This is a genomic window from Streptomyces sp. NPDC048057 (assembly GCF_040653095.1).
Lineage (GTDB): Bacteria > Actinomycetota > Actinomycetes > Streptomycetales > Streptomycetaceae > Streptomyces.
In genome coordinates, this window is record NZ_JBEZNF010000003.1 from 226027 (window position 1) to 282677 (window position 56651).

54 protein-coding genes (2 of these 54 only partly in view) are annotated in these 56651 nt (G+C 72.3%); 42 read left to right on the plus strand and 12 right to left on the minus strand.

The window, feature by feature from the left end; all coding sequences use genetic code 11:
- Positions 1 to 148, minus strand: partial view of a ferredoxin gene (locus tag AB0E05_RS04780; protein WP_361958766.1) — the start only. The gene continues 164 nt to the left of window position 1, outside the view; only the first 148 of its 312 coding nucleotides appear in the window; its start codon is at positions 146 to 148; its stop codon lies beyond the left edge, outside the window.
- A 264-nt stretch (positions 149 to 412) separates the two neighbouring features.
- Between AB0E05_RS04780 and arc the strand changes: the two genes are divergently transcribed.
- From arc to prcA, 6 genes are all read left to right on the plus strand, one after another.
- Positions 413 to 2179, plus strand: a complete 1767-nt coding sequence (gene arc / locus AB0E05_RS04785; RefSeq protein WP_361958769.1) for a proteasome ATPase — start codon at positions 413 to 415, stop codon at positions 2177 to 2179.
- 244 nt (positions 2180 to 2423) lie between these two features.
- Positions 2424 to 3944 carry a depupylase/deamidase Dop gene (dop, locus tag AB0E05_RS04790; protein ID WP_361958772.1) on the plus strand — a complete coding sequence of 507 codons (1521 nt, stop codon included), beginning with the start codon at positions 2424 to 2426 and terminating at the stop codon, positions 3942 to 3944.
- A 136-nt stretch (positions 3945 to 4080) separates the two neighbouring features.
- Entirely contained in the window at positions 4081 to 4293 is a 213-nt protein-coding gene (locus AB0E05_RS04795) for a ubiquitin-like protein Pup (protein ID WP_361958775.1), read from the plus strand.
- A gap of 420 nt (positions 4294 to 4713) precedes the next feature.
- The gene (locus AB0E05_RS04800; RefSeq protein WP_361958778.1) at positions 4714 to 4947 is read left to right on the plus strand and encodes an endonuclease VII domain-containing protein; all 234 of its coding nucleotides are present in this window, start codon (positions 4714 to 4716) and stop codon (positions 4945 to 4947) included.
- Positions 4899 to 5738 carry a proteasome subunit beta gene (prcB, locus tag AB0E05_RS04805; RefSeq protein WP_361958781.1) on the plus strand — a complete coding sequence of 280 codons (840 nt, stop codon included), beginning with the start codon at positions 4899 to 4901 and terminating at the stop codon, positions 5736 to 5738. Before AB0E05_RS04800 ends, prcB begins: the two co-directional genes overlap by 49 nt.
- A 46-nt stretch (positions 5739 to 5784) precedes the next feature.
- The gene (gene prcA / locus AB0E05_RS04810; protein WP_361958784.1) at positions 5785 to 6564 is read left to right on the plus strand and encodes a proteasome subunit alpha; all 780 of its coding nucleotides are present in this window, start codon (positions 5785 to 5787) and stop codon (positions 6562 to 6564) included.
- Positions 6565 to 6665: 101 nt separating this feature from the next.
- Here prcA and AB0E05_RS04815 read toward each other — a convergent pair whose 3' ends face one another.
- Both AB0E05_RS04815 and AB0E05_RS04820 read right to left on the minus strand, forming a co-directional pair.
- Positions 6666 to 7748: a hypothetical protein gene (locus AB0E05_RS04815; protein ID WP_361958787.1), complete on the minus strand. Its 1083-nt coding sequence runs from the start codon at positions 7746 to 7748 to the stop codon at positions 6666 to 6668.
- 77 nt (positions 7749 to 7825) lie between these two features.
- Complete coding sequence (locus AB0E05_RS04820) at positions 7826 to 8887, minus strand: LacI family DNA-binding transcriptional regulator (protein WP_361958789.1); 1062 nt, start codon at positions 8885 to 8887, stop codon at positions 7826 to 7828.
- Positions 8888 to 9036: 149 nt separating this feature from the next.
- Here AB0E05_RS04820 and AB0E05_RS04825 point away from each other — a divergent pair, with 149 nt between their 5' ends.
- From AB0E05_RS04825 to AB0E05_RS04880, 12 genes are all read left to right on the plus strand, one after another.
- Positions 9037 to 10365 carry an MFS transporter gene (locus AB0E05_RS04825; protein WP_361958792.1) on the plus strand — a complete coding sequence of 443 codons (1329 nt, stop codon included), beginning with the start codon at positions 9037 to 9039 and terminating at the stop codon, positions 10363 to 10365.
- Between the two features lie 9 nt (positions 10366 to 10374).
- The gene (gene pafA / locus AB0E05_RS04830; protein ID WP_361958795.1) at positions 10375 to 11736 is read left to right on the plus strand and encodes a Pup--protein ligase; all 1362 of its coding nucleotides are present in this window, start codon (positions 10375 to 10377) and stop codon (positions 11734 to 11736) included.
- A 180-nt stretch (positions 11737 to 11916) separates the two neighbouring features.
- Entirely contained in the window at positions 11917 to 12864 is a 948-nt protein-coding gene (locus AB0E05_RS04835; RefSeq protein ID WP_361958798.1) for an FKBP-type peptidyl-prolyl cis-trans isomerase, read from the plus strand.
- A gap of 44 nt (positions 12865 to 12908) precedes the next feature.
- Positions 12909 to 13280, plus strand: coding sequence for an FKBP-type peptidyl-prolyl cis-trans isomerase (locus tag AB0E05_RS04840; RefSeq protein WP_361958801.1), 372 nt, complete (start codon positions 12909 to 12911; stop codon positions 13278 to 13280).
- 165 nt (positions 13281 to 13445) lie between these two features.
- Positions 13446 to 14426 (plus strand): WYL domain-containing protein, encoded by a 981-nt coding sequence (locus AB0E05_RS04845; protein ID WP_361958804.1) that lies wholly within the window; start codon positions 13446 to 13448, stop codon positions 14424 to 14426.
- An 18-nt stretch (positions 14427 to 14444) separates the two neighbouring features.
- Entirely contained in the window at positions 14445 to 15401 is a 957-nt protein-coding gene (locus AB0E05_RS04850; RefSeq protein ID WP_361958807.1) for a WYL domain-containing protein, read from the plus strand.
- 271 nt (positions 15402 to 15672) lie between these two features.
- Positions 15673 to 15942: a hypothetical protein gene (locus AB0E05_RS04855; protein WP_361958810.1), complete on the plus strand. Its 270-nt coding sequence runs from the start codon at positions 15673 to 15675 to the stop codon at positions 15940 to 15942.
- Between the two features lie 31 nt (positions 15943 to 15973).
- Positions 15974 to 16171: a hypothetical protein gene (locus AB0E05_RS04860; RefSeq protein WP_361959096.1), complete on the plus strand. Its 198-nt coding sequence runs from the start codon at positions 15974 to 15976 to the stop codon at positions 16169 to 16171.
- Between the two features lie 206 nt (positions 16172 to 16377).
- On the plus strand, positions 16378 to 16671 hold the full coding sequence (gene tatA, locus AB0E05_RS04865) for a Sec-independent protein translocase subunit TatA (protein WP_361958813.1): 294 nt from the start codon (positions 16378 to 16380) through the stop codon (positions 16669 to 16671).
- 62 nt (positions 16672 to 16733) lie between these two features.
- On the plus strand, positions 16734 to 17705 hold the full coding sequence (tatC, locus tag AB0E05_RS04870; RefSeq protein ID WP_361958816.1) for a twin-arginine translocase subunit TatC: 972 nt from the start codon (positions 16734 to 16736) through the stop codon (positions 17703 to 17705).
- 164 nt (positions 17706 to 17869) lie between these two features.
- Positions 17870 to 18772: a diacylglycerol kinase gene (locus tag AB0E05_RS04875; protein ID WP_361958819.1), complete on the plus strand. Its 903-nt coding sequence runs from the start codon at positions 17870 to 17872 to the stop codon at positions 18770 to 18772.
- Between the two features lie 121 nt (positions 18773 to 18893).
- Entirely contained in the window at positions 18894 to 21722 is a 2829-nt protein-coding gene (locus tag AB0E05_RS04880; protein ID WP_361958822.1) for a DEAD/DEAH box helicase, read from the plus strand.
- Between the two features lie 25 nt (positions 21723 to 21747).
- On the opposite strand, the gene AB0E05_RS04885 is transcribed toward AB0E05_RS04880, so the two are convergent.
- On the minus strand, positions 21748 to 23121 hold the full coding sequence (locus AB0E05_RS04885) for a deoxyribodipyrimidine photo-lyase (protein WP_361958825.1): 1374 nt from the start codon (positions 23119 to 23121) through the stop codon (positions 21748 to 21750).
- A 176-nt stretch (positions 23122 to 23297) separates the two neighbouring features.
- On the opposite strand from AB0E05_RS04885, the gene AB0E05_RS04890 reads away from it, so the two are divergent.
- Positions 23298 to 23969, plus strand: a complete 672-nt coding sequence (locus AB0E05_RS04890; protein WP_361958828.1) for a MerR family transcriptional regulator — start codon at positions 23298 to 23300, stop codon at positions 23967 to 23969.
- Between the two features lie 97 nt (positions 23970 to 24066).
- On the opposite strand, the gene AB0E05_RS04895 is transcribed toward AB0E05_RS04890, so the two are convergent.
- Both AB0E05_RS04895 and AB0E05_RS04900 read right to left on the minus strand, forming a co-directional pair.
- Positions 24067 to 24933: a siderophore-interacting protein gene (locus AB0E05_RS04895; protein ID WP_361958831.1), complete on the minus strand. Its 867-nt coding sequence runs from the start codon at positions 24931 to 24933 to the stop codon at positions 24067 to 24069.
- Between the two features lie 121 nt (positions 24934 to 25054).
- Positions 25055 to 25960 (minus strand): 5'-3' exonuclease, encoded by a 906-nt coding sequence (locus tag AB0E05_RS04900; protein ID WP_361959099.1) that lies wholly within the window; start codon positions 25958 to 25960, stop codon positions 25055 to 25057.
- 281 nt (positions 25961 to 26241) lie between these two features.
- On the opposite strand from AB0E05_RS04900, the gene AB0E05_RS04905 reads away from it, so the two are divergent.
- From AB0E05_RS04905 to AB0E05_RS04920, 4 genes are all read left to right on the plus strand, one after another.
- Entirely contained in the window at positions 26242 to 27399 is a 1158-nt protein-coding gene (locus AB0E05_RS04905; RefSeq protein ID WP_361958834.1) for a glycine betaine/L-proline ABC transporter ATP-binding protein, read from the plus strand.
- Positions 27392 to 29203, plus strand: coding sequence for an ABC transporter permease/substrate binding protein (locus AB0E05_RS04910; protein WP_361958837.1), 1812 nt, complete (start codon positions 27392 to 27394; stop codon positions 29201 to 29203). The genes AB0E05_RS04905 and AB0E05_RS04910 overlap by 8 nt, the downstream gene beginning before the upstream one ends.
- Positions 29204 to 29342: 139 nt before the next feature.
- Positions 29343 to 29927 carry an XRE family transcriptional regulator gene (locus AB0E05_RS04915; protein WP_361958840.1) on the plus strand — a complete coding sequence of 195 codons (585 nt, stop codon included), beginning with the start codon at positions 29343 to 29345 and terminating at the stop codon, positions 29925 to 29927.
- A 4-nt stretch (positions 29928 to 29931) separates the two neighbouring features.
- The gene (locus AB0E05_RS04920; protein ID WP_361958843.1) at positions 29932 to 30648 is read left to right on the plus strand and encodes a helical backbone metal receptor; all 717 of its coding nucleotides are present in this window, start codon (positions 29932 to 29934) and stop codon (positions 30646 to 30648) included.
- On the opposite strand, the gene AB0E05_RS04925 is transcribed toward AB0E05_RS04920, so the two are convergent.
- Positions 30575 to 31768 carry a C4-dicarboxylate ABC transporter gene (locus tag AB0E05_RS04925; RefSeq protein ID WP_361958846.1) on the minus strand — a complete coding sequence of 398 codons (1194 nt, stop codon included), beginning with the start codon at positions 31766 to 31768 and terminating at the stop codon, positions 30575 to 30577. The genes AB0E05_RS04920 and AB0E05_RS04925 overlap by 74 nt on opposite strands.
- Positions 31769 to 31838: 70 nt before the next feature.
- Here AB0E05_RS04925 and AB0E05_RS04930 point away from each other — a divergent pair, with 70 nt between their 5' ends.
- From AB0E05_RS04930 to AB0E05_RS04960, 7 genes are all read left to right on the plus strand, one after another.
- A complete protein-coding gene (locus AB0E05_RS04930) occupies positions 31839 to 32774 on the plus strand; it encodes a LysR family transcriptional regulator (protein ID WP_361958849.1) in 936 nt (311 codons plus the stop codon).
- 230 nt (positions 32775 to 33004) lie between these two features.
- Positions 33005 to 33745, plus strand: a complete 741-nt coding sequence (locus tag AB0E05_RS04935; RefSeq protein WP_361958852.1) for a DUF1684 domain-containing protein — start codon at positions 33005 to 33007, stop codon at positions 33743 to 33745.
- A 61-nt stretch (positions 33746 to 33806) separates the two neighbouring features.
- A complete protein-coding gene (locus tag AB0E05_RS04940) occupies positions 33807 to 35378 on the plus strand; it encodes an ABC transporter substrate-binding protein (RefSeq protein ID WP_361958855.1) in 1572 nt (523 codons plus the stop codon).
- On the plus strand, positions 35378 to 36343 hold the full coding sequence (locus AB0E05_RS04945) for an ABC transporter permease (RefSeq protein ID WP_361958858.1): 966 nt from the start codon (positions 35378 to 35380) through the stop codon (positions 36341 to 36343). The genes AB0E05_RS04940 and AB0E05_RS04945 overlap by 1 nt, the downstream gene beginning before the upstream one ends.
- Complete coding sequence (locus tag AB0E05_RS04950; protein ID WP_361958861.1) at positions 36340 to 37203, plus strand: ABC transporter permease; 864 nt, start codon at positions 36340 to 36342, stop codon at positions 37201 to 37203. Before AB0E05_RS04945 ends, AB0E05_RS04950 begins: the two co-directional genes overlap by 4 nt.
- Positions 37200 to 38000 carry an ABC transporter ATP-binding protein gene (locus tag AB0E05_RS04955; RefSeq protein WP_361958864.1) on the plus strand — a complete coding sequence of 267 codons (801 nt, stop codon included), beginning with the start codon at positions 37200 to 37202 and terminating at the stop codon, positions 37998 to 38000. Before AB0E05_RS04950 ends, AB0E05_RS04955 begins: the two co-directional genes overlap by 4 nt.
- A gap of 29 nt (positions 38001 to 38029) precedes the next feature.
- Positions 38030 to 38806: an ABC transporter ATP-binding protein gene (locus AB0E05_RS04960; RefSeq protein ID WP_361959102.1), complete on the plus strand. Its 777-nt coding sequence runs from the start codon at positions 38030 to 38032 to the stop codon at positions 38804 to 38806.
- Between the two features lie 397 nt (positions 38807 to 39203).
- Here AB0E05_RS04960 and AB0E05_RS04965 read toward each other — a convergent pair whose 3' ends face one another.
- The 3 genes from AB0E05_RS04965 to AB0E05_RS04975 form a co-directional block, all read right to left on the minus strand.
- The gene (locus AB0E05_RS04965; RefSeq protein ID WP_361958866.1) at positions 39204 to 39896 is read right to left on the minus strand and encodes a gamma-glutamyl-gamma-aminobutyrate hydrolase family protein; all 693 of its coding nucleotides are present in this window, start codon (positions 39894 to 39896) and stop codon (positions 39204 to 39206) included.
- Between the two features lie 78 nt (positions 39897 to 39974).
- Positions 39975 to 41480: an ethanolamine permease gene (eat, locus tag AB0E05_RS04970; protein ID WP_361958868.1), complete on the minus strand. Its 1506-nt coding sequence runs from the start codon at positions 41478 to 41480 to the stop codon at positions 39975 to 39977.
- Positions 41481 to 41571: 91 nt separating this feature from the next.
- Positions 41572 to 42327 carry an FCD domain-containing protein gene (locus tag AB0E05_RS04975; RefSeq protein WP_361959105.1) on the minus strand — a complete coding sequence of 252 codons (756 nt, stop codon included), beginning with the start codon at positions 42325 to 42327 and terminating at the stop codon, positions 41572 to 41574.
- Positions 42328 to 42461: 134 nt separating this feature from the next.
- Here AB0E05_RS04975 and AB0E05_RS04980 point away from each other — a divergent pair, with 134 nt between their 5' ends.
- The 3 genes from AB0E05_RS04980 to AB0E05_RS04990 are packed head-to-tail and all read left to right on the plus strand — an operon-like array spanning position 42462 to position 46054.
- Complete coding sequence (locus tag AB0E05_RS04980; RefSeq protein ID WP_361958871.1) at positions 42462 to 43826, plus strand: glutamine synthetase family protein; 1365 nt, start codon at positions 42462 to 42464, stop codon at positions 43824 to 43826.
- Positions 43827 to 43876: 50 nt separating this feature from the next.
- Positions 43877 to 45244 carry an aldehyde dehydrogenase family protein gene (locus tag AB0E05_RS04985; protein ID WP_361958874.1) on the plus strand — a complete coding sequence of 456 codons (1368 nt, stop codon included), beginning with the start codon at positions 43877 to 43879 and terminating at the stop codon, positions 45242 to 45244.
- A gap of 6 nt (positions 45245 to 45250) precedes the next feature.
- Positions 45251 to 46054 (plus strand): 3-oxoacyl-ACP reductase, encoded by an 804-nt coding sequence (locus AB0E05_RS04990; RefSeq protein ID WP_361958877.1) that lies wholly within the window; start codon positions 45251 to 45253, stop codon positions 46052 to 46054.
- A 49-nt stretch (positions 46055 to 46103) separates the two neighbouring features.
- Here the strand turns inward: AB0E05_RS04990 and AB0E05_RS04995 are convergent, their stop codons facing one another.
- Complete coding sequence (locus tag AB0E05_RS04995) at positions 46104 to 47306, minus strand: amino acid deaminase/aldolase (RefSeq protein WP_361958880.1); 1203 nt, start codon at positions 47304 to 47306, stop codon at positions 46104 to 46106.
- A gap of 1323 nt (positions 47307 to 48629) precedes the next feature.
- On the opposite strand from AB0E05_RS04995, the gene AB0E05_RS05000 reads away from it, so the two are divergent.
- From AB0E05_RS05000 to AB0E05_RS05010, 3 genes are all read left to right on the plus strand, one after another.
- Complete coding sequence (locus tag AB0E05_RS05000; protein WP_361958883.1) at positions 48630 to 49511, plus strand: hypothetical protein; 882 nt, start codon at positions 48630 to 48632, stop codon at positions 49509 to 49511.
- A complete protein-coding gene (mycP, locus tag AB0E05_RS05005; RefSeq protein WP_361958886.1) occupies positions 49508 to 50731 on the plus strand; it encodes a type VII secretion-associated serine protease mycosin in 1224 nt (407 codons plus the stop codon). The genes AB0E05_RS05000 and mycP overlap by 4 nt, the downstream gene beginning before the upstream one ends.
- A 74-nt stretch (positions 50732 to 50805) precedes the next feature.
- Entirely contained in the window at positions 50806 to 51540 is a 735-nt protein-coding gene (locus tag AB0E05_RS05010) for an SseB family protein (RefSeq protein WP_361958889.1), read from the plus strand.
- A 45-nt stretch (positions 51541 to 51585) separates the two neighbouring features.
- On the opposite strand, the gene AB0E05_RS05015 is transcribed toward AB0E05_RS05010, so the two are convergent.
- Positions 51586 to 51966, minus strand: a complete 381-nt coding sequence (locus AB0E05_RS05015; RefSeq protein WP_361958892.1) for a DUF1844 domain-containing protein — start codon at positions 51964 to 51966, stop codon at positions 51586 to 51588.
- A 531-nt stretch (positions 51967 to 52497) separates the two neighbouring features.
- Between AB0E05_RS05015 and infC the strand changes: the two genes are divergently transcribed.
- From infC to pheS, 6 genes are all read left to right on the plus strand, one after another.
- The gene (gene infC, locus AB0E05_RS05020) at positions 52498 to 53184 is read left to right on the plus strand and encodes a translation initiation factor IF-3 (RefSeq protein WP_361959108.1); all 687 of its coding nucleotides are present in this window, start codon (positions 52498 to 52500) and stop codon (positions 53182 to 53184) included.
- 132 nt (positions 53185 to 53316) lie between these two features.
- The gene (rpmI, locus tag AB0E05_RS05025; RefSeq protein ID WP_361958895.1) at positions 53317 to 53511 is read left to right on the plus strand and encodes a 50S ribosomal protein L35; all 195 of its coding nucleotides are present in this window, start codon (positions 53317 to 53319) and stop codon (positions 53509 to 53511) included.
- A gap of 143 nt (positions 53512 to 53654) precedes the next feature.
- Entirely contained in the window at positions 53655 to 54041 is a 387-nt protein-coding gene (gene rplT, locus AB0E05_RS05030) for a 50S ribosomal protein L20 (protein WP_361535772.1), read from the plus strand.
- Positions 54042 to 54210: 169 nt separating this feature from the next.
- The gene (locus tag AB0E05_RS05035) at positions 54211 to 55047 is read left to right on the plus strand and encodes an RNA methyltransferase (RefSeq protein WP_361958899.1); all 837 of its coding nucleotides are present in this window, start codon (positions 54211 to 54213) and stop codon (positions 55045 to 55047) included.
- A gap of 112 nt (positions 55048 to 55159) precedes the next feature.
- Positions 55160 to 56308, plus strand: a complete 1149-nt coding sequence (locus AB0E05_RS05040) for an ATP-binding protein (RefSeq protein ID WP_361958902.1) — start codon at positions 55160 to 55162, stop codon at positions 56306 to 56308.
- A gap of 297 nt (positions 56309 to 56605) precedes the next feature.
- Positions 56606 to 56651, plus strand: partial view of a phenylalanine--tRNA ligase subunit alpha gene (gene pheS / locus AB0E05_RS05045; protein WP_361958905.1) — the beginning only. Its footprint extends 1082 nt past the window's final position; only the first 46 of its 1128 coding nucleotides appear in the window; the start codon lies at positions 56606 to 56608; its stop codon lies beyond the right edge, outside the window.

A 56651-nucleotide genomic window follows, 5' to 3' on the forward strand; every position in this document is an offset into this window, starting at 1 on the left:
TCACGTACGCGAGACCGTCGATGTCCAGCTCGAACACGTCCGGCGCGTACTGGGCGCAGATCCCGTCGCCCGTGCACAGGTCCTGGTCGATCCAGACTTCCAGCGCCTCGGTGGCGTCCGGGGACGGGGCCTCGTGCTGCACGGTCATGTCTCCTGCCGTTCCTGCGTCGGGTGAAGCGTCCGGTGCGCACCGCGAAGCAATTCGCGCCAGCCCTGACGGGTGTTGAACACCTCGACGATAACAACCGACCGCTTTCGGATGGTGCTGGGTGGGTATCCCCCTGGCGTGAGGGAGAGCGCAAGGGTGAAGATCGGACACGCCCCGACCGTCTTTGTGATCTAGGGGTTTCAATCACCACCCGCCCAGGTAGGGTCAGGAAGCGTCCAGCTCCCCTTGGAGGAGGTGAGGACCGTGGCAGCCCACGACGACGACATCAACCGCGGCATCCGGCCCGGGCGGGGGTCTGAGGACCCAGCCGGCCAGGTTGCCTATCTTGAGCAGGAGATCGCCGTCCTGCGCCGCAAGCTCGCCGACTCTCCGCGACACACGAGGATTCTCGAAGAGCGGATCGTCGAGCTGCAGACCAACCTGGCCGGCGTCTCCGCTCAGAACGAGCGGCTCGCCAACACGCTCCGTGAGGCCCGGGACCAGATCGTGGCCCTCAAGGAGGAGGTCGACCGCCTTGCGCAGCCGCCAGCCGGCTTCGGGGTCTTCCTGACCGCGAACGAGGACGGGACCTGTGACATCTTCACCGGGGGCCGCAAGCTCCGGGTGAACGTCAGCCCCAGCATCGACCTCGAAGAGCTGCGGCGCGGCCAGGAGGTCATGCTCAACGAAGCGCTCAACGTGGTCGAGGCCATGGCCTTCGAGCGCGCCGGGGACATCGTCACCCTCAAGGAGGTCCTGGAGGACGGCGAGCGGGCCCTGGTGGTCGGGCACACCGACGAGGAGCGGGTGGTGCGGCTCGCCGAGCCGCTGCTGGACGCCACCATCCGTCCCGGCGACGCCCTGCTGCTGGAGCCGCGCTCCGGATACGTCTACGAGGTCGTCCCCAAGAGCGAGGTCGAGGAACTCGTCCTCGAAGAGGTCCCGGACGTCGACTACAACCGGATCGGCGGCCTCGGCGGCCAGATCGAGATGATCCGCGACGCCGTCGAGCTCCCCTACCTCTATCCCGACCTCTTCAAGGAGCACGAACTCCGGCCGCCGAAGGGCATCCTGCTCTACGGTCCGCCCGGCTGCGGCAAGACGCTGATCGCCAAGGCCGTCGCCAACTCCCTTGCCAAGAAGGTCGCCGAGGTCACCGGGCAGCCCGCGGGGAAGAGCTACTTCCTCAACATCAAGGGCCCCGAGCTGCTCAACAAGTACGTCGGCGAGACCGAGCGGCACATCCGGCTGGTCTTCCAGCGGGCCCGGGAGAAGGCGTCGGAGGGCACGCCCGTCATCGTCTTCTTCGACGAGATGGAGTCCCTGTTCCGCACCCGGGGCTCCGGCGTCAGCTCGGACGTGGAGAACACCATCGTCCCGCAGCTCCTCGCCGAGATCGACGGCGTCGAGGGCCTGGAGAACGTGATCGTGATCGGCGCCTCCAACCGCGAGGACATGATCGACCCCGCGATCCTGCGCCCCGGCCGGCTCGACGTGAAGATCAAGATCGAGCGCCCGGACGCCGAAGCGGCGAAGGACATCTTCGCGAAGTACCTCACCGCGACGCTCCCGCTGCACGCCGACGACGTCTCGGAGCACCGGGGCTCCAAGGAGGCCGCGGCCCAGGCGATGATCCAGTCCGTCGTCGAGCAGATGTACGCGGAATCCGAGGAGAACCGCTTCCTGGAGGTCACGTACGCCAACGGCGACAAGGAAGTCCTGTACTTCAAGGACTTCAATTCCGGCGCGATGATCCAGAACATCGTCGACCGGGCCAAGAAGATGGCCATCAAGGCATTCCTCGACCACAACCAAAAGGGTCTGCGGGTCGCCCACCTCCTCCAGGCGTGTGTGGACGAGTTCAAGGAGAACGAGGACCTCCCGAACACCACCAACCCGGACGACTGGGCCCGGATCTCCGGAAAGAAGGGCGAACGGATCGTGTTCATCCGTACCCTTGTCACCGGAAAGCAGGGCGCCGACACCGGACGCTCCATCGACACGGTGGCGAACACCGGTCAGTACCTCTAAATGGGCACACCGGCTGCGGATGCCCCGGCCGGGCATCCGCAGCCGGTTTCTTTCCCCAGCGGGCCATAACCAGCCCATAACCAGCAATGACGAAATCGATCTCCCCACCAGCGCAGAGGCGTTCTAGGCTCTGCGGTACCGCCGAGTCGCGCAGTGCGGGGTCGGGCACCGCGTGCGCACCGGAGCACCAGCGGTACTTGAGCGCCGTTCCCGAACGGGAGCGCCGCCGGGCAAGGAGGGCCGCATGACCGTACGGCGAGTAATGGGCATCGAGACGGAGTACGGGATCTCCGTTCCGGGACACCCGAACGCCAATGCCATGCTCACCTCGTCCCAGATCGTCAACGCGTACGCGGCGGCGATGCACCGGGCGCGCCGCGCCCGCTGGGACTTCGAGGAGGAGAATCCGCTGCGGGACGCCCGCGGCTTCGACCTCGCCCGTGAGGCCGCCGACTCCAGCCAGCTCACGGACGAGGACATCGGCCTGGCGAACGTGATCCTCACCAACGGTGCCCGGCTCTACGTCGACCACGCGCACCCCGAGTACAGCTCTCCCGAGGTGACCAACCCGAGGGACGCCGTGCTGTGGGACAAGGCCGGCGAGCGGATCATGGCCCAGGCGGCCGAGCGGGCCGCCCAGCTCCCCGGCGCGCAGCCCATCCACCTGTACAAGAACAACACCGACAACAAGGGCGCCTCCTACGGCACCCACGAGAACTACCTGATGAAGCGGGAGACCCCGTTCTCGGACATCGTGCGGCACCTGACGCCGTTCTTCGTCTGCCGCCAGGTCGTCACCGGCGCCGGACGCGTCGGAATCGGCCAGGACGGCCATGAGCACGGGTTCCAGATCAGCCAGCGGGCCGACTACTTCGAGGTCGAGGTCGGTCTGGAGACCACCCTCAAGCGCCCGATCATCAACACCCGCGACGAGCCGCACTCGGACGCGGAGAAGTACCGCCGGCTCCACGTGATCATCGGCGACGCCAATCTCTCCGAGATCTCGACCTATCTGAAGCTGGGCACCACGGCCCTGGTGCTCTCCATGATCGAGGACGGCTTCATCGCGGTCGACCTGGCCGTCGAGCAGCCGGTGCGCACCCTCCACCAGATCTCGCACGACCCGGACCTGAAGCGACTGATCACGCTCCGCAGCGGGCGCACGCTCACCGCGGTCCAGCTCCAGATGGAGTACTACGAGCTGGCGCGCAAGTACGTGGAGGAACGCTTCGGGGTCGACGCGGACGAGCAGACCAAGGACGTCCTGGCACGGTGGGAGGACACCCTCAACCGCCTGGAGAACGATCCGATGAGCCTGGCCGGCGAGCTGGACTGGGTCGCGAAGAAGGAGCTGATGGAGGGCTACCGGCGGCGGGACGGCCTTGGCTGGGACGCCGCCCGGCTGCACCTGGTGGACCTCCAGTACGCCGACGTACGGCCCGACAAGGGCCTGTACAACCGGCTGGCGGCCCGCGGCAAGATGAAGCGGCTGCTGGACGAGGACGACGTCGTGCGCGCCGGGACGAAGCCCCCCGAGGACACCCGGGCCTACTTCCGCGGCCGGTGCCTGGAGCAGTACGCGGACGACGTGGCCGCGGCCTCCTGGGACTCGGTGATCTTCGACCTCCCCGGTCGGGACTCCCTCCAGCGGGTGCCGACCCTGGAGCCGCTGCGCGGCACGCGCAACCACGTCAAGGAGCTCCTGGACCGCTGCCGCACGGCGGAGGACCTGGTCCGGGTGCTCTCCGGCAATGAGCGCGGCTGAAATGCCTGGGCACTGGGAATCATGAGACCAGTGCCCGGTCGTTGTGGAAACTGCAGGGCCGATGTCAGTCCCGGCTTGTAGGGTCTGATCTTGTACAGACCCACACGAGCGGGCAGATTCGAGCGGGGTGAGGTTTATGGTGACCAAGGACACCGGCGGTGGACAGCAGAAGGCGACGCGTTCCACCGAGGAGGTCGAGGAGACCACGGAGGAGGTGAGCTCCGACCTCCAAGAACGCCAGGAGAAGCTCTCGGACGACGTGGATTCCGTTTTGGATGAAATCGACGACGTACTTGAGGAGAACGCCGAGGATTTCGTGAGGTCGTTCGTGCAGAAAGGTGGCGAATAATCGCCGCTGAGGTCGCTTGGCCTTCGGATCGAAGGTGGCGGTAAGGGGGGAGAGTGGCCGAAGCGGTCAAGCATTGTCGGGGTTGCGGTCGAGATCTACCGGTCAGCAGTTTCGCGAGCGACCGCAACCCGCGGCGATGGTTTACAGCAGCGGTGCCGGGAGTGCGTCTCCGCATACAGTGCGGAGCACTATCGGCGGAAGCGGGTGGCACTGGGCAAGACCGTTCGGAAGCGAGGCGAGGTGCCGCCCGGCCACAAACGGTGCCCCCGACGCGAGGAGACCAAGCCGCACTCCGCATGGGAGCGGAACAAGACCAGCTCGGATGGATGGGCGAGCTACAGCCGCGCCTGTCGGGCGCAGTGCAATCGTGCCTCGTACTTCAAGCGGAAGTAGGGCATCACCGAGGCCGAGCGCGACCAGATGATCGCCGCCCAGGGCGGTGTCTGCTTGATCTGTCAGGACGGTCCGGCGGAGCATGTGGATCACGATCATCGGACGGGTATGGTCCGAGGCGTGCTCTGCTTCAGTTGCAACGCAGCGCTGGGGCAACTCAAGGACCGGCCGGACGTCATGAGGCGTGCAGCCGCATACGTGGAAGGAAACCTGTGGAACCCAACACACGTAGCACAGGGAGTCTGCCGGCGGCCTTCCTGACGCCGGGCTCGTCCTCCTTCATGGACTTCCTGGCCGACCACTCGCCGGAGATGCTCCCGGGCAACCGGAAGCCGCCGGAGGGGATTGTCAAGGCTCCGCACGGCACGACCATCGTCGCGGTCACCTTCCCCGGCGGCGTGGTGCTCGCCGGTGACCGGCGGGCCACGATGGGCAACATGATCGCCCAGCGCGACATCGAGAAGGTGTTCCCCGCCGACGAGTACTCGGCCGTGGGCATCGCGGGCACCGCGGGCCTCGCGGTGGAGATGGTGAAGCTCTTCCAGCTGGAGCTGGAGCACTTCGAGAAGGTGGAGGGCGCCCAGCTCTCCCTGGAGGGCAAGGCCAACCGGCTCTCGACCATGATCCGGGGCAACCTCGGCATGGCGATGCAGGGCCTGGCGGTCGTTCCGCTCTTCGCGGGGTACGACGTCGACCGCGGGAAGGGCCGGATCTTCTCGTACGACGTCACCGGCGGTCGCTCCGAGGAGCAGGGCTTCGCCGCGACCGGGTCCGGTTCGGTCTTCGCCCGCGGCTCCCTGAAGAAGCTCTACCGGGACGACCTGACCGAGGAGCAGGTCGTCACCCTGGTCATCCAGGCGCTGTACGACGCCGCCGACGACGACTCGGCGACCGGCGGACCCGACGTGGCGCGCCGGATCTACCCGCTCGTCACGGTCATCACCGACGAGGGCGTCCGCAGGCTCACCGAGGAGGAGTCCTCCGAGGTCGCCCGGGCCGTGGTGGAGCGCCGACTCGACCAGCCCGACGGGCCGCGCGCCGCGCTCCTGTGACGCCTTCGCCACTGACAGTCCAAAGACAGAAAGGGACGGATAGCCGGTGACGACGCCGTTCTATGTCTCGCCCGCCCAGGCCATGCAGGACCGGGCCGAGTACGCCCGGAAGGGCATCGCCCGTGGACGCAGCCTCGTTGTGCTGCAGTACGCCGACGGCATCGTCTTCGTCGGCGAGAACCCGTCCCGTGCCCTGCACAAGTTCAGCGAGATCTACGACCGCATCGGGTTCGCCGCGGCCGGCAAGTACAACGAGTACGAGAACCTCCGCATCGGCGGCGTGCGCTACGCCGACCTGCGGGGCTACACCTACGACCGGGACGACGTGACCGCGCGGGGCCTGGCGAACGTCTATGCCCAGACGCTCGGCACGATCTTCTCCAGCCAGGCCGAGAAGCCCTACGAGGTCGAGCTGGTCGTCGCCGAGGTCGGGGCGACCGCGGACGGCGACCAGATCTACCGGCTGCCGCACGACGGTTCGATCGTGGACGAGCACGGCTCGGTCGCGGTCGGCGGCAACGCCGAGCAGATCAGCACCTTCCTGGACCAGCGCCATCGCGACGGGATGTCCCTGGCGGAGGCGCTGAAGCTGGCCGTGCAGGCGCTGTCGAACCAGACCAACGGCAATGACCGCGAGATCCCGGCGGAGCGGCTGGAAGTGGCGGTCCTGGACCGCACCAGGCCGCAGCAGAGGAAGTTCAAGCGCATCGTGGGCAGCCAGCTCGCCCGGCTGCTGGAGCAGGCGTCGGACGGCCCGTCGAAGGACGAGTCGGCCGAGGCTGCCGAGCCGGCCGACGGTGCCGACGAGGACGCAGGGGAGAAGTAGCGGGCCCGCAGGGAGCCTGCGTCGCAGTAGGGCGAGGGGCGCCCCGGGTCGGACCGACATCCGACCCGGGGCGCCCCTCGCGTACGTCCTGGGTCAGGTGCTCAGGACAGTGCCCAGTGGTGGAAGCCGTGCGGGCCACCGGTCAGCCAGGTGCCGTCGCCGAGCGGTGTCACCCGCCCCACCGGAACCGGATAGCGCAGCTGCCCCACCGGGCGCAGGGTGGCCGCGTTGCACAGCCAGTGGCGGGGCGCCTCGCCACCGTCGCCCCCGGGGCGGGCCCGGGCCGTGACCAGGACGTGTCGGCCGTCCAGCAGGTGCGCTTCCTCGAACATCTCGTTGTGGCCCCTGCGGACGTCCAAGGGGCCCGCACGGCGACCGGCGAGTGCCGCCAGGTCGTACACGGCGACCGGTTCGTCGGTGGTGATGTCGTGCGCGGCGAGTTCGTCGCGGTCGTCCTTGGGGGCGAGGCGTTCGGCGCGGCGCAGCGTCAGGGCGCGCGCGGAGCCCGGTACGAAGCCGATCACCTCGCGCATCCGCGTACCGCCGCGGATGTGCAGTCCGTCGCGGCGGGGTTCGATCCACCAGGTCGACCAGCTGTACCAGGCGGTCCAGCAGGACAGGGCGAGGAGCGAGCCGTCGGGGTGCCAGCGCTGGGTGACGACCGAGGCGCGGCTGTTGACCGGGCGGGCGGCCCGGATCCGTCCGGTGGCGGCGTCCAGGAGGAGCAGCACGTCCCGCCCGTACCGGGGGCCGTCGGGGGTGTCGCGCTGCCGGGTGCCGTTGCCCGTCGGCTCCGCGAGCGCCGGTACGACCGCGCTGACCAGGGTGCCGTCCGGGCTGACGGCCGGGGCGTCGGGCGCCTGCGGATGCGGCGGGCCGCCGTGCCACGTCGGGTGCGGCACCTCCCAGCGCACGCTCCCGGCGCCGTCGACCGCCCTTACGCACGTGGGCCCGGCGAGGACGGCGCCGTCGGCCAAGGGCGTGCCGTCCGCGCCCGGGGGCACCTCGACGGCGCAGCGCGGTGCGGCCCCGCCGCGCAGGAAGGCGCCGGTGTCGTACACCTCCAGCAGGTCCGCGTGGCGTACGGCCAGCCGCGCTCCGGCGGCCACGGCCGCCGAACCCGGCGCCGCGTCCACCGTCCCGACCAGGACGGCGTCGATCCGTGTCTCCGCCGGACTCGCCATGATCGTGATCGTGGCACGGCTCCGGACGCCCCCTCAAGGGTTGCAGGGGGTCCGCAACGCCCTCGTAGGAAACGGCCTCACGGGCGGTGCGGGGGAGCGGTGGAGGACCGGGCGACCAGTTGGACGGGCAGGTCGCCGTCGACGGGGGCGCGGCCGTCCAGGACCGCGAGGAGCGCCGACATGGCCCGCTCCCCGACGCGTTCGGCGGGGAGGTTCACGGTGGTCAACTCCGGCTCCAGGGCGCTGGCGAGCGACAGGTCGTCGAAGCCGGTGACGGAGACGTGCTCGGGGATGCGCAGTCCGTGGCGGCGCACCGCCTTGCAGGCGCCGGCGGCCAGCGTGTCACCGTCGCACACGATCGCGGTGGGCACGGGGCCGGGGCCGGCGAGCGCGGCGGAGACGGTCTCCCGCGCACGATGGACGTCCAGCGGGCTGTGCACGGTCCGCAGTTCCGTGCCGGGCACGGCGCCGAGGGCCTCGCCCAGGGACCGGGCGCGGACGTCGAAGGTCCAGGACTCCACGGCGGACGCCAGGTGCAGGAACCGGCGGTGGCCGAGTCCGAGGAGATGGCGGGCGATCTGGTGCATGCCGTCGGCGATGTCCAGGTTCACGTGCGCCGCCGCCCCCCGCTCGGCGGGATCGCTGTCGATCATCACCAGCGGCAGGTCCGCGCCCCGGAGCCGGGTCAGGGACCGGGCCGCCATGGAGGAGGCGATGATCCCGTCGAGGGCGGCGCTGGCCGAGGCGAAGGGGTCCTTCGCCGGGGTGCTGATGTCGGGGGAGGGGTAGACCACCACGCCGAAGCCGTGGTCGGCGGCCACCGACGCCGCACCCGTGTAGACGCGGGCGAAGAACTCGTTGGTCAGTGCGGGCACCACCAGCAGGGCGGTCCTGGTGCGGCCCAGCCGCAGGCTGCGGGCGGCGAGGTTGGGGCGGTAGCCGATCTCGCGCGCCGCGCTGCGGACCGTGCGCGCGGTCTTCTCCGAGACCCGGCCGCGCCACTTGTCGCCGAGGACGAGGGAGACCGTCGCCTGGGACACCCCGGCGACCCGGGCCACGTCCCGGCTCGTGGGCCGCGGCCCGTCGCCGTCGTGGCGGCGCGCCCCGCTCGTGTCGCTCGGGGAGTGGCCCTGTGCCATGCCTGCCGTCCTCGTCACCCGTCGGCCGCCCGCACGGGTCGGGACCCATCGGAGGGCGGCGCGGTGGACCGGTGGGTGTCGACATGGTACGTATAACGCCGGACGTTATACGTAAAACCTCGGGTGCTGCCGAGCGAAAGGGGCGGATCATGACCACAGGAGGCACCGGCGACGGAACCGGCGGCGGGGGTGCGCACTCCGCCCGCTACGCCGACGTGATCAAGGCGCCGTATGCGGCGCGCCTGCTCACCGGCACGCTCGTGGGACGGCTGCCGCACGTCACCGGACCCGTGGCCATCGTGCTCTTCACCCGGGCCGAGGGCGGCAGCTACAGCCTCGCCGGCGGGCTCGCCGCGGCGTACGGCATCGCGACCGCCGTCGGCCAGCCGCTGCTGGGCCGGGCCGTGGACCTCAAGGGGCAGCCGCGCGTCCAGCTGCCCGCGGCCGTGGTGTCCGCCCTCGGGATGCTCGTGCTGGCCCTCGCCGGGATCGGGACGCTGCCCCTCGCGTACGCCGCCGTCGTGGTGGCCGGCCTCTTCACCCCGCCGCTGGAGGGCGGCCTGCGGGCGCTGTGGTCCAGCGTGCTGGGGCGCGAGGCGCTGGTGCACCGGGCGTACGCCATGGACGCGATAGCCCAAGAGGTCATGTTCACCGTGGGCCCGCTCCTGATCACGGTGCTCGTCGCCGTCGGGTCCGAGTCGGCGGCGCTGCTGGTGATCAACGTGCTGGGCGTCCTCGGCACGCTCGCCGTCGTGTCGTCCGAGCCGTCCCGCACCTGGCGCTCCGGGCCCCGGGAGGCCCACTGGCTCGGCGCGCTGCGCTCGCCCGCGCTCCAGGTGGTCTTCGTCTCGTTCCTCTTCGTCGGGCTCGCGCTCGGCTCGATCACCGTCGCCGGCGTGGCGTACGCGGACGACCACGGCCGGGACGCGATCTACGGCTGGCTGCTGGCCGCCCTCAGCTTCGGCGCCCTGGTCGGCGGCGCGGTGTACGGCGCCCGGCAGTGGGCCGGCGCTCCCGAGCCCCGACTCCAGGCGATCGTCGCGGCGCTGGCCCTCGGCTACCTGCCGCTCGGGCTGACCCCGGGCGTGGCCCCGATGCTGGTGTTGGCCACCGTCTCGGGGCTCTTCCTGGCGCCCGCCCTCGCCTGCTCCTTCATCGTCATCGACCGCCACGCGCCCCGGGGCACGGTCACCGAGGCGTTCTCCTGGCTGGTGACCACCTTCGGCGTCGGCGCGGCCGTCGGCACCGCCGTGACGGGGCCGGTCGTCGAGGGCAGCGGGACCTCCTGGGCGTTCGTCGTGCCCGGCGCGGCGGGGCTCGCCGCGCTGTTGGTGCTGACGGCGGGCCGCCGGACCCTCACCCGGCCCCGGCGCGGAGCCGACGTCGCGGCCCCGGAATCGACCCCCGTCGTCGAACGTGTCGAAATTGATCGCAACGGTGCGCCCGAACCCGGTTTCAGCACCGGGCGTGAGGCGTAATGTTCAGACATGGACCGCCGCATTTTCGGGCTGGAGAACGAGTACGGCGTCACGTGCACGTTCAGGGGACAGCGCCGACTGTCGCCTGACGAAGTGGCGCGCTACCTCTTCCGCCGTGTCGTGTCATGGGGCCGCAGCAGCAATGTCTTCCTGCGGAACGGTGCCCGTCTGTACCTCGACGTGGGCTCGCATCCGGAATACGCAACGCCGGAATGCGACAACGTGACCGAACTGGTCACGCACGACAAGGCCGGCGAGCGCATTCTGGAAGGTCTGCTGGTCGACGCCGAACGCCGTCTGCACGAGGAGGGAATCGCAGGCGACGTCTATCTCTTCAAGAACAACACGGATTCGGCCGGAAACTCCTACGGCTGCCACGAGAACTATCTCGTCGCCCGCCACGGGGAGTTCTCCCGCCTCGCGGACATCCTCATCCCGTTCCTGGTCACCCGGCAGTTGCTGTGCGGCGCGGGAAAGGTGCTCCAGACGCCGCGCGGCGCCGTCTACTGCGTCAGCCAGCGCGCCGAGCACATCTGGGAGGGCGTCAGCTCGGCGACGACCCGTTCGCGTCCGATCATCAACACCCGGGACGAGCCGCACGCGGACGCCGAGCGCTACCGCAGGCTCCACGTCATCGTCGGCGACTCGAACATGTCCGAGACGACCATGCTGCTGAAGGTCGGCGCGACCGACCTCGTCCTGCGCATGATCGAGGCGGGCACCGTGATGCGCGACCTCACCCTGGAGAACCCGATCCGGGCCATCCGCGAGGTCAGCCACGACACCACCGGCCAGCGCAAGGTGCGCCTGGCCAGCGGACGCGAAGCCTCCGCCCTGGAGGTCCAGCGGGAGTACTACGAGAAGGCCGTCGACTTCGTCGACCGGCGCGGCATCCGCACCGGCACCGTGGAGCAGGTGCTGGAGCTGTGGGGCCGCACCCTGGAGGCGATCGAGACCCAGGAGCTGGACCGGATCTCCACCGAGATCGACTGGGTCATGAAGCACCAGCTCATCGAGCGCTACCGGGCCAAGCACAACATGACCATGTCCCACCCCCGGGTCGCCCAGATAGACCTCGCCTACCACGACATCCACCGCCGCCGCGGGCTCTACTACCTGCTGGAGCGCAAGGGCCAGGCCACCCGCATCTGCAACGACCTGAAGATCTTCGAGGGCAAGTCCGTGCCCCCGCAGACCACCCGGGCGCGGCTGCGCGGCGACTTCATCCGGCGCGCGCAGGAGCAGCGCCGGGACTTCACGGTCGACTGGGTGCACCTCAAGCTCAACGACCAGGCGCAGCGCACCGTGCTGTGCAAGGACCCCTTCCGCTCGGTGGACGACCGCGTCGAGAAGCTGATCGCCGGCATGTGACGCAGCGCCCCCGCCCCCGTGGACCGGCTCGCCCGGCCCGACCGGTCGTACGGGTGCATCCCCACGTCACACCAAACGGTGGAACGCCACCCGGGCCCCGTACGTTCTGCGTGCGGGGCCCTCGGCACGTCCTAGAGTGTCGAGGACTGTTTTCCGTGACGTCTGAGATCTGAGGAACACGTGCGTCGACAAGCCGGCCTCCGCTCCCTCGCCGTCGTATCCGCCCTGCTGCTGGCGACAGCGGCGTGCGGCAGCGACGACAAGGGTTCCGATTCCATCTCCTCCAAGGGCGGGCTTCCCGCGATCACCGAGGGTGCCAAGTTCGGCGAGAAGCCCACCCTGGACAAGGGCAAGGGAGACCCGCCCAAGGAGCTGAAGGTCGAGGTCATCACCCCGGGCACCGGCGCCGCCCTGAAGAAGGGCGACCAGGCCCAGGTGAACTACCTCGGCCAGGAGTGGGACGAGGCCGAGCCGTTCGACAACAGCTTCGACCGCGGCCAGCCCTTCCCCGTCTCCATCGGCGGCCAGGGCGTCATCGAGGGCTGGCAGAAGGCCCTGGAGGGGCAGAAGGTCGGCAGCCGCCTGGAGGTCTCCATCCCGCCGGCCCAGGCGTACGGCGAGCAGGGCCAGGACACCATCAAGGGCAACGCCACGCTGGTGTTCGTGATGGACATCGTCAAGGGCACCAACGTTCCGACGTCCGTCAAGGGCAGCCCGGTCCCGCAGGAGGACGCCGCCCTGCCGAAGGTCGGCGTGAACACCGACGGCAAGGCCCCCTCGGTGACCGTGCCGAAGTCGGACGCCCCGAAGAAGCTCGTGTCGAACTACGTCCTGGAGGGCACCGGCCCCGCCGTCACCGACAAGGACAGCGTCGTCGTGAAGTACGACGCCTACCTGTGGGACGGCGCCAAGAAGTTCGGCAGCACGTACAGCACGGGCGGCAGCGAGACCTTCACGCTCAGCCAGATCGGCGTCAAGGGCCTCAAGGACGGGCTGATCGGCAAGAAGATCGGCAGCCGCGTCCTGCTGGTCATCCCGCCGGACCAGGGCTTCGGCGAGCAGGAGCAGCAGGGCATCCCGAAGAACTCCACGCTGGTCTTCGCGCTGGACATCCTTGCGAAGATGTAAGACTGTCCCGGTTGCCCGTTCATCATTTGAGGAGCTAGTAGACAGTGAGCATCGAGAAGCCCGAGATCGACTTCCCCGGCGGCGAAGCCCCGAAGGACCTTGAGATCAAGGAGATCTGGGAGGGCGACGGCGCTGCGGCCAAGGCGGGCGACTTCGTCTCGGTCCACTACGTGGGCGTGGCCTTCTCCACCGGCGAGGAGTTCGACGCCTCCTGGAACCGGAACCAGGCGTTCAGGTTCCAGCTCGGCGCCGGCCAGGTCATCGCCGGCTGGGACCAGGGCGTGCAGGGCATGAAGGTCGGCGGCCGTCGTCAGCTGACCATCCCGGCCCACCTCGCCTACGGCGACCGCGGTGCCGGCGGTCGCATCAAGCCCGGCGAGACCCTGATCTTCGTCGTGGACCTGCTCGGCGTGTGACCCCGATCGGTCACCTCCCGGCCCTCGCGGCCCGGGTCGGGGCCCACGCTCCCCGCGGAGCGTGGGCCCTCGGCTTTTGTCCCGACGCCCCGGGACGGTACGGTCATCGGGCGGAACGCGGTTCGATCACCAAGTCGGAAAGTCAGAAGAGGGTGCGGGGCGTCGATGGCGATTGCCAAGGCCGAGCGGCTGATGAACCTGGCGCTGTGCCTGCTCGGGACCCGGCGCCCGCTCAGCAAGCGTGAGCTGCGCGAATCCATCGAGGCGTACGTCGAGGCGTTCCGGCCCACCGACCCCTCCGCCGGCTCCGACGAGTCCTTCAACCGGATGTTCGAGCGCGACAAGGACGACCTGCGCGAACTCGGCCTGGTCATCGAGACCGTGGAGAACCTGGACGGCGAGGTCGGCTATCTGGCCCGCCGCGACAGCAACCGACTGCCCCCCATCACCTTCGACCCCGAAGAGGCCGCGGCCCTCGGGCTCGCCGCCAGGGTGTGGCAGCAGGCGCGGCTCGCCGGCGCTGCCAGCGGCGCCCTGCAGAAGCTGCGGGCCGCCGGCATGCCCGAGGCGGAGGACGCGTACGAGACCCAGACGAGCGCGCTGGAGCCGCGGATCCCGGTCCACGAGGCCGCCTTCGAGCCCCTGATGCTGGCTTGCCGCGACCGGCGGCCCGTGGTCTTCGACTACCGCAAGGCCAGCGCCGCCCGCCCCGAACAGCGCCAGGTCGAACCGTGGACGCTGGAGTGCTGGCGCGGCCACTGGTACCTGGCGGGCTGGGACCGCGACCGGGGTGCCGAGCGGGTGTTCCGGCTCTCGCGCATCACCGGCCGGGTCCGCTCCCGCGCCGGGCGGTTCACCGCCCCCGTGCCCGACGTCTCCACCGTCCGCGAGACCGTGGAGAGCTGGGCGGGGGAGACCGCGACCCGCACCGCGCGCATCCGGCTGCGCACCGACTGCGGATACCCGCTGCGCGCCCGCGCCCTCGCGGTGCACCCGGCCGGGCCCGGCTGGGACGAGTTGGAGATCCCGTACGGACACGGACTCGACGCCTGGCTCGTGGAGTTCGGGCCCGACGCGGTCGTGCTGGAGCCCGCGGACCTGCGGGCCGACGTGATGGACCGGCTGCGCGCCGTGGCCGAGGGCTGAGAAGGGGAGTCACAGACCATGGCCGCCAACGCCATCGACCAGACCAGGCGGATGCTCTCCCTGGTCACCTACCTCCGGGAACGCCCCGGCGCCCGCGTCGGCGACGTCGCCCGCGCCTTCGGCATCTCCGAGGACGAACTGATCTCCGACCTGGACCTGTTGCCGATGTGCGGCACCAGCTTCCGCGGCGGCGACCTGCTGGACATCGACACCGACGGCGACCGCATCTGGTGGCACAACCCCGACGACGTCGCCGAGCCGCTGCGACTGGCCGCCGACGAGGCGACCGCGCTGCTGGTGGCCGCGCGGGCGGTGGCCATGCTGCCGGGGCTGCGCGAGCGCGACCGCGAGGCGCTGCTGCGCGCCACCGCGAAGCTGGAGACCGCGGCGGGGGAGGCGGCCGGCGCGTCCGCCCGGCTCTCGGTGACCTTCGAGTCCGAGGGCGGGGTCTTCGCGGCCGTCGACCGGGCGCTCACCGAGAAGCGCCGGCTGTGGCTGCGCTACTACTCGCCGGCGCGCGACGAGCTGACCGAGCGCGAGGTGGACCCGATCCGGCTCTTCGCCGTCGGGCACACCTATCTGGAGGGGTGGTGCCGGCTCTCCGAGGCGCGCCGCACCTTCCGGCTCGACCGGGTGGCCGAGATTCGACTGTTGGACGATCCGGCCGCACCCCCCGAGATCGAGCTGCGCGACCTCTCGGAGGGGCTCGTCCAGCCGTCCGCCGACGACCCCGAAGTGGTCGTCGAGGTGGGGCCCGGCGGGCGTTGGGTGGCCGAGTACTACCCGCACGACAGCGCGGAGGAGCTGCCCGACGGCGGTCTGCGGATCACGCTCCGCACCCCGTCCCCTGCCTCGCTCCGGCGGCTGGCGCTGCGGCTGGGGCGGGACGGGCGGATCACCGAGCCGGCCGAGTTGGCGGCGAGCGCGCGCCGGGCGGCCAGTGACGCCCTCGCCGCGTACGCCGACGGGGAGTGACCGGCTCTCGATGTCTGGAACCTCACCTTCCGTCGTGGTGGACCCGCTCGGGTCCGGCGGAATCATCGCCGTCGATACCGTCGATACCGTCGATTTTCGGCAGGACGGCATGGCGGACGCGGCGGTACGGGATGATCGGTCGGTAGCGGTGGACACGGCAAGTGCCGAGGGGAGGCGCCGCTCGGGAGAGCGCTCGGCACCGTGTGCGGACCGGCGCTCGGGGGAGCCCGGCCCATCGGAGAAGCCCGAAGTAGAGGGAGATTCGCGCCCCATGTCCCTGATGCCGGATATCGCGGCTTCCGCTCTGGCGGGCCCCGTCCTCTTCAAGGCCGCCTGCCCCGACTGCCGCGCCGGCTTCGAGCTGTCCGCGGAGGCGCTGCGGCTGGCCGTCGGCGGCAGCCGGCGCACCACGTTCTACTCCTTCACCTGCCCCGAGTGCGGCGCGGCCGTCCGCAAGCCGGCGGGGGAGCGGATCGTCGAACTCCTCACCCGCGGCGGGGTCAGCACCCTCCGCCTCCAGCCCACCGCCGCCACCCCTTAGGTTCCCGAGGTCCGTTTCCATGTCTGCGTCTCTGGGTTGGCCCATGCTCGCCATCGCCCTCGGCTTCGTCGGGATCGCCGTCCTCGGCGTCCTCGGGATCCGGGTCTTCATCGAGGTCCAACGGCTGGGACGGGAGGTCGCACGCACGAGCGAGCGGATCGGGCGCGCCGCCGAGGAGCTGGAGCGGTCCGCGGCCCACCTGGCACAAGGCGCCGGTTCGACCCGCTGAAGGGCCCGTTCCGCTACCCGTTGATCGTCGCTTGAAAAGCGCCAATGGCCCAGGTCGGAGGCGCCGGCCGGCAATGTGGCGGATGCATGGGCATTGCCCTGTGTTTACTCCCCCGGGTTACGATCGCTCACAACACGGTGGTCGGACGCCTGTCCGGGCACCGCGCCAGCTACACCCCAGCCGCCTCGGTGAGAAGGTACAAGCTTATGTTCGGTGGACGGATCGGACCTGCCGAGATCATCCTGGTCCTCGTCGTGATCATCCTCCTGTTCGGTGCGAAGAAGCTCCCGGACATGGCCCGTTCCCTGGGCAAGTCGGCCCGCATCCTCAAGAGCGAGGCCAAGGCGATGAAGTCCGACGGCAAGGACCCCGCGACGCCGGCCGCGCCGCCGCAGCCGGGCCCCGCCCAGGAGCAGCCGGCCAAGACCATCCAGGCCGCTCCCGGGGACGTGACCAGCTCGCGCCCGGTGAACGAGCCGACGGACTCCGCGCAGCGCTGAGACAGGGCCACCCACAGGCCCGTCGCGGAGGGCGGGCCTGCCGCACGAGATGAGGACGTGGGTTGCTCAAGTCTGCCCGCAAAGTGGAGAAGGACCCCGAGGGACGGATGCCCCTCGTGGAGCACCTGCGCGAGCTGAGGAACCGGCTCGCCAAGGGCATCCTGGCGATCGTGCTCGTCACGGTCGTCGCGGCCTTCTTCTACAACGACATCATCAACTTCTTCACCGAACCGGTGTTGAAGTCGGTGGGGTGTAAGGACTACACCTTCTCCGAGCTGCAGAAGAAGCCCGAAGGCACGACCTGTGCACAGATCACGATCAACGGTCTGCTGACGCCCTTCACGCTTGCGTTGAAGGTCTCCCTGATGGCGGGCGTGGTCCTCGCCGCGCCGATCTGGCTGTACCAGCTCTGGGCCTTCGTCGCCCCCGGGCTGCACCGCAGCGAGAAGAAGTACGCCATGGCCTTCGTCGGCGCCGGCTTCCCGCTCTTCCTCGGCGGCGGCTACTTCGCCTACGCGGTGCTTCCCACCACGGCGAAGGTCCTGATCGAGTTCACGCCGTTCGGCGTGGACAACCTCCTGCCGCTGGACGACCTGCTCGACCTGGTCACGCGGATGGTCATCGTCTTCGGCCTCGCCTTCGAACTGCCGCTGTTGCTGGTGATGCTGAACATCGGCGGCGTCATCACCGGCAGGCGGATGCTCGGCTGGTGGCGCGGCATGATCATGGGCATCACGATCTTCTCGGCGGTGGCCACCCCGAGCACCGAGCCGCTGACGATGATGATCCTCGCCGGCCCCATCGTCCTGCTGTACTTCCTCGCCACCGGCTTCTCGCTGCTGAACGACCGACGGCGGCGGCTGCGGGAGCTGCGCGGACCGGGTGACGACGAGGCGTCCGACCTGGACCTCACCCCCGAGGACGTCGGCGAGGTCGAGGCCGTCGGCGCTGCGGGGCGGCTGCCGGAGCAGGGCGGACGCGAGGGCGAGGGCGGTCGCGCCCACCGGGTGAACGGTTACGACGACATCACCTGAGGCCCGTCGCCGCCGGCCCCACGGGCCGAGCAAGATCCGATCGCACCGCGCCCGGCCCGGGAACGCCTCCGGGGCCGGGCGCGGCGTCGTGTGCGCCGAAGCCCCGCCCGGCCATCACTCGCAGCCGTTCCACCCGGTCCTGACCGTGCAGTAACGTCACGCGGGTGACCAGCGAGATCACTCTCTTCGTCAACCCCGCGGCGGGCCGCGGACGCGGCGCCCGCGCCGCGCAGCCCGCCGCCCGGGCGCTGCGCGACGCCGGTTTCTCCGTGCGCACGGTCCTCGGCGAGGACGCGCCCGACGCGCTGCGCCGCGCCAAGGACGCCGTCGCCCGCGGCACGGGGGCGCTGATAGCCGTCGGTGGCGACGGCATGACGTCGCTCGCCCTCCAGGCCGTCGCCGGCACCGCGACCCCGCTCGGCGTGATCGCCGTCGGCACCGGCAACGACTTCGCCCGCTCCCTCGGCCTGCCCGTGCGGGACCCCTCCGCCGCCGGTCGGCTCGTCGCGGACGTCCTCAAGAACGGCGCGGCCCGCCATGTCGACCTGGGGCGGGTCGGCGAGCGGTGGTACGGCACCGTGCTCGCGTCCGGCTTCGACTCCCGGGTGAACGACCGGGGCAACCGCATGGGGCGCATCGCCGGCCGGTTCACCTACGACGTGGCGCTGCTCGCCGAACTGGCGGCCCTGCGCCCCATCCCGTACCGCCTCACCCTCGACGGCGGTGCGGTCGAGGAGGTCGAGGCCGTCCTCGTCGCGGTCGGCAACGGGGAGAGCTACGGCGGCGGCATGCGGATCTGCGCCGGCGCCTCCCAGGAGGACGGCCTGCTGGACGTGACCGTGGTCGGCGCGTGCAGCCGCACCACGCTGCTGCGGGTCTTCCCGCGGGTGTACCGGGGCACCCACCTCAGCCATCCCCTGGTCACCGTGCACCGCGTCCGTGCGATCACGCTGGAGGCCGCGGGCATCAACGCGTACGCGGACGGCGAGCGGCTGGGCCCGCTGCCGCTGACCGTCGAGTGCGTGCCCGGGGCGGTCCGGGTGCTCGCACCGCCCCAGCCGGCCTGACCGCGGGGTGAGTGCGCCCCCACGGACGGTGAGGCCCTCCCCGGGAAGGGTGCCCCGGGCAACCACTTCTGCGATAAGACCGCGCTGACTGTCGTACCTGCCGGGTAGGCTCACGTACAAGATGACCGAGGACCTCTCTCCCGCCGAGCGCTATGCTGCCGCCCGCGTCCGCGCCGCCGAGCAGGCCACCGCGCTGGCTCCCTTCCGCGAGTTGTACGAGTTCGGCCTGGACCCCTTCCAGATCGAGGCGTGTCAGGCCCTGGAGGCCGGGCGCGGCGTGCTGGTCGCCGCCCCCACCGGCTCCGGCAAGACGATCGTGGGCGAGTTCGCCGTCCACCTCGCCCTCCAGCAGGGCCGCAAGTGCTTCTACACCACCCCGATCAAGGCGCTGTCGAACCAGAAGTACACCGACCTCGTCAAGCGGTACGGCGCCGACAAGGTCGGCCTGCTGACCGGTGACAACAGCGTCAACTCCGAAGCGCCCGTGGTCGTGATGACCACCGAGGTGCTGCGGAACATGCTGTACGCGGGCTCCCAGTCGCTGCGCGGCCTCGGCTACGTGGTCATGGACGAGGTCCACTACCTCTCCGACCGGTTCCGCGGCGCCGTGTGGGAGGAAGTGATCATCCACCTCCCCGAGTCGGTGACCCTGGTCTCGCTCAGCGCGACCGTGTCCAACGCGGAGGAGTTCGGCGACTGGCTGGACACCGTCCGCGGCGACACCGCGGTGATCGTCTCCGAGCACCGGCCCGTGCCGCTGTGGCAGCACGTGATGGCCGGCCGCCGGATCTACGACCTCTTCGAGGAGACCACCGACCACGGCGGCCGGGGCACCGCCCGCCGCGAGGTCAACCCCGACCTCGTCCGGCTGTCCCGGATGGAGAGCCAACGCTCCTACCAGGCCCGCGACCGCCGCCGCGGCCGGACGATGCGCGAGGCGGACCGGGAGCGCGAGCGCCGTGGACGCAGCCGGATCTGGACCCCGGGCCGCCCCGAGGTCATCGACCGGCTGGACGCGATGGGCCTGCTGCCCGCGATCACCTTCATCTTCAGCCGCGCCGGCTGCGAGGCCGCGGTCCAGCAGTGCCTGTACTCGGGCCTGCGGCTGAACGACGACTCGGCCCGCCTCCAGGTCCGCGAGATCGTGGAGGAGCGCACCTCCGCCATCCCCACCGAGGACCTGAACGTCCTCGGGTACTACGAGTGGCTGGAAGGCCTGGAGCGCGGCATCGCCGCCCACCACGCCGGCATGCTGCCGACCTTCAAGGAGGTCGTGGAGGAGCTGTTCGTCCGCGGCCTGGTCAAGGCGGTCTTCGCCACCGAGACCCTGGCGCTCGGCATCAACATGCCCGCGCGCTCGGTGGTCCTGGAGAAGCTGGTGAAGTGGAACGGCGAGCAGCACGCCGACATCACCCCCGGCGAGTACACCCAGCTCACCGGCCGCGCCGGCCGGCGGGGCATCGACGTCGAGGGGCACGCGGTCGTGCTGTGGCAGCGCGGCATGGACCCGGCCGAGCTCGCCGGCCTCGCGGGCACGCGCACGTATCCGCTGCGCTCCAGCTTCAAGCCGTCGTACAACATGGCCGTCAACCTGGTCGAGCAGTTCGGCCGGCACCGCTCGCGCGAGCTGCTGGAGACCTCGTTCGCACAGTTCCAGGCCGACCGTTCGGTGGTCGGCATCTCCCGCCAGGTCCAGAAGAACGAAGCGGGCCTTGAGGGCTACCGGGAGGGCATGACCTGCCACCTGGGCGACTTCGAGGAGTACGCGCGGCTGCGCCGCGACCTGAAGGACCGGGAGACGGAGCTGGCCAAGCAGGGCGCGGCCCAGCGCCGGGCGGCTGCGGCCGTGGCGCTGGAGCGGCTGCGGCCCGGTGACGTCATCCACGTGCCGACGGGCAAGTCGGCCGGTCTCGCCCTGGTGTTGGACCCCGGCATCCCGGCCGGGCGGACCAACGGGCACCGCGGCTTCGAGCAGCACGACGGGCCACGTCCGCTGGTCCTCACCGCGGAGCGGCAGGTCAAGCGGCTCGCCGCGATCGACTTCCCGGTGCCGGTGGAGCCGTTGGAGCGGATGCGGATCCCCAAGTCGTTCAATCCGCGCTCGCCCCAGTCGCGCCGTGACCTGGCGTCCGCGCTGCGCACCAAGGCCGGCCACATCGTGCCCGAGCGCCACCGCAAGCAGCGCTCCGCCGCCGCGGACGACCAGGAGATCAACCGGCTGCGCTCAGCCCTGCGCGCCCACCCCTGCCACGGCTGCGACGAGCGCGAGGACCACGCCCGCTGGGCCGAGCGCTACTACCGACTGCGCCGCGACACCCGCCAGTTGGAGCGCCGCATCGAGGGGCGTACGAGCACCATCGCGCGCACCTTCGACCAGATCGTCGCCCTCCTGACCGAGCTGGACTACTTGAGGGAGGACGAGGTCACCCCGCACGGCCGCCGGCTCGCCCGGCTCTACGGCGAGCTGGACCTGCTGGCCAGCGAGTGCCTGCGGGACGGCGTGTGGGAGGGGCTGAGCCCGGCCGAGTTGGCGGCGTGCGCCTCCGCGCTGGTCTTCGAGTCCCGGCAGTCGGACGACGCCGTCGCGCCCAAGGTCCCCGGCGGTGCGGCGAAGGCCGCGCTCGGCGACATGGTCCGCATCTGGGGCCGGCTCGACGCGCTCGAAGAGAGCTTCAAGATCAACCAGGCGGAGGGCGTGGGCCAGCGCGAGCCGGACCTCGGCTTCGCCTGGGCGGCGTACCAATGGGCCTCGGACAAGAACCTCGACGAGGTGCTGCGCGAGACCGAGATGCCCGCGGGCGACTTCGTCCGCTGGTCGAAGCAGGTCATCGACGTCCTCGGGCAGATCGCCGCGGCGGCCCCCGGCGACCACGGCACCGTCGCCAGGGCCGCGCGCCGGGCGGTGGACGCGATGCTGCGGGGCGTCGTGGCGTACAGCTCGGTCGGCTGATCCGCCGGGGCCGCCCGCCGCTGCTTCAGCGCAGTTCGCGGGCGGTCTCGAAGCGGGCCCTGGCCTCGGCGAGGTCGACGAGCGGGGCCGGGTAGTCGACGCGGTCCCGCTCTTCCTTGCTCCAGGACGCGGGGTCGTGGACGCGCGGGGCCGGCAGCGCGGCGAGTTCGGGCACCCACCGGTGGACGTAGGAGCCGTCGGGGTCGAACCGGCGCGCCTGTGCGACGGGGTTGAGGATCCGGTTGGGCCGGGTGTCCGTGCCCGTGCCCGCCACCCACTGCCAGTTGAGCTGGTTGTTGGCCACGTCCCCGTCGACGAGCAGATCGAGGAAGTGGGCGGCCCCGACGCGCCAGTCCACGTACAGCGTCTTGGCGAGATAGCTCGCCGTCAGCAGCCGGGCGCGGTTGTGCATCCAGCCCTCGTGGCGGAGTTGGCGCATCCCGGCGTCGACCACGGGGCAGCCGGTGCGCCCCTCCTTCCAGGCGGCGACCTCCTCCTCCGCGGTGCGCCAACGGTCGCCGCGGTCGCGGTAGTCGACGCGGGCCGAGCGCGGACGGGCCGCGAGGACCTGGTGGTGGAAGTCCCGCCAGGCCAACTGCCGGACGAACGCCTCGGCTCCCGGACCGCCCTCGGCACGTGCGCGCTCGACCAGTTCGGTCGCCGAGAGGGCGCCGAAGTGGAGATGCGGGGAGAGCCGCGAGGTGGCGTCGCCCGCGAGGTCGTCGTGGCGCCGCTCGTACGCCTCGATGCCGGAGTCGGCCCGCTCCAGCCAGCGCCGCACCTGCCGGCGCCCCTCGTGCTCCCCGCCCGGCGCGAGCCCGGGGGAGACCCCGGCCACCGCGGCACGCCGGGGCAGCGGATCGCCGGACGCCTCCGCCGGCACCCGTACGCTCCGGGGCGCCCCCAGCACCTCGCGGTGCCCGGTCGCGGCCCAGCGGCGGAAGTACGGGGTGAAGACGGCGTAGTGGTCGCGGGCGGCGGGGGTGACCCGGCCCGGGGGCAGCACCGTCACCACCCCGTCGTGGACGTGCAGGGCGCATCCCAGCGGTGCGAGGGCGGCGCGCAGCCGGTCTTCGCGGCGCCCGGCGTAGGTGCTGACGCCCGCGGCGAGGTGGACCGCGTCCGCGCCCGTCGCGGTGACGACCCGGCAGACCTGCTCGACCACGTCGCCGGTGCGCACCACCAGCCGTCCGCCGCGCTCGCGCAGCTGCTCGGCGAGCGAGGTGAGGCAATCGGCGAGGAAGGCACGGCGGTTGGGGACGTCGAAGCCGGCCGCGTGCACCCCCGGGTCGATCACGAAGAGCGGCACCACCGCGTCGGCCTCCCGGACGGCGGCGGACAGCGCCGGCTGGTCGTGCACGCGCAGATCGGAGGTGAAGAGCATGACGGAGACGGTCATCGCCGTCCTTCCGGGGAGGAGGAGGGATCGCGGGCCTGGGCTGGGGGTGGCCCTCAGACGTATCAGGTCGGCCCGGTCGATCGGTGGATTTCCGCCGGCCGTGGCCGCAACCCCGGTAGGTAGCGGAGCTATCTATGATGGGTTCGTCAGCGAGGTGGAGAAGGTGGTGGGCGGCCGTGCGGATCGGTGAGTTGAGCCGGCGCACCGGGGTGCCGGTGCCGACGATCAAGTACTACCTGCGGGAAGGGCTGTTGCCAGCCGGCGAGCTGACCAGCCCCAACCAGGCCGCGTACGGCGACGCACACCTGCGCAGACTACGGCTGATCCGCGCCCTCCTGGACGTGGGCGGGCTGAAGATCGCCGCGATCGCCGCGATCCTCGACGCCGTCGACGACCCGGCCGAGCCGGTGCACCACGTCCTCGGGGTCGCCTCCGACCTGCTGGTGGCGCGTCCCGCCCAACAAGAGGAGGACGCCGCCCGGGAGAAGGCGGTGCGTCAGGTCGACGAGCTGATCCGCCGGCGCGGCTGGCGGGTGGCGCACGACGGGCCGGGCGCCGAACTGCTCGCCGGCGCCCTGGCCTCGATGGAACGCCTGGGCCACGGCGACTTCCGGCAGATGCTGGAGGTGTACGCGGACGCCGCGGAGCAGGTGGCGCGGGCCGACCTGGAGTACGTCGCCGGCGGCACGAGCCGCGACGTCCTGGTGCAGGGCGTGGTGGTGGGGACCGTGCTCGGGGACGCGGTCCTGGGCGCGCTGCGGCAGATGGCGCAGACGGACCAGTCGGCCCGGCGGTACGGGGAGCGCAGTGCGGTGGCCCCCGCGCGGGACGGCGACGACGTGCCGTAACACCACCGCACGCGGAGTCGTGGCACCAACGGCGACGGCCCCGCCCCTGACGAGGGGCGGGGCCGGTCGGAAACCGTACGGCTCGCGAGGCGGGAGCTCAGGCGGCGCGCTCCTGCGGAGCCTGCGCCGCGGTCTCCTGCTCGCGCTCCACCTGCTCGTTCCACGCGCGCTTCACCGCGCGCCACGCCTCGTCCGACTGCCCCTGGCGCCAGTAGCCGGAGATGTGCAGCTGCTCGCGCGGCACCTCGCGCTCCAGCCGCAGATGGCGCCGCAGCTCCTTCACGCAGGCGGCCTCGCCGTGCACGAACGCGGACACCCGGCCCGCGGGGAACTCCAGTTCCCGTACGGCCGTCACCAGCGCCGCGCCGACGGGGCGGCCGGCGCGGTGCAGCCACTGCACCGCCACGCCCTTCGGCAGGTCCAGCTCCATCTCGTCGGCCGCCTGCTCGATCTCGACGAAGGCGTGCACCACGGCGTCGTCCGGCATCCGCTCCAAGGACGCGGCGATCGCCGGCAGCGCGCTCTCGTCGCCCACCAGGAGGTGCCAGTCGGCGGCCGGCTCCGGGGCGTACCCGCCGCCGGGGCCGAGGATCCACATCGGGTCGCCGACCCGGGCGCGCTGCGCCCACGGACCGGCCAGCCCCTCGTCGCCGTGGACGACGAAGTCGATCACCATCTCCAGGGCCTCGGCGTCCCAGGTCCGCACGGTGTACGTGCGGTTCGCCGGCCACTCGGCGCGCGGGAGTTCGGCCCGGATGCGGTCCAGGTCGAACGGCTGCGGGTACTCCACCCCGGGCTGGGGGAAGACCAGCTTCACGTAGTGGTCGGTGTAGCCGTCGAGACGGAACCCGGCGAGCCCCGGGCCGCCGAGGACGACCCGCGTCATGTGCGGAGTGAGCCGTTCGGTGCGGACCACGTGGGCTTCATGGCACGTCGGTGACGTACGGACCGGTCGCTCTGCCACGGCGCTCTCCCAGGGCTCGGATAATTACTTAGGCTTGCCTAAGCTAACACCTCGACCGGGCAGCGTCAGCTCCAGGCCCACCGGTTGGGGCGGTGGGCCGTGGTGCGGGAGGTGCGGCAGGTCAGCGGGGGAGCACGGCGAGCAGTCGCTGGAGCGACCCCCCGAGCCCCCAACGCGCCGACAGCTCCTCCAGCGCGGCCGGGTCCCGCGGCCCGGTCGGCAGCGCCGCGTCGAACGCCGGCAGCGGCACGTCCGCCGCGACCCGGACCACCTTCGGCGCGACCGCCACGTACTCCCTGGCCTCGTACAGGCGGCGGCGCTGCGCCGTGGTCAGCTTCGCCGCCGGGTCGTCCACCGCGGCCATGATCCCGGCCAGGTCGCCGAAGGTCGCCAGCAGCTTCGCCGCGGTCTTCTCGCCGATGCCCGGCACGCCCGGCAGGCCGTCGCTCGGGTCGCCGCGCAGCAGCGCCAGGTCCGCGTACCCCGGGCCGTCCACGCCGTACTTCTCGCGCAGCCACGCCTCGTCCGTCGTCTGGAGCGTGCCGACGCCCTTGAGGGGGTACAGCACCCGCCGCTGCCGGGCGTCGTCGACCAACTGGAACAGGTCCCGGTCGCCCGTGACGATGTCGACCGGGCCGCTCGCCCGCGCGGTGAGCGTGCCGATCACGTCGTCCGCCTCGTACCCCGCGGCGCCGACGCGGGCGATGCCGAGCGCCGCCAGCACGTCCACGATCACCGGGACCTGCGGCGACAGGGTGTCCGGGGTCTCCTCCTCGTCCGGCCCCTGCTCGCTCTCCTCGGCGACGCGGTGCGCCTTGTACGAGGGGATCAGCTCGACCCGCCAGTGCGGGCGCCAGTCGTCGTCCCAGCAGGCGACCAGGTCGTCCGGCCGGTGGTCCTGGACCAGGCGGGCGATGAAGTCGAGCAGCCCGCGCACGGCGTTCACCGGGGTGCCGTCGGGGGCGCGGACCGAGTCGGGGACGCCGAAGTAGGCGCGGAAGTACAGGGAGGCGGTGTCGAGGAGCATCAGGCGTCGCGTCACACCCCGGATTGTGCCGCACGGCACCGACAGCGCCCGGCAGCCCGCGGGGGCCCGGTCCGTAGCGGTTCACCGGCCGTTGTTGCGTGACGTGGGTCACTGTTGCGTTTGGCGCTACAAGCCGGGGGCAGGCGCGCCGCCGGAGCCGATCCCGGTGTGCCTGCGGAGACATCCGTACGAAGTGCCGGGAGCGGGCAGAAACCGCTGCGCTCCACGGCACGCCGGCTATGGGGGCGGCGGGCCGTTCCGTTTCAACCCGCGAGGTGTATGTGTCCAGGCTCCAGGCGGAGCATCTGTACAAGGTGTTCGGCAGACGACCCGACGAGGCGGTCCGGCGACTCGAAAGCGGCGTCGACCGCGACGAGCTGCGCGCCGACGGCACGACGGCGGCGGTGATCGACGCCTCGTTCACCGTCGATCCCGGGCAGATCTTCGTCGTGATGGGCTTGTCTGGGTCCGGTAAGTCCACGCTGTTGCGCATGCTCAACGGACTGCTGGAACCCACTGCCGGACGCGTCCTCTTCGACGGTCAGGACCTGACCGCCCTCAGCCCCCGCGAGTTGCGGGCGGTGCGCTCGCGCAAGATCAGCATGGTCTTCCAGCACTTCGCGCTGTTCCCCCATCGCAGCGTGCTCGACAACGCCGCGTACGGCCTGGAGGTCCAGGGCGTGCCGCGGGCCGAGCGGGAGCAGCGCGCCACCGAGGCGCTGGCCCTCGCCGGCCTCGCGGGCTGGGAGCAGTCCTGGCCCGACGAGCTGTCCGGCGGCATGCAGCAGCGCGTGGGCCTGGCCCGCGCACTCGCCACCGACGCAGACCTGCTGCTGATGGACGAGTCCTTCAGCGCGCTCGACCCGCTGATCCGCCGGGACATGCAGGACCAGCTCCTGGAGCTCCAGAAGACGCTGAAGAAGACGATCGTCTTCATCACCCACGACCTCAACGAGGCCATGCGCCTCGGCGATCGGATCGCGGTGATGCGGGACGGCCGGATCGTCCAGCTCGGCACCGCCGAGGACATCCTCGTCACCCCGGCCAACGACTACGTGGCCTCCTTCACCCAGGACGTGGACCGCACCCGGGTGCTGACCGCGGGCGCGATCATGGCGGACCCGGAGTCGGCCTACCCGAGCGCCGGCGACGGCGGCAAGGAGCTGCGGACCCCGGCGGACGTCATCGCCGCGGCCCCCGCGGTCGTCAAGGCGGACACCCCGATCGCGGAGCTGTTCACGCCCTGCTCGACCAGCGGGGTGGCCGTCGCGGTCACCTGCGAGCGGGGCGAGCTGATCGGGGTGGTGCCGCGGGCCCGGCTGCTGGCCGTGCTCGGCGAGCCCATGAAGCCCAGCGACGGAGCAGCCGCGGCGGACTCGGTCGCTGCTGCTTCCCAGGCTCCCCGCAAGGACGCTGCCGAGGCGGTGGCCGGTGCCTAGGCTGCCCCTCGGCGAGTGGGTCGACAGCTCCGTCGACTGGCTCCAGTCCAATCTGACCTGGCTCTTCGACGCGATCAGCGCCGTCGTCACCGGGATGTACGACGGCATCGACGCCGCGCTCTCCGCGCCCCACCCCCTGCTCTTCGCGGGGATCCTCGCGGTCGCCGCCTGGTGGCTGCGCGGGCTGCTCGCCGGCGGCCTCGCCTTCGTCGGCTTCGCGCTCATCGACTCGATCGAGCTGTGGGACGAAGCGATGTCGACGCTCTCCCTGGTGCTCGTCGCCACCGTGGTGACCCTGGCCATCGCCGTGCCGCTGGGCATCTGGGCGTCCCGCTCCAGCGCCGTGAGCGCGGTGACCAGGCCGGTGCTGGACTTCATGCAGACCATGCCCGCCATGGTCTATCTGATCCCCGGCATCATCTTCTTCGGCGTCGGCGTCGTCCCCGGCATCATCGCCACCATCGTCTTCTCCCTGCCGCCCGGCGTGCGGATGACCGAACTCGGCATCCGCCAGGTGGACAAGGAGCTGGTGGAGGCCGCCGAGGCGTTCGGCACCCCGCCCCGCGACACCCTGGTCCGCGTCCAGCTCCCGCTGGCGCTGCCCACCATCATGGCCGGCGTCAACCAGGTGATCATGCTGGGGCTGTCCATGGTCGTCATCGCCGGCATGGTCGGCGGCGGCGGGCTCGGCGGCGCGGTCTACAGCGCCATCGGCAACGTGGACATCGGCCTCGGCTTCGAGGCCGGCATCTCCATCGTCATCCTCGCCATGTACCTGGACCGGATGACCGGCGAGCTGGGCCGTCAGGTCTCGCCGCTCGGTCGGCGCGCCCTGGCCAAGGCGAAGGCGCTGGCCGGCGGCCCGAAGCTGTGGCAGCACCGCCCGCAGGCGTCCGTCGCCGTGGTCGGCGTCGTCGTCCTCGCGCTGGTCGCCGGCGGCATGTCGATCTTCGGCAGCTCCGACTCGGCCACCGCGTCCGGCCGCGGCGGCGCCACCGACGTCGGCAAGGGCGAGAAGCTCACCATGGGCTACATCCCCTGGGACGAGGCCATCGCCTCCACCTTCCTGTGGAAGGAGATGCTGGAGCAGCGCGGTTACGAGGTCGACGCCAAGCAATTGGAGACCGGCGCGCTCTACACCGGGCTCGCGAACGGTCAGATCGACTTCCAGACCGACTCCTGGCTGCCGGTGACCCACGCCTCGTACTGGAAGAAGTACGGCGACAAGCTGGAGGACATGGGCTCCTGGTACGGCCCCACCTCGCTGGAGCTGACGGTCCCCTCGTACGTCGAGGGCATCGACTCCCTGGACGACCTCAAGGGCCAGTCCGGGAAGTTCAAGGGCCGCATCATCGGCATCGAGCCCAGCGCGGGCATGATGGGCCTGCTCAAGGACAAGGTGCTCAAGGAGTACGGCCTTCAGGGCGAGTACGAGGTCGTCGACGGCTCCACGCCCGGCATGCTCGCCGAGCTGAAGCGGGCGATCGCCAAGAAGGAGCCCGTCGTGGTCACCCTCTGGTCGCCGCACTGGGCCTACAGCAACTACGACCTCAAAAAGCTCGACGACCCCAAGGGCACCTGGGGCGCGGGCGACGGGGTGCACACCCTGGCGCGCAAGGGCCTCACGAAGGACCACCCCGAGGTCGGGAAGTGGCTGAAGGACTTCAAGATGACCGAGAAGCAGCTCACCGACCTGGAGGCGGAGATCCAGGAGACCGGCAAGGGCAAGGAGCAGGAGGCCGTCCGGAACTGGCTCAAGGAGAACCCGGACTTCGTGGACAAGACGGTGCCGGTGCCCCGCTGACGGGCGCGATCACCCAGCGGAACGGGACGGTTCCCGCCAGTGGCGGGGCCGTCCCGGCCGCCTTTGGCGCCCATCGCAGAGGTGGCCGGGCCCGAAGCTGCGTAAGGTTGTACAGAACGCAGGAAGGGGAGCCCGGCGGATGGACGCTGACGCCAAGGACGGCAAGGACCCGAAGGAGACCGAGCGTCTTCGGGTGGGCGCGGCCGTGCGCCGGCGGCGCCGGACCCTCGACCTCACGCTGGCCGCGGTCGCCGAGCGCTCCGGTCTGTCCGTGCCCTTCCTCAGCCAGATCGAGAACGACCGGGCACGCCCCAGCCGGCGCTCGCTCCAGCGGGTCGCCGAAGCGCTGGAGACCACCGCGGGCAAGCTGATCGCCGCCTCCGACGCGGCCCGTACGGTCGCGGTGGTGCGCGCCGAGCCGGCCGACGCGGCGGCTGTGCCGCACGCCCGCCGCCTGGTGCGCGGCCGGCACCAGCTGGAAGCACTGGAGTTCCACGGCGAGCACGACACCGAGGGCGAGTTCCAGCACCGCAACGACGAGTTGATGTACGTCGCCGACGGCTCCGTGGAGGTGGAGGCCGAAGGCCAGGCGTACCACCTCGGCCGCGGTGACACCCTGTTCCTCTCCGGTGGCGTACGGCACCGGTGGCGGGCCACCGGCGAGGAGACCCGCGTCCTGGTCGTCACGGTCGCGGAGCACATCGAGACGCCCCCGGAGGTCTGAGCCCGTGCGGGTGGTCTCCCTCGTGCCCTCGCTGACCGAGGCGGTCGCGGCCTCCGGGCCCGGGCTGCTCGTCGGCGCCACGGACTGGTGTTCCCACCCCGCCGACCTCGACGTGGCGCGGATCGGGGGCACCAAGAACCCCGACACCGCCGCCGTGCTCCGGCTGCGTCCGGACCTGGTGGTCGCCAACGAGGAGGAGAACCAGCCGGCCGACCTGGAACGGCTGCGCGCCGCGGGCGTGGAGGTCCTGGTCACCGAGGTGCGCGGGGTGCCGCAGGCGTTCGCGGAGCTGCACCGGGTCCTGGTGACGGGGTGTGGTCTCACCCGCCCCCGCTGGCTGGACGAGGCCGAGCAGGCGTGGGCCGACCTGCCGCCCGCGGGCGGTGCGAGTGCGGTGGTGCCGGTGTGGCGGCGGCCCTGGATGGTGCTCGGTCGGGACACCTTCGCCGGTGACGTACTGGCACTGCTCGGCGTGCGGAACGCGTACGCGGACCACGCCGAGCGCTACCCCCGGGTGCCCCTGGAGGAACTGCGCGGCTGCGGCGCCGACCTGGTGGTCCTGCCCGACGAGCCGTACCGCTTCACCGCGACCGACGGACCGGAGGCGTTCGGTGGCCTGCCCGCCGCGCTCGTCAGCGGCCGACACCTCACGTGGTACGGGCCGTCGCTGGTGACGGCGCCCCGGGTGCTGGGCGCGGCGCTCGCAGCAGCGCTCCGCTGAGCAGCCCGCGTGCGGTACGCAGCCCGGTCACCGCCCACGCCGTCACCAGCAGGGCGTACAGCACCGCCGCCACCGCCGCGAAGGCGCTCAGGTCCGTGCGGTGCGCCAGGCCCGCGGCCCCCGTCACGCAGGTGCCGACCGGGAAGGTGAAGGCCCACCACGACAGGGTGAACGGCAGTCCGCGCCGGGCGGCCCGGACCACCATCGCGCCCGCCAGCGCCAGCCACATCAGGGCGAACCCCAGCACCGGGACGCCGTAGAGGACCGCCACCGCGTCCGCGTACGGCAGACCCGCCGGCGCCGCGTCCGCCAGATGGCCGGCGGCCGTCGTGGACTGCCCCAGCGGCCCCAGCACCAGGAACAGGGACGGGGTGAGCGCGAGCGGCAGCGGGCCGTGGTGCACCAGCCGGGCGAAGACCAGCGGCACCATGACCAGCGTGGCCAACAGACTCAGCCCGAACAGGGCCAGGCTCGCCGCCAGCAGCGTCCGCCGCCCCTCGCCGTCGGCCAGGTGCAGCGCCAGCAGCGGCCCGACGGCGGCGGCCACCATCGGTGCGACCAGCGGCAACAGCCACCCGGGCGCCGCGGTCCCCGGCGCCGGACGGTGGCGTACGACCAGCAGGTACGGCACGGCGACGGCGACCGTCACCGCGAGCGCGCAGCCGACCGCGAACAGCGCGGCGGCGACGGGGACGGCGGCGGAGCCGAGGACGTCGCGGCCCACCGACAGCGTGCCCGCGGCCACCGCCAGCGGCGCCATCGCGGCACAGCCGTAGAAGGGGGCGACGGCCGGGTCGAGCAGATGCGCCCGGGCCTGGTCGCGATGGTGCAGCCAGTGCCCGGCACGGGCGCTCGCCACGGTCAGCAGGAGCAGGGCGGACGCCGTCCACACGACGACGAGGGCGGGGCGGGCGGCGGCGGGCAGCGGCAGCGCGGCCCCGGCGCTCGCCACGATCGCGGTGCCCATGACGGCGGCGTACCACTGCGGCCCGACGTGCCGCAGCGCCGGCAGCCGCGCCGGGGACCGTACGGGATCGGGCCCGGCCGGCGCCGTCTGCACCGGGATGCGGGCGGCGAGGGGAGCGGCAGGGGCGGGGGACGGGGGCACGGCGGTGGCCATGCCCCCACTGTCGCCCCGGCGCACCGCCCCCACCAGGGCCGTTCCCCCTATGACCTCATAAGCTGGACTGATGAGTGACGGGGAGCAGCGGGCGCCGCTCGCACACCGGGTGCCGGACCTCGGCGCCCTGGAGCTGCTGCTTGCGGTCGCCCGCCACGGCAGCCTGGGTCGGGCCGCCCGGGAACTCGGCATCAGCCAGCCCGCCGCGAGCGGCCGGCTGCGCTCGATGGAGCGACAGCTCGGGGTGGCCCTGGTGGACCGCTCCCCGCGCGGCTCCCGGCTCACCCCCGCCGGCGTCCTCGTCACGGACTGGGCACGGCGGATCGTGGAGGCCGCGGAGGCGTTCGACGCGGGCGCGCAGGCCCTGCGCACGCACCGGGACTCCCGGCTGCGGATCGCCGCGTCCATGACGATCGCCGAGTACCTGCTCCCGAGCTGGCTGGTCGCCCTGCGCGCCCGACGACCCGAGATGGCCGTCTCGCTCTTCGCCGGCAACTCGGCCGCGGTCGCCGAGCGGTTGCTGGCGGGCGAGGCCGACCTCGGCTTCGTGGAGGGGCTGCGGGTCCCCGGCGGGCTGGACGGCACCTCCATCGCCCGCGACCGGCTCGTGGTCGTCGTCGCGCCCGACCATCCGTGGACTCGGCGGCGCACCCCCGTGCCCGCGACCGAACTGGCGGGCACCCCGCTGGTGCTGCGCGAGGAGGGCTCCGGCACCCGTCAGGTCCTGGACTCCGCGCTCGCCCGGTACGGCGGGCTGTCCTCCCCGCTGCTGGAACTGGCGTCCACCACCGCGGTGAAGGCGTCGGCGGTCAGCGGTGCCGGCCCCGCCGTCCTGAGCGAGCTGGCGGTGACGGAGGAGCTGGGCTCCCGCCGGCTGGTGGCGGTCCCCGTGGCGGACGTGGCGCTGGAGCGGGTGCTGCGCGCGGTGTGGCGACGGTCTCAGAAGCCGGTGGGCGCCGGCCGTGACCTGCTCGCCCTCGCCGCTGCCGCCCGTCGAACGTCCTGACACAAGTAGCCCCAGGTCAAGGGGTGTTGAGCGGACAGCGGCCCCGGGGTGGTGCCCCGGTCGGCACGGGCGTCGCCCCGCCGTCCCTTCCGTACCCCGTCTCGCCATCTGTCATCACTTGACATTAGTTCGACTTATGGCAGATAAAGATCAGGCTTTGGGTTGAACTTCACGCCTCGTGCCGTTTGGGCGTGAAGGTCGTTGAACGTCCCGTCGAACCGTCTATGTGAATGAGTGTCGCCGTGTCCCACCCAGCCGTACCCGCGCACCCGAACCCCGACCCCGTGGGGGAGTGGGAGGCGTGGTGTGCCGAGCGCCGGCGGACCGTCACCTCGGCGACCGGGAACCTGGCCCTGGTGGAGACGCGTTGGCTGCCGGCCGGCGAGCGCCCCGACCTCGCGGCGGTCCGCGCCGCCGCGCCCGAGGGCGTCACGGTCACCACCGTGGAGCGCACCGACCTGGCGACCGGCGAGCCGGAGCACGGGCTGCGCTTCTGGGACGCGAACGCGCCCGCGCTCCGCGACTTCGAGCGCACCGACGTCTTCCCGTACGACCCGGCGTGGGTGATGGACGCCGCGTACACCCCCGTCCCCGGCGCCCGGAAGCTCGCCTTCGAGCACATCCGGGACAACGGCGGCACCCGCGACCTCGTCGTGCCCGGGGACATCTCCGTGACCGTCGACGGGCGGGACTACGCCCTGAGCGCCTTCGACGACGGCGGCGTCCTGCTGCTGGTCTTCGGAGACCCGACCAACGGCGACAGCACGTACGGCGCCGGCCGCTTCCTCTTCGTGACCCGCACCGGCGAGGGCACCGTGCGCCTCGACTTCAACCGGGCCTTCGTGCCTCCCTGCGGATTCTCCGATCAGTACAACTGTCCGATGCCGCCGCGGCAGAACCGCTTCCACCTGCCCGTCACGGCAGGTGAGCAGCGCCCCGTCTTCCGCGGCGGCGTCCCCGCACAGCACTGATCCTCCCCGGCTCCCTCCCGGCACCCTCGAAAGCCGCAGCACGAAAGCGCACCCTTCTGTCATGAGCACCAAGAAGCTGAACGTCGCGAAGCCGAACGCCCAGAAGCCGAGCACCAGGAAGCTCCGGGCGTCGACCCTCACCGCCACCGCTTCCGCCGCCGTCCTGGCCCTCACCCTCACCGCCTGCGGCGGCGGCTCGAACGGCGCCGACTCCGCCGGCGGCAAGCACGACCCCAACGCCACCGTGAACATCGGCTCCCTCTACGAGCCGCAGAACCTCGACAACACGGGCGGCGGCGGCCAGGGCGTCACCGAAGCCCTCCACGGCAACGTCTACGAAGGGCTGTTCAAGCTCACCGACGCCGGCAAGGTCGAACCGCTGCTCGCCACGTCCCACCAGGTCAGCCCGGACGGCCTGACGTACACCTTCACCCTCAAGGACGGCGTCACCTTCCACAGCGGCAAGCAGCTCACCAGCGCGGACGTCAAGCACAGCCTGGAGCGGGTGCTCGCCCCCGACTCCCAGTCGGCGCGCAAGAAGAACCTCTCCGTGATCAAGGCGATCGCGACCCCCGACCCGCGCACCGTCCAGGTCACGCTCTCGAAGAAGTCGATCTCGTTCGTCTACAACCTGACCTACGTGTGGATCGTCAACGCGGACGCCAAGGACCTCAAGCAGCGCGAGGACGGCACCGGCCCCTACCGGCTCGACAAGTGGTCCCGCGGCTCGGCCCTGAGCCTGGACCGCTTCGACCGCTACTGGGGCGACGCCGCCGCCAACAAGAAGGTCGTCTTCCGCTACTACAAGGACGCCACCGCGCTCAACAACGCCCTGCTGACCAACGCCGTCGACGTCGTCACCAGCGAGCAGTCCCCGGACGCCCTCGACCAGTTCAAGAACAACCAGAACTACAAGGTCAACGAGGGCAACTCCACCACCAAGCTGCTGCTCGCCTTCAACGACCGCGCCAAGCCCTTCGACGACGTCCGGGTCCGCCAGGCGGTCTCCTACGCCATCGACGACAAGAAGCTGCTGGAGTCCGTCTGGGGCGGCCACGGCAAGCTCATCGGCTCCATGGTCCCGCCCACCGACCCGTGGTACGAGGACCTCACCGCGATCGACGCGCACGACCCCGAGCGGGCGAAGAAGCTGCTGGCCGAGGCCGGTTATCCCAAGGGCTTCAGCCTCACCCTCGACACCCCCAACTACGACCCGCACCCCACGGCCGCCACCTTCATCACCTCCCAGCTCGCCAAGGTCGGCATCACCGTCAAGATCAACACGATCACGTCGGACGAGTGGTACACCAAGGTCTACAAGAACCGGGACTTCCAGGCCACGCTCCAGGAGCACGTCAACGACCGCGACCTGGTCTGGTACGGCAACCCGGACTTCTACTGGGGCTACGACGACCCGCAGGTCACCGCCTGGGTCGAGCAGGCCGAGCAGTCCTCCACCGCCGCCGAGCAGACCGAACTGCTGAAGAAGGTCAACCGCAAGACCGCCGAGGACGCGGCCAGCGACTGGCTCTACCTGTATCCGCAGATCGTGGTCGCCAACAACCGGCTCTCCGGCTACCCCCTCAACGGTCTGAACTCGCAGTTCTACGCCTACGACATCAAGAAGGGCTGATGGCGCGCTACGTCCTGCGGCGCTTCGCCTTCCTGCTGGTGTCCCTGGCGCTGGCGAGCGTCGTGCTCTTCGTGCTGCTGCGGATGCTCCCGGGCGACCCGGCGAACGCGCTCACCTCCGTCGGCGCCACCGACGAGCAGATCGCCGCCGCGCGCAAGGCGATCGGCTCCGACCGACCCCTGCCGGAGCAGTTCGTGCACTGGGTGGGCCAGTTGGCCCGCGGGGACCTCGGGACCTCCTTCGTCAGCTCGCTGCCGGTGGGGCCCGAGGTCACGACCCGGCTGAAGGTGACCGTTCCGCTCACCCTCGCCGCGTTCGTGCTCGCCGTGCTCATCGCGGTGCCCGCCGGCTTCGTCGCCGCCCACAAGCGGCACACCTGGTACGGTGCCCTGCTCAACTGGGTCTCCCAACTGGGCATCGCCATCCCGGTGTTCTGGCTCGGCATGATCCTGGTCGTGGTGCTCGCGGTCAACGCGCGCTGGTTCCCCGCCGGCGGCTTCCCGCCCGACGGCTGGGCCGAGCCCACCGAGGCGGCCCGCTCCCTGGTCCTCCCGGTGATCACCATCGCCCTGGTGATGAGCGCGTCCCTGATCCGGTACGTCCGCTCCGCCACCCTCGACGTCCTCGGCAGCGACTACCTGCGCACCGCCCGCGCCCTCGGGTCGTCCTTCGGCGGCGCGATGTGGCGGCACGGGCTGCGCAACGCCTCCGTCCCCGTCATCTCCGTCCTCGGCATCGAACTCGCCTCCACCCTGCTGGGCGCCGTGGTCGTGGAGTCCGTGTTCGCGCTCCCCGGGCTCGGCTCCCTGCTCACCACCGGCATCAGCCAGCACGACTACCCCGTCATCCAGGGCGTGCTGTTCGTCTCCACTCTCGCGGTGCTGCTGATCGGCTTCGCCGCCGACCTCGTGCAGCGGATCGTCGACCCGCGGCTGCGCGCCGGACTGTCGGGAGGCCCCAAATGACGACCGTCCAGGCCACGGCCGCGCCCGCCGCCGAGCGGCGCTGGAACCGCCGCTCGTACACCCTCGTCGCCGGTTGTGTCCTGGCCGGCGCGATCGCCCTGCTCGCGCTCGTGTCCGTCTTCTGGCTGCCGTACGCCACCGACGACACCTCCGGCGGCCGGCTCACCGCGCCCGGCGCCGACCACCTCCTCGGCACCGACAAGCTCGGCCGGGACCTGCTCACCCAGGTGATGAACGGCGCCAAGATCGCCGTCCAGGCGGGCCTGGGGTCCGTACTGATCGCCGCCACCCTCGGCGTGCTGCTCGGCACCCTGGCCGCGTTCGCCCAGGGCTGGCTCGACGACACGCTCTCCGCGTTCCTCGACATCCTCATCGCGTTCCCCACCCTGCTGCTCGCGATGCTCGTCGTCGCCGCCCGCTCCGGCACCCTCGGCTCCGCGGTCCTCGCGATCGGGCTCGCCCAGAGCGCGGTGGTGGCCAGGCTCGTACGGATCCTCGTCAAACGCGTCCTCGCACAGGACTACGTCACCGCCGCCCGCACCTCCGGCACCTCCTGGCCGCGGATCGTCGCCGGACACGTGCTGCCGAACATCTGGCCCACCCTCGCCGTGAACCTCGCCCTCCAGTTCGGGCTCGCGGTCCTCGCCGAGGCCGGCCTGTCCTACCTGGGCCTGGGCGCGCCGCCGCCCAACGCGTCCTGGGGCCGGATGCTGCTGGAGGCGCAGGCCACCTTCACCGCCGCCCCGGCCGCCGCCCTCGCCCCCGGCATCCTCCTGGTCGTCCTCGTCATCGGGGTCAACCTGATCGCCGACGGACTGCGCGACACCCTCGACCCGACCACCCGCGAAAGGCACGCATGAGCATCCTCGCCATCCGCGACCTGGTCATCCGCACCGCCGGCGGACGCACACTGGTGGACCGCCTCTCCCTGAGCGTCGGCGCCGGCGAACGCCTCGGCCTCATCGGCGAGTCCGGCTCGGGCAAGTCCCTGACCTCGCTCGCCGCGCTCGGGCTGCTGCCCGACGGCATGAGCGCCAGCGGCAGCGTCGAACTGGCCGGCACCCAGGTCGTGGGCGCCCCCGAGAAGCACCTGACGCCGCTACGGGGCCGCCAGGCCGCGATCGTCTTCCAGGAGCCCCTGACGGCGCTCGACCCCCTGATGCGCGTCGGACGCCAGATAGCCGGCCCCCTCGCCCGCCACCGCGGCCTCAGGGGCGCCGCGCTCGGCCGGGCCGTCACCGACGCCCTGACCCAGGTGCACCTGCCCGACCCCGAGCGCCTCGCCCGGGCCTTCCCCCACGAGATCTCCGGCGGCCAGCGCCAACGCGTGGCCCTCGCCATGGCCCTGGCCTGCGAGCCCCGACTGCTCATCGCCGACGAACCGACCACCGCGCTCGACGTCACCGTCCAGTCCGAACTGCTCGACCTCCTCGACGAACTGGTGCGGGAGCGGGAGATGGCCCTCCTCTTCGTCAGCCACGACCTCGCGGTGGTGGCCCGGACCGTGGAGCGGATCCTGGTCCTCAAGGACGGCCGCGCCGTCGAGGAGGGCACCGCGGACGAGATCGTGCACGCGCCCCGCGACCCGTACACCGCGGCGCTGGTCGACAGCGCACGCCAGTTGGAGGACGCCCTGGACCGAAGGAGGACCCCGTGACGACCACCGCACCCGTCACCACGGCGCCCCTGCTGGCCCTGGACGGCGTCTCCTACGCGTACCGGGGGAGCAGTGCCCCGGTCGTCACCGACGTCTCCCTGTCCGTCGGCGCCGGCGAGAGCCTCGCCCTCGTCGGCGAGTCCGGTACGGGCAAGACCACGCTCCTGCGCCTGCTGCTCGGGCTGGCCCGGCCCACCGAAGGCACGGTCCGCTTCGACGGCGCGGAACTGCGGCCGGGCGACCGCGCGCTGATGCGCCGCTTCAGGCGCAGCGTGCAGTGCGCCTTCCAGGACCCGTACTCCTCGCTCGACCCGCGCCGACGCATCGGGCACACCGTCGCCGAACCGCTGCGCTCCCTCGGCCTGGACACCCGCCGCACGGCCGGGCCCAAGGTGGCCGCGGCGCTGACCGCGGTCGGTCTGCCGGCGGACGCGGCGGAGCGCTACCCGCACGAGTTCTCCGGCGGCCAGCGCCAACGGATCGCGATCGCCCGCGCGACGGTCTGCGATCCGCGGGTGCTGCTGGCCGACGAGCCCGTCAGCGCGCTGGACGTCACGACCCGGGTCAAGGTCGTGGACCTCCTTGACGAACTGCGCGAGGAGCGCGGCCTGGCCCTGGTGATGGTCTCCCACGACCTCTCCGTGGTCGCGGCGCTCTGCGACCGCACGGCGGTCCTGGAGAAGGGCCGCGTGGTGGAGGACGCCCCCACCCCCACGGTCCTGGGCGCCCCGACCCACCCCTACACCCGCCGCCTGATCGCCAGCGTCCCCCAACTCCCCCCGCGCGCGGCGGATTCGCCGCGCTGACGGAGCGACCTGGTGACGGACCGTTCACGCGGTTCCGCGCGTCCCTCGTGCGTTGGCTGGTCGCGCAGTTCCGCCCCCTGTGCCCAGAGGGCGTGGGGGGACCCCCAGCGCCCCTGAAAGCCCACGCCCTGCGGGCGCAGAGCCCCGCGCTCCAGTACGCCCGGGCGCTGGGTACCCCGCCCCCTCTGGGCATAGGGGGCGGAACTGCGTGAGCAACCACAACGCACCCGCAGGGACTAACGTGCCCGCGGGGCTACGGCGGGGGTTTGAGGGGCGGGGAACTGCGCGAACAACCACAACGCACCCGCAGAGACCAGCGCGCCCGCAGGGCAATGGCGGCGGTGTCAGGCGCGAGGCGCAGCGCGCCCGCGGTAGGGGCGCTAGCGGGGGCTGGTCGTCAGGGCCGCGTGCCGCTCGCCGCTTGGATCAGCGCTCGCATCACCCGTTCGTCCTCGCCCATCTCCGGGTGCCACTGCACGCCCAACACCCACGCGGCCCCGGGCAACTCCACCGCCTCCACCGTGCCGTCGTCGGCGTGGGCGCTGGTGATGAGGGCGTCGGCCAGGCGGTCGACCGCCTGGTGGTGGTAGGTGGGGACGACCGTCGGCTCGGGGGCCAGGTCGCCGTAGCGGGTGCCGGGCACGGGGTGGACCCGGTGCCGGCCGAAGACGCCCACCCCGCCGGTGTGACCGTCGATGTGCTGGACGAGCGTGCCGCCGAGGGCGACGTTCAGCATCTGCATGCCCCGGCAGATGCCGAGCAACGGCAGGCCCGCCTCCAGCGCCGCATGGACGAGCGGCAGTTCCCAGGCGTCGCGGTCGCGCGCCGGCGGCCCCGTGCGCGGGTCCGGTTCGCTGCCGTACCGCACCGGCTCGATGTCCGCGCCGCCCGCGATGACCAGGCCGTCCAGCCGGGCCACCAGCGCCCGCGCGGACGCCGCGTCGGAGTCCGGCGGCAGCATCGCCGCGAGGCCGCCGGACGCCTGGACGAGGGCGGGATACGCGGCCGGCAGCAGCGCTGCGGGCATCTTCCACACGCCCCAGGCGGCCGGGTTGACGTAGGTCGTGACGCCGATCAGCGGCTTGGACATGACGGCTCCGTTCGAATTCGTACGCGTACGTGCACTGACGGCACGGCCCGAGGGTCCGGCCGGGCCGCCCCGGGCCCGTCAGCCCCGTTCCAACTCCGCCTCCGCCGCCGCCAACGCGGCGAACTCCTCCTCCGGAGCCTTCGCCACCAGTCGGTGGCGAGAGTAGATCGCGAAGTACGCGAGGGCCACGACATACACCCCGAGCGCGATGAACGCCGCCTCCTGGTCCACCAGGAACGTCGCCACCAGCGCGGACAGCGCCAGCACGAACGCCACCGACGAGGTGAACGTGCCGCCGGGCGTGCGGTACGGGCGGTGCAGCCGCGGCTCGCGGCGCCGCAGCACGATGTGGGACAGCGCCATCAGCGCGTAGCTGATCGTCGCCCCGAACACCGCGATGTTCAGCATCCGCGCCCCGTTCCCGGTGGACGCGGCGAGTGCGAAGCCGATCGCCCCGGGGATCAGCAGCCCCAGGTACGGCGACTTGCGCCGGCTGGTGAGCGAGAGGAACCGGGGCAGGTAACCGGCGCGGGAGAGCGCGAAGAGCTGTCGCGAGCCGGCGTAGATCAGGGAGAAGAAGGAGGCCACCAGGCCGGCGAGCCCCGCGTAGTTGACGAACCGGCTGAGCGCGGTGGGGTCACCGTCCCCCTCCAACGCGACGACCAGCGGGTTCCCCGCCTCCTGGATCGCGGCCGAGCCGCGCGCCCCGGTCGCCGCGAAGAAGGTCAACACGGCCAGCAGCACCAGCACGCCCATCGCGATCGCCAGCGCCTTCGGCATCGAGCGCACGGGGTCCTTCGCTTCCTCCGCCGCCAGCGGCACGCCCTCCACGCCGAGGAAGAACCACATCCCGAAGGGGAACGCCGCCCAGATCCCGAGCAGCCCGTACGGCAGCCACGACCCCGAGCCGAACGCGCTCTCGTCGACGGGGATGTCGTTGAGGCGGCCCGCGTCGAAGTCGGTGAACGCCCCGACCGCGAAGACCAGCAGCGCCGCCACCGCGATCGCGGTGACCACCAGGCTGAAGCGCAGCGCTTCGCCCACGCCCCACAGGTGGATCCCGATGAAGACGACGAAGCAGGCGAGGGAGATCGGCCAGCCGGCCTCCAGGCCGAACAGCCCGAGCGACTCCACGTAGTCACCGATGAAGATGGAGATCGCGGCGGGCGCGAGGACGTACTCGATCAGGATGGCCGTGCCCGTCAGGAAGCCGCCCCAGGTGCCGAGGGCGCGCCGGGCGAAGCCGTAGCCGCCGCCCGCGGTGGGCAGGATCGCGGAGAGTTCGGCGAGGGAGAAGACCAGACAGGCGTACATCACGCCCATCAGCAGGGTCGCGATCGCCAGCCCGCCGAAGCCGCCCTCCGACAGGCCGATGTTCCAGCCGGAGAAGTCGCCCGAGACGACGTAGGCCACGCCCAGCCCGGTGAGCAGCAGCCACCCCGCACTGCCCTGGCGGAGCATCCGCCGTCTCATGTACGCGTCGTCCGTCCGGGCCGACGGGTCCGACTGCCCTGCGCGGAGCTTCGGCTCCGGGCTGTCGGGATGCTCGGGATACGCAGACGTCTCTCTGGTGCCTTCAGCCATGGCTCACACTCCCGGCGTGCAAAGGTTTAGGGCGACACCTTTGCGGTACGGGACGGATCTGCGCAAGCCCCGTGCAGCAACCGGCCCGGCGTCACGCCAAGAAGCCCCGCAGCAGCGCCGCCGTCCCCTCGCAGTGCTCCCGCATCACCTCGCGCGCACCGTCCGCGTCCCCCTCCAGCACCGCGTCCACCACCGCGCTGTGCTGCTGCTGCGAGTGCTCCAGGTTGCGCACCAGCAGCGGAATGCAGTCCAACAGGTCGTTGAGGGTGGCCCGGACGCCCGCGTACTGCTTGGTCAGCGACGGGGAGCCGGACAGTTCGGCGAGGGTGAGGTGGAAGAGCGTGTCATGGCGCCGGTACTGCTCCAGGGGGGCGTCATGGGTCGCCGCGAGCGCGTCCCGCAGCCGGCGCGCACCCGTCTCGTCGAGGTTGTGCGCCGCGCACAGCCCGGCCGCCCCCACCTCCAGGACCTCGCGGAAGCGCAGGGTGTCCTCCACGTCCACCCCCGTCAGCCGGCGCCGCAGTTCGTCCTCGCCGCGGGCGTCGGGCCGGGGCAGGACGAACGTCCCGCCGTACCGGCCGCGCCGGCTCTCCACCAACCCCTGGTCGGTGAGCACCTTCAGCACCTCGCGCAGGGTGACCCGGCTGATGCCCATCCGCTCGGCCAACTCGCGCTCCGCGGGCAGCCGCTCCCCGGTCGGCACCAGGCCGAGCCGCAGCAGTTGCAGGATCTGCTCCAGCGCCCCCTCGAAGCCGTTGCCCGCGTGCACGGGCCGCAGCACCGGGGTCAGCCGGTCCCCGCCGGCCTCCGGTCCGCCGCTCGTATCCGTACCGCTCGTCCCGCCCATCCCGTCGGCCCCGCCCATCCCACTCGTCTTCGCCACGTGGACGAATCCTCTTCCCAAGCAATGGTCTTCGGCAATACCTTATGGCTCCCGGCCGGTGCGGCCGGCCCCCGGCTGACCCTAGGAGGCGTGATCCCGTGGCAGACCGCAAGCCCCCGCTACCGCTGACGGAGCTGCGTGCCCTCGTCGAGAGCGGCGAGATCGACACCGTGGTGCTCGCCTTCCCCGACATGCAGGGGCGGCTCCAGGGCAAGCGGTTCGCTGCCCGGTTCTTCCTGGACGAGGTGGTGGAGCACGGCACCGAAGGCTGCAACTACCTCCTCGCCGTCGACCCCGAGATGAACACCGTCGACGGCTACGCCATGGCCTCCTGGGACCGCGGATACGGCGACTTCGCCATGCGCCCCGACCTCGACACCCTGCGCCGGGTGCCCTGGAACGAGGGCACCGCCCTGCTGATCGCCGACCTCGCCTGGCACGACGGCGCCCCCGTCGTCGCGGCCCCCCGGCAGATCCTGCGCCGCCAGCTCGACCGCCTCGCCGAGCGCGGCTGGCGCGCGAACGTGGGCACCGAGCTGGAGTTCATCGTCTTCAAGGACACCTACGAACAGGCGTGGGACCGCGACTACCGCGACCTGACCCCCGCCAACCAGTACAACGTCGACTACTCCGTCCTCGGCACCGGCCGCATCGAGCCCCTGCTGCGCCGCATCCGCAACGAGATGACCGCGGCCGGGCTGACCGTGGAGTCCGCCAAGGGGGAGTGCAACCCCGGCCAGCACGAGATCGCCTTCCGCTACGACGACGCCCTCGTCACCTGCGACCAGCACGCCGTCTACAAGACCGGCGCCAAGGAGATCGCCGCCCAACAGGGCTGCTCGCTGACCTTCATGGCCAAGTACAACGAGCGCGAGGGCAACTCCTGCCACATCCACCTCTCGCTCGCCGACGCCGACGGCACCAACGTCATGGCGGGCGACGGCCCCGGCGGCATGTCGCCGGTGATGCGCCACTTCCTCGCCGGACAGCTCGTCGCCCTGCGCGAGTTCAGCCTGCTGTACGCGCCCAACATCAACTCCTACAAGCGCTTCCAGCCCGGCTCGTTCGCACCGACCGCGGTGGCCTGGGGCCACGACAACCGCACCTGTGCGCTCCGGGTCGTCGGCCACGGCCGCTCGATGCGGTTCGAGAACCGGCTCCCCGGCGGCGACGTCAACCCCCACCTGGCCGTCGCCGGACTCGTCGCCGCCGGGCTGTACGGCGTCGAGCAGGAGCTGGAGCTGCCCGAAGCCTGCACCGGCAACGCGTACGCGGCCGGCCACGCCCGGGTCCCCACCACGCTGCGCGAAGCCGCCGAGCTGTGGGAGACCAGCGTCATCGCCAAGGCCGCCTTCGGCGACGAGGTCGTCGCGCACTACCTGAACATGGCCCGCGTCGAACTCGCCGCCTTCGACGCCGCCGTCACCGACTGGGAGCTGCGCCGCTCCTTCGAACGCCTGTGACCGCTGCGCCGCCCGCCCGGCCCGCGCCGCCCGCACCCGAGAGGAACGCCGTGCCCCCCGAGCACCACGACGTACTGAACCCCGCCACGGGCGACCTCGTCGAGCGGGTCCGAGCGACCCCGCCCGCCGAGGTCGACGCCGCCGTGGCCCGCGCCGCAGCAGCCCAACGGAGCTGGTCCCGGGGCGCCCCCGCCGACCGGGCCCGACTCCTGCGCCGTTTCGCCGCCGTCGTGGACGACCACGTCGAAGAGCTGGCCCGACTGGAGGTCCGGGAAGCCGGCCACCCCATCGGCAACGCCCGCTGGGAGGCCGGCAACGTCCGCGACCTCCTCGACTACGCCGCCGGGGGAGTGGAGCGGCTGACCGGCCGACAGATCCCGGTCGCCGGCGGCCTGGACGTCACCCTCCTCGAACCCCTCGGCGTCGTCGGCGTGATCGCGCCCTGGAACTTCCCCATGCCCATCGCCGCCTGGGGCACCGCGCCCGCCCTCGCCGCCGGCAACGCGGTCCTGCTCAAACCGGCCGAGACCACCCCGCTGACCGCGCTGCGCCTGGCCGAACTCGCCCTGGAGGCGGGTCTGCCGGAACACCTCTTCCAGGTCCTGCCCGGCGCCGGCGACGTCACCGGCCACGCCCTCGTCGAACACCCCGGCGTCGCCAAGATCGTCTTCACCGGCTCCACCCGGGTCGGCAAGTCCATCATGGCCGCGTGCGCCGACGGCGTGAAGCGCGTCACCCTCGAACTCGGCGGCAAGAGCCCCAACGTGGTCTTCGCCGACGCCGACCTCGAAGCCGCCGTCGCCGCCACCCCCATGTCCTTCCTCGACAACAGCGGCCAGGACTGCTGCGCCCGCACCCGCATCCTGGTGCAGCGCTCCGTCCACGACCGCTTCCTGGAGCTGCTGGCGCCCGCGATCGCGTCCGTCGTCGTCGGCGACCCCGCCGACGAGGCCACCGCCATGGGCCCGTTGATCTCCCGCGCCCACCTCGACCGGGTCCGCTCTTACGTCCCCGAGGGCCTCCCCGGCATCCGCGGCACCGCCCCGGAAGGACCCGGCTTCTGGTACCCGCCCACGGTCCTGACCGGCATCGCACCGGACGCGCCCGCCGCCCGCGAGGAGGTCTTCGGACCCGTCGCCGTCGTCCTCCCCTTCGAGGACGAGGCCGACGCGATCCGCCTGGCCAACGACACCCCTTACGGACTCTCCGGCTCCCTGTGGACCCGCGACGTGGGGCGCGCCATCCGCGTCTCGCGCGCCGTGCGGGCCGGCAACCTCTCCGTCAACTCCCACTCCAGCGTCCGCTACGCGACCCCGTTCGGCGGCTACCGGCAATCCGGTCTCGGCCGCGAACTCGGCCCCGACGCCCTCACCGCCTTCACCGAGACCAAGAACGTCTTTTTCAGCACGGAGGTCTGAGCACCCATGACCGAGCCCCGCACCAGCACCGACACCGAGCCCGTCTGCCGCCGACTGGTGGGCCGCACCGCGGTCATCACCGGCGCCGGCAGCGGCATCGGCCTGGCCACCGCCCGACGGCTGGCCTCCGAAGGCGCCCGCGTCGTGTGCGGCGACGTCGACGCGACCGCCGGCAAGGCCGCGGCCGAAGCCGTCGGCGGCACCTTCGTCCAGGTCGACGTCACCGACGCCGACCAGGTCGAGGCGCTGTTCCGCACCGCGTACGACACCTACGGCTCCGTCGACGTCGCCTTCAACAACGCGGGCATCTCCCCGCCCGACGACGACTCCATCCTCACCACCGGCCTCGACGCCTGGAGGCGCGTCCAGGACGTCAACCTCACCTCCGTCTACCTGTGCTGCAAGGCCGCCATCCCCTACATGCAGCGCCAGGGCCGCGGCTCCATCATCAACACCGCGTCCTTCGTCGCGATCATGGGAGCCGCCACCTCCCAGATCTCGTACACGGCGTCCAAGGGCGGCGTGCTCGCGATGTCCCGCGAACTCGGCGTGCAGTTCGCCCGCGAGGGCATCCGCGTCAACGCGCTCTGTCCGGGCCCCGTGAACACCCCGCTGCTCCAGGAACTGTTCGCCAAGGACCCCGAGCGGGCCGCCCGCCGCCTGGTGCACATCCCCGTCGGCCGGTTCGCCGAGGCGAACGAGATCGCCGCCGCGGTCGCCTTCCTGGCCAGCGACGACTCCTCGTTCGTGAACGCCACCGACTTCCTGGTGGACGGCGGCATCAGCGGGGCGTACGTCACCCCGCTGTAGGCCCGCGGACCAGTGGACCAGAGCACCAGGGGACCCGGAGGGCCGGCGGTCACAGGAACGTCCGGCCCTCGCCCCGGTACGTCGGCACCGACCCCACCACCCGGTCGTCCTCGACCAGGTGCAGCACGTCGAACCGTTCGCACAGCTCCCCGGCCTTCGCGTGCCGGAACCACACCCGGTCGCCGATCAGCAGGTCGTCCGCGACCGAGCCGAGCAGCGGCGTCTGCACCTCGCCCGCGCCCTCCTGGGGGTCGTACCGCAGGCCCTGCGGCAGGTACGGCTCCGGCAGCCGGTCCTTGCCCGCCGGCCCCGACGCCGCGTAACCGCCGCCGAGCACCGTCACCGAACCCACCCCCGGCCTGCGCACCACCGGCAGCGCGAAGAGCGCGGCCGGCCGGCCCGTGAACGACGTGTAGTGGTCGAACAGCCGCGGCACGTACAGCCCGGAGCCCGCCGCGACCTCGGTCACCGCGCCCTCGCCGGCCGTGTGCTGCACGCTGCCGGTGCCGCCGCCGTTGACGAACTCCAGGTCCGGTGCGACCGCCCGCACCGCCCGCACCGCCTCCGCCCGGTGCACCGCGAGCTGCGCCCGCGCCGTGCGCTGCATCAGCCGGATGCCCCGGGACAGCAGCGGATAGCCCTCCACGGCGTCCCCGACACCCGCCACGTGCCCCTCGTACGCCATCAGCCCCACCAGCCGGAACCCGGGCCGACGCACCACCGACCGGGCCAACTCGGCCAGCTGCGCCGGCTCCCGCAGCGGCGACCGGCGCGCTCCGATCCGCACCCGCCCGCCCAGCAGCCGCAGCGCGGTGTCCAGCTCCAGACAGACCCGGACCTCCTCCCTGCCGCCGGCCCGCGCCCGGTCGATCAGCTCCAACTGCGCCGGGTCGTCCACCATCACCGTCACGGCCGCCGCCAACTTGGGATCGGCCGCCAGCTCCGCGTAACCGGCCCGGTCCACCGACGGGTACGCCAACAGGACGTCGTCGAACCCGGCCCGCGCGAGCCACAGCGACTCCGCGAGCGTGAACGACATCAGCCCCGCGAAACCCTCCACGGCGAGCGCCCGCTCCAGCAGCCCCCGCGCCCGCACCGACTTGGTGGCGAGCCGCACCGGTTTCCCACCGGCCCGGCACACCAGGTCCGCCGCGTTCGCATCGAACGCCGCGAGATCGACGACGGCGAACGGAGCTTCCAGAGCGGCGGTGGCCCGGTCGTAGCGGGCCCGGTCAGCGGAACGGGGCGTCATGGACCGAGCTTGCCAGACGTGATTACCGCAGGGTAGGGGGACGTTTTGGGCAGATCCCTCGTGGAGCCGCGGTCTCGGTGCCGTGGGGGCCGCGACACCCCGTAGAGTGACGCTGACGCGGCGACGAACACGCCTGCTACGAGGGGCGATCCGACTGCTGTACGGGGAAGACACATGGGGGGCGGCATGAGCACGGAAGAACCCGGCTCCCCGCGCCGCCGGGACGACGCACCGCCGCCACCGCCCCGCCCTTCGAACATCGCCTCCCTGGTGCCCCCCGACGACGCCCTCCCGACAGGCACGTCGGGCGCCCCCACGGCGCGCTCGGCCCGCCGCCCGCCCCGCCCCACGCTCTCGCTGCGCACGGGCCCGGACGGCAGCGCGGCCCCGCCGCCCCCGAAGGACGAAGACACCCGCAAACTCCGCCAGGACCCCCCGAAGCCCGCCCGCACGCAACCCCCTGCGGGAACGCTTCCCCCACCCGCGCCGCGACGCCCCGCGGCCTCGGCTCCTGCGGCAGAGCCGGCCCCCTCCGCCGGAGCACCGGCTGCGCCGCCGCGTCCGCCTTCGGCCCCCAACGGGGACACGAAGCCGTCTACCGCGCCGCCCTCGCCGTCGCGGCCTGCTGGTCCGGCCCCTGCCGGGGGCACGGAGCCTTCTGCCGGCGCTCCAGCAGCACCTGCGGTGTCCGGCGGTTCGGGCACGTCCGCTCAGGCTTCCGGCGGGGGCTCCAAGCCCTCTGCCAGCGCTCCGGCGACGCCTCCCGCGGCATCCGGCGTCCCGGCTGCGCCGTCGCGGCCTCCGACGGCACCCTCCGGGGGTGTTCCGGCAGCGCCGAACCCGGCTGCGCCGCCGCGTACGGCGCCGTCCGCCGCCCCGCGCGCGTCGGCTTCGGCCGGGGGTACGAAGCCTTCCGCCAGCGCGCCGCATGCTTCGGGCCGGCCCGCGACGCCGGTTGAGCCTGCGGGAACGCTTCCCCCGGCTCCGACGGGACCCGCCCCGGCAACCGCGCCGCGCAAGGCGCCGTCCGCGCCCTCGGAGCGTGCGGGAACGCTTCCTCCGGTGTCCCCGCCGCGTTCGGCGCCACGGCAGACGCCGCCACCTGAGCCAGGGGCTCCGTCGGTGCCCATGCCGCGGTCCGCGCCTCCCGCGCGCGCTGCGGCGGACGCAACCGCCGCGGGCCGGCCTGCCTCGCCCGTACGGCCGGCTCCTTCCGTCCCGCCTGCGCGTACCGCACCTGGGGCCGCGGGCCCGTCCGCTCCGCAGCGACCCGCACCGCCCGCCGCCCCGACGTGGGCGCCGCGGCCTCCCGCCGTGCCTCCCGTGCCCGGGCGTCCGCCCGCGGCCGGCGAGGCCACCGCGCGGTTGCGGCCCGTCCCCCCGCAGCCGCACTGGGGTGCTCCGGAAGCGCCCGCGGAAGTGACGACGCGGCTGCGGCCCGTGCCGGCGCGGCGGTCGCCGCGGGCCGTGGTCGCCGTGGTCTGCGGGGTGCTCGGGCTCGGGCTGATCGGGGGCGCGGTCACCGCCGGCGCACTGACCGGCGGCGCCGGTGCCAGCACCGCGGAGGCGTCCGCGTACGCCCGCGGGCACGGCCTGTGGCACAACGCACCGGTCGACAGCCTCTTCCCCCGGACGATCCAGGGCAAGGGCGCCGGCCCCGGCAAGGCCGACCGGTCGTGGAGCCGGATAGCCGTGGCGCCCGACGCCGACTGCGCCACCGCGCTCGGCCCCGGGCTCGCCGCCACCCTGGAGCCCGTCGGCTGCGCCCGGGTCGTGCGGGCCACGTACACCGACGCCACCGCCACGAACGTGACCACCGTCGGCATGGTGTTCACCGAAGAGGACGACCACGCGATGGTCTCCCTGTCCCGGCGCTTCGACGGGCAGAAGCTCGACGAGCGCGCCGACCTGATGCCGCCCGCGTACACCGCGCCCGGCACCGTCGCCGCCCGCTTCGGCGACCCGCAGCGGGCCAGTTGGACGGTGAAGGTCCTCGTCGACGCGCCCGTCGTGGTGTACGCCGTCTCCGGCTTCGCGGACGGACGCGTCATCGACGACCCCGAGCCCGCCGCCGAGGCCCGGGACCGCGCATCGACGACCGCCCCCGCGCAGGCGGGCCTCGGCCACGAGGCGACCGGCGTCGCGGCCGGCGTCGAGCGCGCACTGAAGTCCGCGCTCAACCCGCCCTCGGAGCCACCGAAATGACGCCGTCGAAGCGCCTGACCAAGCGCCCGTCGAAGCCGCAGCACCCGGCCCGCCGGCGCCGCCACCGCGCCGGCGCCCTGCTCGCGGCCACCGCCTTCGCCCTCCTGCCCGCCGTCCCCGCCCGCGCCGACGGCATCCGGGCCCAGCAGTGGGGCCTGGAAGCCCTCAACACCGCGGACGCGTGGCGCACCACCAAGGGCAAGGGCGTCACCGTCGCCGTCCTGGACACCGGCGTCGACGACGAACACCCCGACCTCGGCGACAACGTCCTGCCCGGCAAGGACTTCATCGGCTTCGGAGCCGCCCGCGGCGACCGCGCCTGGGCCCGCCACGGCACCGCGATGGCCGGCATCATCGCCGCCCACGGCCGGGGCTGGGACAACGAAGCCGGCGTCATCGGCATCGCCCCCGAGGCCCGGATCCTCCCGGTCCGGGTGATCCTCGAAGGCACCGACCCGGCCCGTGACAAGGCCCGCAAGTCGCGCGGCAGCGCCCTCGCCCAGGGCATCCGCTGGGCCGCCGACCAGGGCGCCGACGTCATCAACCTCTCCCTCGGCGACGACAGCGAGTCCGCGCACCCCGAGCCGGGCGAGGACGCGGCCGTCCAGTACGCGCTCGCCAAGGGCGCCGTCGTCGTCGCCTCCGCCGGCAACGGCGGCGAGAAGGGCGACCGGGTCTCCTACCCCGCCGCCTACCCCGGCGTGATCGCCGTCACCGCCGTCGACCGGTACGGCAGCCGCGCCGCGTTCTCCACCCGCCGCTGGTACGCCACCGTCAACGCACCCGGCGTCGACATCGTGATACCGGACCCCGACCGCAAGTACTACGAGGGCTGGGGCACCAGCGCCGCCGCCGCCTTCGTCTCCGGCGCCGTCGCGCTCGTCCTCGCGGCCCACCCCGACCTCACCCCCGCCCAGGTCAAGCAACTCCTGATCGACACCGCCCAGGAACGCCCCGAGCAGGGCCGGGACGACGCGCGGGGCTACGGCATGGTCGACCCGGCCGCCGCCATCCGCCAGGGGGAGAAGATCCGTCCCGGCGACCCCAAGGCCGCCACCGCCGGCTACGCCAAGCAGTACTTCGGCCGGGGCCCGCAGGAAACCGCGCCCCCGAAGGAGTCGTCCGGCTGGCTCGCGCCGGTGGTCGGCGGCGTCGGGGCGCTCGTCCTCGCCGTCGCGATCGTGCTGTGGCGCGGCGCCCACCCCCGCAGCGAGGGCTGACCCCCGCCCGTACGCACCCGGCCGGGGCCGCCCCCGCCGCCGGCACCGGGCACCCCGGGAACTAGGCTCGACCCGTGGCGCTCAAGAACATCCCGGACCCCGGTTTCTCCGACGACGACGGCACCGCCGACCCGCGGCTCGCCGCGGCCCTCACCGCCTGGTCCGACGACCGCACCGCGGTCCGCCCGGTCCTCGAAGCCCTCGGCGCGGCGCGGCTGCTCGTGCCCGTCGTCGCGGTGCTCGGCGAGGTCGAGACGGACGAGAACGGGCTGCGGCGCGAGAAGACCAGCGACATGGCGGTGCCCACGCTGACCGCTGGCGACCGCCGTGCGCTGCCCGCGTTCACCTCGATGGAGACCCTCGCCCGCTGGGACCCGAAGGCCAGGCCCGTCGCCGTACCGCTGCACCAGGCGCTCCAGGCCGTCGCCCACGAGAAGGCCGACACCCTCGTCATCGACCTGGCCGGGCCGGTGCCGTTCGAGCTGAGCGGCGCCGCGCTCCGGGCGCTCGCCGAGGGGCGCACCAGCGCCCATCCGCTCGACGACCCCGCCGTCACCGACGCGGTGCGTCAGGTCGTGGCGGCCGAGCCCGCGCTCGTACGGGCCCATCTGCTGCGCGGCGGCGACACCGACGGCACCCTCGCCCTGGTGCTGACGGACGACTCCGAGGCGCCCGAGGCGGCCCGCCGGGTCGCCTCCGGCATCGCGGGCCACGACGTACTGAGGGCCCGCCTGGTGCGGGGCCTCGACCTGGCGGTGCTGCCGGCCGGTGCCACCCCTCCGGGCGAGCCCTTCTTCGTCCGCGCTTAGCCGCGTCCGCGCGCAGTCAGGCGCGGGGGAAGCGGGGGACGGGCGTCAGCCGTAAACGAGCCCGGTGTACTTCTCGCCCGGGCCCTGCCCCGGCTGGTCCGGCACCAGCGACGCCTCGCGGAAGGCGAGCTGGAGCGACTTCAGACCGTCCCGCAGCGGAGCGGCGTGGAAGGAGCTGATCTCCGTGGTGCTCGCGTCCAGCAGCCCGGCGAGCGCGTGCACCAGCTTCCGCGCCTCGTCGAGGTCCTTGTGCTCCGCCCCGTCCTCCGTCAGGCCCAGCTTCACGGCGGCGGCGCTCATCAGGTTCACCGCGACCGTGACGATCACCTCGACGGCCGGCACCTCCGCGATGTCGCGGGCCATGGCGTCGAAGTTCGGGGCCTCGCCGGCCGGGTCGGGGGCGGGGGACTGGGTCGCGTCACTCATGGCGCCCACCCTAACGGCCTCACCCACGATGGTCAGCGGCGTCCCGGCGTCTGGGGCCTCCACCTCCGGCGTTGTCGTCAGTCGCGATGGCTCCGCCATCACTCTCCCCCTGGGCCTGGCGGCCCGGGTGGGGGCGCCCCCACGCGTAGCCGTGGGGGAGTACCCCCATCCTCCGCCTTGGATCCGAAGGCCCCAGGCACCGCTCCTTCTCCCACTGCCCATCGTGGGTGAGGCCGTAAGCCCCGCCCCGGGACACGCCGCCCCGGCCACCGGTTAGCCCGTTCCGCCCGGAACTGCTAGCCTTGTGTGACGACCGGCTGGACACGCATGTGCCCGGCCCACAAGTGGAGGCTCCGATCTCCCACCTGGCCGCCCCTCGGGCGGCGGGTCACCGGTCAGGTGGTGGCCATCGTTCCGTACGGACGATGGAAGCCGCCCGAAGTGCGCCCCGCGGGCCCCGCGGCGGTGCTCCGGTATTCGAGGAGCTGCCGCCTGTGTCCCGTTCGGGGCATTTTTCGTGCTCCTGCGCGGTTGGTCTTACCAAACAGACGTCACGCGGCTGCCTGCCAGTCGGCCGCGCGGTGCTACCGAGGAGGATCCATCAGCGCCGAGCCCCGCATCAACGACCGGATTCGCGTTCCCGAAGTGCGGCTTGTCGGTCCCAGCGGCGAGCAGGTGGGCATCGTCCCGCTCGCCAAGGCTCTCGAACTCGCTCAGGAATACGACCTCGACCTGGTCGAGGTCGCGGCGAACGCCCGGCCGCCCGTGTGCAAGCTCATGGACTACGGGAAGTTCAAGTACGAGTCGGCCATGAAGGCCCGTGAGGCGCGCAAGAACCAGGCGCACACGGTCATCAAGGAGATGAAGCTCCGGCCGAAGATCGACCCGCACGACTACGACACCAAGAAGGGTCACGTCGTCCGGTTCCTCAAGCAGGGTGACAAGGTCAAGATCACGATCATGTTCCGTGGTCGTGAGCAGTCCCGCCCCGAGCTTGGCTTCCGTCTGCTCCAGCGTCTCGCGTCCGATGTCGAGGACCTCGGATTCATCGAGTCGAACCCGAAGCAGGACGGCCGCAACATGATCATGGTGCTCGGTCCGCACAAGAAGAAGACCGAGGCCATGGCCGAAGCGCGTGAGGCCCAGGCCGCACGCAAGGCCGACCGTGGTGCGAAGGCCCAGGCCAGCGCGCCGACCGAAGAGCCCACCGAGGGCTGACCCCGGGGTCGCCGAGGGTTACTGGGGTTCGTCCCCAGACGCCCGGCCCCGGTCCGAAACGAAGACCTGACGCCCTTGTCTGCCCTGCGCCCTGCGCCGGGGAGGGCGTCACTGACGAGGAGATACGGCGCGATGCCGAAGAACAAGACGCACAGCGGTGCCAAGAAGCGCTTCAAGATCACCGGCTCCGGCAAGGTGCTCCGTGAGCGCGCCGGCAAGCGCCACCTGCTGGAGCACAAGCCGTCCACGCTGACGCGCCGCCTCACCGGCACCGCGGAGATGGCTCCCGGCGACGCCAAGAAGGTCAAGAAGCTTCTCGGCAAGTGACGTCGTCCCCCGCCTCCGCCCGGCGCACGCCCCAGCGGCACCAGCGCACGCGGACGCGAGGAGGAACGACGCCGGGACCGGGAGACCTATTCGTATTCGGGTCGTGCCGTCACGAGCACGACCCCGCTACAAGGAGTTAACAAGTGGCACGCGTCAAGCGGGCAGTCAACGCCCACAAGAAGCGCCGGGCGATCCTGGAGCAGGCCAGCGGCTACCGCGGACAGCGTTCGCGCCTGTACCGCAAGGCCAAGGAGCAGGTCACCCACTCGCTGGTCTACAACTACAACGACCGCAAGAAGCGCAAGGGCGACTTCCGTCAGCTGTGGATCCAGCGCATCAATGCCGCTGCCCGCCAGAACGGCATGACGTACAACCGCCTCATCCAGGGTCTGAAGGCCGCCAACATCGAGGTGGACCGCAAGATGCTGGCCGAGCTGGCCGTCAACGACGCCAACGCGTTCGCCGCGCTGGTCGAGGTCGCCCAGAAGGCGCTCCCGGCCGACGTGAACGCGCCGAAGGCCGCGGCCTGATCGCTGCGTGATCCTCACCGCCTCCGGACCCGCAGGCCCCCGTGGCCTGCGGGTCCGTGCGTATCCGCACGCACCGGCTCCGTGCGCACCGCGCCCCTGAGCCCGTACGGACGGCACCCCGAACAGCCCCGGCGCTCCCGGCAGCGAGCGACCTATCGAAAGTGAGTCCATGGCCGCCCCCGAGTTGATCTCCCCGCACTCGCCGCGCGTCGCCGCCGCCCGACGGCTGGCGAAGCGGAACTTCCGCGGCAAGGAGCGGCTGTTCCTCGCCGAGGGACCGCAGGCCGTGCGGGAGGCCGCCGGGCACCGGGTGGGCGGGGACGCCACGCTCGTGGAGCTGTTCACCACCCTGGACGCCGCCGAGCGGCACGCGGACGTCGTCGGCGCGGCACGCGACGCCGGCGCCCGGGTGCACCTCGCGGACGAAGCCGTGATCGCCGACATCTCCACCACGGTCACCCCTCAGGGGCTGGTGGGGATCTGCCGCTTCCTCGACTCGCCGTTCGAGGAGGTCGTGCGCGGCGCGCCCCGGCTCGTGGCCGTCCTCGCGCACGTGCGCGACCCCGGGAACGCCGGCACCGTCCTGCGCTGCGCCGACGCCGCCGGGGCCGACGCCGTCGTCCTCACGGACGCCTCCGTCGACCTGTACAACCCCAAGGCGGTCCGGGCGTCCGTCGGCTCCCACTTCCACCTCCCCGTCGCCGTCGGCGTCCCCGTCGAGCAGGCCGTACGGGAGCTGAAGGGCGCCGGAGTGCGGATCCTGGCCGCGGACGGCGCCGGGGACCGGGACCTCGACCACGAGCTGGACGCGGGCACCATGGGCGGCCCCACCGCGTGGATCTTCGGCAACGAGGCGTGGGGACTGCCCGAGGAGACCAGGGCGCTGGCGGACGCCGTCGTCCGGGTGCCGATCCACGGGAAGGCGGAGAGCCTGAACCTGGCGACCGCCGCGGCCGTATGTCTCTACGCCTCGGCGCGCGCCCAGCGCGCCGGCAGCGCTCGATGAGCGGACCGGTCGCTCAGGGGGCGCACTAGCGCAGGGGGTCCGAGCGGTCACCTTGAGCTAGTAGGGTGACGGGCTCGGGGGGCCGCGGAGGCGGAGAGGCGGGGAAACGGGCATGAGTGTCGGGACGAGTGGACTGGCGGAGACACACGGGACGTTCCTGTGCGCCTCCAACAACCCCGAGGCGTTGGCCGTCGACCCGGACGACCTCCCCGACGGGCTCGTCGTCGCCGACGAGCACGGCCGGGTGATCTGCTTCAACGAGGCCGCCGTGCGCATCACGGCCGTCCCCCGCGCCGACGCCATCGGCCTCCCGTTAGACCTGGTCCTGCCGCTGGAGGACCTGAAGGGCCGCCGCTGGTGGACGCTGACCGACCCTTACGGCGGGCTCGCCACCCGGGTGGGACAGCCCGAGCGCAATCTGCTGCTCCCCGGCGGCCGGGAGGTCCTGGTCTCCGCCCGCTACGTGCGCAAGCACCCCACCGGGCCGATACGACGACTCGTCGTCAGCATTCGCGGCACCGAGGCCCGCCGCCGCAACGAGCGCAGCAACGCCGAGCTGATCGCCACCGTCGCCCACGAGCTGCGCTCCCCGCTCACCTCCGTCAAGGGCTTCACGGCCACCCTGCTCGCCAAGTGGGAGCGGTTCACCGACGACCAGAAGCGGCTGATGCTGGAGACCGTCGACGCCGACGCCGGCCGCGTCACCCGGCTCATCGCCGAACTCCTCGACATCTCCCGGATCGACTCCGGCCGGCTGGAGGTCCGCCGGCAGCCCGTCGACATCGCCGCCGCCGTCACCCGGCACGTCCAGGCCCACATAGCCAGCGGCCAGAGCCCCGACCGCTTCTTCGTACGGATCCGGCGCGCGCTGCCCGACCTGTGGGCCGACCCGGACAAGATCGACCAGGTCCTCGGCAACCTGCTGGAAAACGCGGTGCGCCACGGCGAGGGAACCGTCACCATTGACGTGGCGCCCGCATCGGCGCACCGCGACCCCGACGACCCCGACGATCAGATGCCCCAGGAAGGGACGGCCGTCACCGTGAGCGACGAAGGACCCGGCATCCCCGAGGAGTCGATGAGTCGCGTCTTCACCCGCTTCTGGCGGGGCAGCAAACGCGGCGGCACCGGGCTCGGGCTGTACATCGTCAAGGGCATCGTCGAGGCGCACGGCGGGACGATCACCGTCGGCCGCGGCGCCGGCGGCGGCGCCGAGTTCCGATTTACCTTGCCCGTCGGCGCTCCCGCTTATCTGAGCTGAGCCGCCCTCGGGCCACCCCTGCCAGGTCGTGTCCTCAAAGTCCCGTCTGCCCGTCGTGCCCTGGTGCGCGCCCTCGCCGCGTTCGCGCGCACCAGAACCCGCCAGGCCCGCCCCAAGGGCGGACGACGCTCCTTTGAAGACACTCCCCAGGCCCGGCCGGCAGCCCCTTCGCCGGCCCCGGGGCTCACCCCGGAAACACCCGCCCCGCGCGACCTTTAGACTCGGCCCTTGGCACCTTTGCGTCCTACGTCGTCGAGCGGGGCCGCGCCCATCAGCCAATCGGAAGCACGGGAAGAGATGTCGGCACCCAACAAGTCGTACGACCCGGTCGAGGTCGAGGCAC

Excerpts from the sequence above, each read along its gene's own strand:
- AB0E05_RS04995 (WP_361958880.1), bottom strand. The coding sequence starts at position 47,306 with ATGACGCCCCGTTCCGCTGACCGGGCCCGCTACGACCGGGCCACCGCC.
- AB0E05_RS04940 (WP_361958855.1), top strand. The coding sequence starts at position 33,807 with ATGAGCACCAAGAAGCTGAACGTCGCGAAGCCGAACGCCCAGAAGCCG.
- AB0E05_RS04945 (WP_361958858.1), top strand. The coding sequence starts at position 35,378 with ATGGCGCGCTACGTCCTGCGGCGCTTCGCCTTCCTGCTGGTGTCCCTG.
- AB0E05_RS04930 (WP_361958849.1), top strand. The coding sequence starts at position 31,839 with ATGAGTGACGGGGAGCAGCGGGCGCCGCTCGCACACCGGGTGCCGGAC.
- rpmI (WP_361958895.1), top strand. The coding sequence starts at position 53,317 with ATGCCGAAGAACAAGACGCACAGCGGTGCCAAGAAGCGCTTCAAGATC.
- AB0E05_RS04795 (WP_361958775.1), top strand. The coding sequence starts at position 4,081 with ATGGTGACCAAGGACACCGGCGGTGGACAGCAGAAGGCGACGCGTTCC.
- tatA (WP_361958813.1), top strand. The coding sequence starts at position 16,378 with ATGTTCGGTGGACGGATCGGACCTGCCGAGATCATCCTGGTCCTCGTC.
- AB0E05_RS04965 (WP_361958866.1), bottom strand. The coding sequence starts at position 39,896 with ATGTCCAAGCCGCTGATCGGCGTCACGACCTACGTCAACCCGGCCGCC.
- AB0E05_RS04915 (WP_361958840.1), top strand. The coding sequence starts at position 29,343 with ATGGACGCTGACGCCAAGGACGGCAAGGACCCGAAGGAGACCGAGCGT.
- AB0E05_RS04935 (WP_361958852.1), top strand. The coding sequence starts at position 33,005 with ATGAGTGTCGCCGTGTCCCACCCAGCCGTACCCGCGCACCCGAACCCC.
- AB0E05_RS04800 (WP_361958778.1), top strand. The coding sequence starts at position 4,714 with ATGATCGCCGCCCAGGGCGGTGTCTGCTTGATCTGTCAGGACGGTCCG.
- eat (WP_361958868.1), bottom strand. The coding sequence starts at position 41,480 with ATGGCTGAAGGCACCAGAGAGACGTCTGCGTATCCCGAGCATCCCGAC.
- AB0E05_RS04815 (WP_361958787.1), bottom strand. The coding sequence starts at position 7,748 with ATGGCGAGTCCGGCGGAGACACGGATCGACGCCGTCCTGGTCGGGACG.
- AB0E05_RS05035 (WP_361958899.1), top strand. The coding sequence starts at position 54,211 with ATGGCCGCCCCCGAGTTGATCTCCCCGCACTCGCCGCGCGTCGCCGCC.
- AB0E05_RS04825 (WP_361958792.1), top strand. The coding sequence starts at position 9,037 with ATGACCACAGGAGGCACCGGCGACGGAACCGGCGGCGGGGGTGCGCAC.
- AB0E05_RS04925 (WP_361958846.1), bottom strand. The coding sequence starts at position 31,768 with ATGGCCACCGCCGTGCCCCCGTCCCCCGCCCCTGCCGCTCCCCTCGCC.
- AB0E05_RS05040 (WP_361958902.1), top strand. The coding sequence starts at position 55,160 with ATGAGTGTCGGGACGAGTGGACTGGCGGAGACACACGGGACGTTCCTG.
- AB0E05_RS04820 (WP_361958789.1), bottom strand. The coding sequence starts at position 8,887 with ATGGCACAGGGCCACTCCCCGAGCGACACGAGCGGGGCGCGCCGCCAC.
- AB0E05_RS04950 (WP_361958861.1), top strand. The coding sequence starts at position 36,340 with ATGACGACCGTCCAGGCCACGGCCGCGCCCGCCGCCGAGCGGCGCTGG.
- AB0E05_RS04845 (WP_361958804.1), top strand. The coding sequence starts at position 13,446 with ATGGCGATTGCCAAGGCCGAGCGGCTGATGAACCTGGCGCTGTGCCTG.
- AB0E05_RS04885 (WP_361958825.1), bottom strand. The coding sequence starts at position 23,121 with ATGACCGTCTCCGTCATGCTCTTCACCTCCGATCTGCGCGTGCACGAC.
- pafA (WP_361958795.1), top strand. The coding sequence starts at position 10,375 with ATGGACCGCCGCATTTTCGGGCTGGAGAACGAGTACGGCGTCACGTGC.
- AB0E05_RS04850 (WP_361958807.1), top strand. The coding sequence starts at position 14,445 with ATGGCCGCCAACGCCATCGACCAGACCAGGCGGATGCTCTCCCTGGTC.
- AB0E05_RS04990 (WP_361958877.1), top strand. The coding sequence starts at position 45,251 with ATGACCGAGCCCCGCACCAGCACCGACACCGAGCCCGTCTGCCGCCGA.
- AB0E05_RS04880 (WP_361958822.1), top strand. The coding sequence starts at position 18,894 with ATGACCGAGGACCTCTCTCCCGCCGAGCGCTATGCTGCCGCCCGCGTC.
- AB0E05_RS05015 (WP_361958892.1), bottom strand. The coding sequence starts at position 51,966 with ATGAGTGACGCGACCCAGTCCCCCGCCCCCGACCCGGCCGGCGAGGCC.
- AB0E05_RS04955 (WP_361958864.1), top strand. The coding sequence starts at position 37,200 with ATGAGCATCCTCGCCATCCGCGACCTGGTCATCCGCACCGCCGGCGGA.
- AB0E05_RS04900 (WP_361959099.1), bottom strand. The coding sequence starts at position 25,960 with ATGCTCCTCGACACCGCCTCCCTGTACTTCCGCGCCTACTTCGGCGTC.
- mycP (WP_361958886.1), top strand. The coding sequence starts at position 49,508 with ATGACGCCGTCGAAGCGCCTGACCAAGCGCCCGTCGAAGCCGCAGCAC.
- AB0E05_RS04855 (WP_361958810.1), top strand. The coding sequence starts at position 15,673 with ATGTCCCTGATGCCGGATATCGCGGCTTCCGCTCTGGCGGGCCCCGTC.
- AB0E05_RS04975 (WP_361959105.1), bottom strand. The coding sequence starts at position 42,327 with ATGGGCGGGACGAGCGGTACGGATACGAGCGGCGGACCGGAGGCCGGC.
- dop (WP_361958772.1), top strand. The coding sequence starts at position 2,424 with ATGACCGTACGGCGAGTAATGGGCATCGAGACGGAGTACGGGATCTCC.